The organism is Pseudomonas sp. EB271-G4-1 (assembly GCF_058791355.1).
The window spans coordinates 1-43922 of record NZ_JBYTEO010000057.1 but is presented as its reverse complement, the minus strand read 5'-3'; the positions used below and the strand labels follow the sequence as shown (position 1 = coordinate 43922).

Sequence of the window (43922 nt, the reverse complement as noted above, 5' to 3'; positions counted from 1 at the left end):
GTTTTCGTGTGGTGCTCAAGGCGCCCGATGGCATTGGCCTGACCTGGTATTTACGCACCGAACTGGGGGCGGGGCCGATGGCGTTGCTGAAGTTGCGCGGCTTTAAGTTGCCGGCGCAGATCTTCCTGGCTGAAGGGGCGGCGGCAGCACAAAACGGGAGGTTTAAAAAATGACAATGCACAAATTGTTTGCCCGATGCCTTGGCGAGCGCGACTCAGGAATCTTTTTATGAGCAAGGACAATCTGACACTGCATTACTTCGACGCCGAGATGCGCTATCTGCGTGAGGCTGGCAAGGAGTTTGCCGAAGCCTTTCCAGACCGGGCGGCGCAACTGAATCTGGACAAGCAGGGCGCTCGTGACCCGTCTGTGGAACGCCTGTTCGAGGGTTTTGCCTTCCTGATGGGACGCTTGCGCGAAAAGCTTGACGATGACCTGCCGGAGCTGACCGAAGGCCTGGTCAGTCTGTTGTGGCCGCATTACCTGCGCACCATTCCGTCGCTCTCGATAGTCGAGTTGGCACCGGAGCTGGGGAAGATGAAGCGCAACGAGTTGATCGAAACTGGTTTTGAAGTGCTGTCGCAGCCCATCGGTGTGCAGCGCACCCGTTGCCGATACACCACCACCCAGGACCTGACACTGCGGCCACTCGCCCTGGAGTCTGTGCGTCTGGCCCACGAGCCGGACGGGCGTTCAGTGCTGCGCTTGCGCTTCGCCCGCGGAGCGATGAGCACCTGGAACGAGATGGACCTGAGTCGCCTGCCGCTGTACCTCAATGCCGACGCATCGCTGGCCAGTGCGCTGCACCAGGCACTGACCCTGAACGCTCAAGCCTTGTATGTACGCCTGCCTGACCAGTCGGGTCGTACTCTGCTGGACGGTTATTTTTCGCCCAAGGGGTTCGCCGATGACGATCGATTGTGGCCCAAGGGCGACAGCGCTTTCAGCGGCTATCAGCTGTTGCTTGAGTATTTCACCTTCCGCGAGAAGTTCATGTTCGTCACCCTGTGTGGACTGGAGCTTGTGCTCATCAAGCCAGGCGATCTATGGTTCGAACTGGAGGTGGTGTTACGCGAACCGTGGCCGCAAGCGTTCAACCTGAGCACCGGGCACATTCGCTTGCATGCGGTGCCGGTGATCAATGCGTTCACACTGGAGTCCGACCCGCTGGCACTGCAGCCGCTACAAACCGACTACTTGCTTCGCCCCATGCGTTTGCAGGACGGTCATACCGAAATCTATTCGGTGGATCAGGTCACTACGTCGAGTAATGGCGACCGCCAGGACTACATACCGTTCAGCAGTTTCCGCCACAAGGGCGGCATGTTGCGGGATGAGATGCCCGAGCGTTATTTCCATACCCGCTTGAAACGAGGCACCAATGGCCTGCATGACACCTGGCTGATCCTCGGCGGCGACGGATTTGACAAGGACCGGCTAGACGTGAACCAAAGCCTTTCGCTGCGCCTGACCGGCACCCATGGCCAGCTTCCGCGCAATGCGTTGCAAGGCACACTGCTCGATACGCTGGCACAAACCTCAAAGATCGGTTTGCAGGTGCGCAATCTGTGCGCACCCACATTGCCGTGTTACCCGCCGAACCGCGACCGCTTCCACTGGCGAGTGCTCAGCCACCTGGGCTCAAACTTCCTGCCGATGCTCGACAATGCTGAAGTATTGCGTGGCACACTGGCGTTGTATGACTGGACGGACGACGAACTGAACCGGCGGCGCCTGGCGGCCATCGTCGAGGTCAGGCACCACCTCCTGCAGCGTTTTGAAAAAGGCTTTCTGCTGCGCGGTGTCGACATCGAAGTCACACTGGATGCCAACGGTTTTTCCGGCGAAGGTGACATCAGCCTGTTTGGCGAGATGCTCCATCGCTTCTTCGGTTTGTACGCCGATATCCACCTGTTCAACCAGCTCACGCTGATCCTTCAACCTTCTGGAAAATGTCTGCGATGGCCCGAGAATCACAGTCAACGTATTCCCGGTTGAACGCCCGGGCTCTCTTCCACAGAGGGGTTTGCCAGCCACAGATTTCGGTCGTTCCAGATAGACCGCGAGAATCAGCTACCCTCTATGAAACCATTGTCATCCGCGAAGCTCGAAACAAACGGGTGCAGTTACCGGGGCGCAGAGCGAGTCGATGCCGTTTCTAGAAGATAACCACGGGTGTGCCGGCTGGAACGGCGAAATGGCCGGGCGCATTCGTGCGTTCGACTGGAGCCGGACTGAGCTTGGGAGCCTGGAGAACTGGTCCAGGAGCCTGTGCAGCGCGGTACAGCTGATGCTCGCCTCGCCGCTGCCGATGGTGATGCTCTGGGGCCGGGCCGGCTACATGATCTACAACGACGCCTATTCGATATTTGCCGGCGGGCGCCATCCCTACCTGCTGGGTTGCGCGGTGGAGCTGGGTTGGCCGGAAGTCGCCGACTTCAACCGGCATGTGGTCGACACCTGCCTGGCGGGGGGGACCTTGTCCTACCGTAACAAACAGCTGGTGTTGCTGCGCGACGGCGTGCCCGAAGACGTCTGGCTGGACCTTTACTACAGCCCGGTTGCCGATGATGACGGGCATCCTGCCGGCGTTATGGCGATGGTGGTCGACACCACCGAATTCGTGATTTCCGAACGTCTGCGCCAGGCAGCGGAAAATGCCTACCGCGCCGACAACGAGCGGGTACGCCTGGCACTCAATGCCGGAGCCTTGCTCGGCTCATTCGTCTGGGATCTCAAGGCCAATACCCTCAGCGGCGATGAACGCTTCGCCCGCACGTTTTCCTTTCCCCCAGGGCAAAGCCTGGACAATTTGCCCCAGGACCTCGCACAAGCCCATATCCATCCCGATGATCGCAGTTGGGTTGAGGAACAAGTCAGGCAATCGATACAGACCGGTGTGCCGTATAACGCCGAGTACCGGGTGCTACGTCCCGACGGCAGCTACCTGTGGGTGCTCGCCAGCGGCTGCTGCGAATTCGATGAGCAGGGCCAGGCCTTTCGTTTCCCCGGCGTGTTGATCGACATCCACGAACGCAAATCCGCGGAAGAGTCCTTGCTCAGGTTTACCCGCAACCTGGAGCAGCGCGTGGCCGACGAAGTCGAAGCGCGACTGGCGGCAGAAGAGCAACTGCGCCAGTCACAGAAGCTAGAGGCCATCGGCGGCCTGACCGGCGGCGTGGCCCACGACTTCAATAATCTGCTGCAAGTGATTGCCGGAAATCTGCACTTGCTCGCCCGTCATGAACCGGACAATGCCAACGTGCAGCGCCGGGTCAATGCGTCCATTGCCGCGGTTGAGCGCGGCGCAAAACTGTCCTCGCAGTTGCTCGCGTTTGCCCGGCGCCAGCCCTTGTCTCCGGCGGTTTGCACGGCGCAGCAGATTTTCGATGGCCTGGGTGAACTGTTGCAGCGTGCGCTGGGGGAAACCATCCATGTTCACATGAGCACCCCGGTTGACCCCTGGTCGGTCTTCGTCGATCGCAACCAGCTGGAAAACGCCATCCTCAACCTGATGATCAATGCCCGTGATGCCATGGAGGGCGAGGGCACGATTGAACTCAGCGCCGAGAATATCACTCTCGACCGCGGGTTCTGCCTGGGCAAGGGCATCGTTGCCGGTGACTACGTGCGGGTCACGGTTGCGGACAGTGGCCTGGGCATGTCGCCGCAAGTGCTTGGGCAGGCGTTCGAGCCGTTTTTCACCACCAAGCCCGATGGCCATGGCACAGGACTGGGCTTGAGCATGGTGTTCGGTTTCGTCAAGCAGAGTGGCGGACATATCGAGATGGCCAGCGTCGTTGGGCAGGGCACCCGGGTGCAGATGTATTTTGCGCGCAACCTGCGCTCGATGGACAGTGAACTACCCAGTGCCGATGTGCTGCAACGGGGCGCGAACGAGCGGATCCTGGTGGTCGAGGACAATGAGGCAGTGCGCGTTTCAACCGTGGAGCTGCTGCGCGAAGAGGGCTATCAGGTGCTCACCGCCGCCAATGCCGACGCGGCCATGCAGATGTTGCTGGAGGGGGCGGCGGTGGACTTGATCTTCACCGACGTGGTCATGCCCGGGCTGATAAAAAGCTCGGATCTGGCGGCATGGGCCAAGGTACAGAATCCCCCGGTGGCGGTGTTGTTCACCTCGGGCCACACCCGTGACATTATCTCTCGCAATCATCAGCTGAGCCCGGATACCCATTTGCTGAGCAAGCCCTATGGGCCGCAAGCGCTGACCCGGACGATTCGTACCGTACTCAACGGCTAAACATTTCTTCACTGTAGGAGCTGCCGCAGGCTGCGATCTTTTGATCTTGCTTACAAAAATCAAAGTCAAAAGATCGCAGCCTGCGGCAGCTCCTACATGTGTATCGCGACCTTCTTGACTCAAGGCTACCCCATGACCGACAAGCGCATCCCAAACCCTCCCTCCGGCATGGTCAGGGTGCGCGGCGCCCGGGAGCACAACCTCAAGAACGTCGATGTCGACATTCCCCGCGATGCCCTGGTGGTGTTCACCGGGGTGTCCGGTTCAGGAAAGTCGTCCCTGGCGTTTTCGACGTTGTACGCCGAAGCACAGCGCCGCTATTTCGAATCCGTGGCGCCTTATGCGCGACGCTTGATCGATCAGGTGGGCGTGCCGGATGTCGATTCCATCGAAGGCTTGCCGCCCGCGGTGGCCTTGCAGCAACAACGGGGCACGCCGAGCACGCGTTCCTCGGTGGGCAGCGTGACGACTTTGTCGAGCCTGATCCGCATGCTGTATTCGCGCGCCGGCAGTTACCCGGCGGGCCAGCCGATGCTCTACGCCGAAGACTTTTCCCCGAACACGCCACAGGGCGCGTGTCCGCAATGCCATGGCCTGGGCCGGGTGTACGAGGTCACCGAGGCGTTGATGGTCCCGGACCCGAGCCTGACCATACGCCAGCGTGCCGTCGCCTCCTGGCCGATGGCCTGGCAAGGCCAGAATCTGCGCGACATCCTCGTGACCCTGGGCTACGACGTCGATGTGCCCTGGCGCGACCTGCCGAAAAAGCAGCGTGACTGGATTCTGTTCACCGAAGAAACCCCGACGGTGCCGGTCTACGCCGGGCTCACCCCGCAGGAAACCCGGGTCGCCCTCAAGCGCAAGATGGAGCCGAGTTACCAGGGCACCTTCACCGGCGCACGGCGCTATATCCTGCACACCTTCACCCATTCGCAAAGTGCGCTGATGAAGAAGCGCGTCTCGCGCTTCATGCTCGGCAGTCCTTGCCCGCTGTGCGAGGGCAAGCGCCTCAAGCACGAAGCCTTGTCGGTGACCTTCGCCGGCTACGACATCGGTGAGCTGTCGCAGATGCCACTGCTGCAAGTCGCCGAAGTTCTAAAGCCGGTGGCAGCCCGGCATTACCTCGAAGAGGGCGATGAGGCGGGAGAGGTATTGACTCACCTGCAGACCCGTCAGGCCCGCGAACAGCGTGTAGCCCACGGCGCCAGTGGTCACGCCAACGCCCCCGATGTGCGCCACACGCCGAATCTCTCGGTGGAAAAACGCCTCGCCGCGCAACGCATCGCCCAGGACTTGCTGGAACGGGTCAGCACCTTGATCGACCTGGGACTCGGTTACCTGGCCCTGGAGCGCAGTACGCCGACGCTGTCGTCCGGCGAGTTGCAACGCCTGCGCCTGGCGACGCAACTGGGCTCGCAGTTGTTCGGCGTGATCTACGTACTGGACGAACCCTCGGCCGGTTTGCACCCGGCCGATGGTGAGGCGCTGTTCGAAGCCTTGCAACGCTTGAAGGCGGCGGGCAATACCTTGTTCGTGGTCGAGCATGACCTGGAAACCATGCGCCGCGCCGACTGGTTGATTGATGTTGGCCCGGCGGCGGGCGAGCATGGCGGGCGGGTGCTGTACAGCGGTGCACCGGCGGGATTGGCAGAAGTGAGGGATTCGCAGACTCGCGCCTACCTGTTTGCCGAGCACGTCAGCCAACCCCGTCGCGCGCGCAAGGCCAGCGACTGGCTGCGCCTGGAAGGCATCACGCGTAACAACCTGGACAACCTCAATGTTGAGTTTCCGTTGGGCTGTTTTACGGCGGTGACCGGTGTGTCGGGTTCGGGTAAGTCCAGCCTGGTCAGCCAGGCATTGCTGGAACTGGTCGGCGCGCAACTCGGGCGCCCCGGCGTCGACAGTGAACCGCTGGAGGAACTGAGCCTGGAAGACGATGCACCGACCGTCGTTGGCGGGCAGGTCACGGCGGGGCTGGCGTCGATCAAGCGGCTGGTGCAGGTCGATCAGAAGCCCATTGGCCGCACACCGCGCTCCAACCTCGCGACCTATACCGGGCTGTTCGACAATGTGCGCAAGCTTTATGCGGCAACGCCCGAAGCGCAGGCGGCAGGCTACGACGCGGGGCAGTTTTCCTTCAACGTTGCCAAGGGCCGCTGCCCGACTTGTGAGGGGGAAGGTTTTGTCAGCGTCGAATTATTGTTCATGCCCAGCGTCTACGCACCCTGTCCGACCTGCCACGGCGCGCGCTACAACCCCGAGACGCTGGCGATCACCTGGCAGGGCCGGACCATCGCCCAGGTGCTGCAATTGACCGTGGACCAGGCCGTCGAGGTGTTCGCCGAACAAGCGGCGGTGCGTCGTTCCCTGGAGGTGCTGCGCGATATCGGCCTGGGATACCTGCGCCTTGGCCAACCGGCAACCGAGTTGTCCGGAGGCGAAGCCCAGCGCATCAAGCTGGCTACGGAACTGCAGCGCAACCCCCGCGGGGCGACGCTCTACGTGCTCGACGAACCGACCACTGGCCTGCACCCACGTGACGTCGATCGCTTGTTGGAGCAATTGAACAACCTGGTGACGGCGGGGCACACGGTGATCGTCGTCGAACATGAAATGCGCGTGGTGGCGCAGAGTGACTGGGTGATCGATATCGGACCCGGGGCCGGGGATCAGGGTGGCAAGGTTGTGGTGGCGGGTGAGCCGCAGAAAGTGGCCAAGAGCAGAAAGAGCCGGACGGCGCCGTTTCTTGCCAGGGTCCTTGGTGAGGCTTGAGCCAATGTCGTTCTTGCGGGCCTCTTCGCGAGCAGGCTCGCTCCCACAGGGGATCCAGGTACACCGGTAAAAGTCAGGTCGGCTTTAAGGCCGCCTCGCTTTGCTGTTGATCTGGGGCGCCCCGTTAACCACGCTGGCCGAACGCAGGCATTGCCCATCGCGGCGACAATGGATATGTACTCCGACAGCAAATTTCACACAGGGCTTCCTGTGACGCCCCGTATCACCGTTGCGCACGGCTCAATTAACGCGTCGTCAGCGGAACGCGGAGCGTCCCTGGCGGCATTCCCACGCAGAGCGTGGGAACGATCAATCGCCAGCAGGCTCGCTCCCACAGGGGATCCAGGTACACCCGTAAAAGTCAGGTCGGCTTTAAGGCCGCCTCGCTTTGCTGTTGATCGCGAGCGCCCCGTTAACCACGATGGCCGAACGCAGGCATTGCGCAGTGGGTAAACCGGCAGGACGCCGGTTTAGCCGCGCTGGGCCAGGGATGGCCCTTCGCGGCGACCCACGGAGCAATGCCGGAGAGAGGGCATGCCGAGCCCAAGCGAGGCACCGAGTGGTGGGGCAAAGCCTTTTGCTTCCTTTTCGGCGTTTGGAAAAGGGAGTCGCTGTAAAAGCGAAACCATAAGTGGCCGTTACCGCAGCAATGGATATGTACTCCGACAACCAATTTCACACAGGGCTTCCTGTGACGCCCCGCATCATCGTCGCGCACGGCTCAATTAATGCGTCATCAGCGGAACGCGGAGCGTCCCTGGCGGCATTCCCACGCAGAGCGTGGGAACGATCAATCGTCGGAACGCCGCCCGGAGCAGGCTCGCTCCCACAGGGGATCCAGGTGCACCCGTCATCCACAATGGATCTATGGCGTTCGCAATTCCAATGTGGGAGCGGGTCGGCTCCGGGCGGCGTTCCGACGAATCTATCAGGCGCTGTCGAGGGTGCGTCGTACCTTGTCCAGCAGTTCATTGATCTGGAATGGCTTGATCAGCATTTCCATGCCGTCGCCGAGAAACACCTGGCGGTTGATCGCGGTTTCGGCATAGCCGGTCATGAAGAGGATCGGCAGATGTTCGCGCCACCCCCGCGCAATATCGGCAAGCTCGCGGCCGCTCATGCGCGGCAGGCCGACATCGGTCAGCAACAGGTCGATGGATTCGTCGTTCTGCAGGCGTTCGAGGGCGCCTTCGATGTCGCCCACCTGGGTGCAACGGTAGCCGGCATCCACCAGCACTTCGGCAACGAACATGCGTACTGACGGCATGTCTTCGACGATCAGCACGTGCTCTCCGCCACCCTGGGCGGGTGTCGCCGTGGGTTCGACGGTGACGGCGCTGGGGTCGGCGCTGGCCGGCAACATGATGGTGACTTCGGTACCGCGCCGCGCCACGCTGCGGATGTGCGCATCGCCGCCCGACTGGCGGGCGAAACCGTAGATGGTCGATAACCCGAGCCCGGTGCCCTGGCCCAGGGGCTTGGTGGTGAAGAATGGGTCAAACACTTTATCGATGACGTTGTGTTCGATGCCGGTGCCGTCGTCGCGCACCGACAGGGCGACATAGGCGCCATCGGCCAGGTTGGGGTCACCGTGGGAATAGGCGGCATAGGTGTTGACCCAGATATTGCCACCCTGGGGCAGGGCATCGCGGGCATTGATCACCAGATTGAGCACCGCGCTTTCCAGTTGAATCGGATCGACCAGCGCAATGGCCGGCTTGCTCGTCAGTTCAAGCTTGAGGGCAATGCGTTCGCCAATAGTGCGTACCAGCAATTCCTCGAGGGAGCGGATGTGCTCGTTGATGTCCACGGGCCGGGTATCGAGTGGTTGCTGACGGGCGAAGGCGAGCAGGCGGTGGGTCAGGGAGGCGGCACTCATGGCCGAGTTCAACGCCGCTTCGGCATAGAAAGACACCTTGTCGGTGCGGGACTCGGCGACACGTTTCTGGATCAGTTCCAGGCTGGTGATGATGCCGGTGAGCAGGTTGTTGAAATCGTGGGCAATACCGCCGGTCAGCTTGCCCAGCGCGTCCATTTTCTGCACCTGCAACAGTTGGGCTTCGGTGCGCGCGCGCTCGGCGACTTCGTTGGCCAGTTGCGTCGTGGCGTCGTCCAGGCGCGCCAGGTGCGAGCGTTCACGGTGACGGTGCTCGGTGACATCCTCGACGAACACCAGGCTCAGTGCCGGCGTGCGATAGGGTGAAATCTGCCACTCGGTTTCGCGAATTTCGCCCTGCACCCGCATGCTCAAGGTGCCTTTCCAGCGCTCGCCGTACGCCAGGCGCAAGCGCAGTTCCTCGATGACCGCGCACTGGTCGTCGGCGAAACACTGGCGCAGGGAATCCGGGTCGAGGTTGTCCTGGACCAGTTGGGCAAACGCATGGTTGCATTCGTGGACCTTGAGTTGCGCATCCAGCACGGCGATGGGGGCCGACACGTTGACGAAAATCTCGCGAAAGCGTGCCTCGCTTTCACGCAGGGCATTCTCGGTTTCGCGCACCCGCAGCAAGGTGCGCAGGGTCGCCAGCAATACATCCGGGTCCACCGGGTGGATCAGGTAAGCGTCGGCTCCGGCGTCGAGGCCGGTGATGATATCGCCGGTCTGGATCGACGCCGCGGACACATGAATCACCGGGAGCAGGGCGGTGGCAGGTTCCGATCGCAGTTTGCGCACGATGTCGAAGCCACTCATGTCCGGCAGGTTGACGTCGAGGATCAGGGCATCGATCGTCACGCTGGCGATCAACTCCAGGCCTTCACTGCCGGTGCCGGACTCCAGCACTTCATAACCGTGACGCTCCAGGCGCCGACGCAAGGCGTAGCGCGTGGCAACGTTGTCATCGACGATCAGCAAGCGCAGGTCACGTTTCATCGGCAGGCTCCATGGCGATGGCCAGCGGGATGATCACGAAAAAGGTCGAACCCACACCGGGTGTGCTCTGTACCCCGACTTCGCCGCCCAGCAACATCGCGAAGCGTTTGCACAGCGACAACCCGAGCCCGGTGCCACGCAGGCGTTTTTGCAGTGGGGAGTCGACTTGCGAGAAGTCTTCGAACAATGCGCCATGCAGCTCCTGAGCGATCCCGATTCCGCTGTCGCTGACGGCGAAACGTACGTAGTCGCGGTTTTCCAGTTGCGCCGAGACCCTGATCTCTCCACGGGTGGTGAACTTCAACGAATTGGCAATGAAATTGCGCAGGATCTGCGCGAGCTTCTTGTCGTCGGTGTACAGGCGGGGCAGGCCTACAGGCTCCTCGAAGATCAGGTCCACGGCGGTGGTATCGACAATCGGGCGAAACATGCCACGCAGGGCGGCGAACAGGTCCAACATATCGAACCAAGCCGGTGAAATGGTGATGCGCCCGGCTTCGATCTTCGCCAGGTCGAGCAGGTCATCGACCATGTCGCTCAGTTCCCGCGCGGCGTTACTGACGAAGGCCACCTGCTTGTGCTGCTCGCTGCTCAAGGGCCCGTCGAGCTCATCGGTCAGCAGGCTGGCGATGCTCAGGATCGATCCCAGTGGCGTGCGAAACTCATGGCTCATGTAGGACAGGAAGCGGCTTTTGAGGTCCGAGGCCTGGCGCAGCTGTTCGGCCTGGGTATCGAGTTCTGCGTACAGCGCCAGGACGCCCTGGTTGGTTTCATCCAGCTCGGCGCGCAGGGCAACGGCTTCACCCTGCAAGCGCGCGATCAGTGCAGCTTGTTCGTCGATTTGACTCATGGGCGTTTCAGCCATGGGCTGCCTCCAGGGCTATGACCAGTACGGTGACATCGTCACGTCCACGACAGAAATCGCGGTGCAGGATGGCGGCAATCACGGCAGGATGGCGGTGCACCAGGCCGGGGTAGTCCGCAAGGTTCCAGCGCGACTGCAGGCCATCGCTGTACATGATCAGCAGTTGTCCGCTCACCTGAGCATAGTCAAAGGGCTGCGCCTTTCGAAACTGCCCGCCGACGATGCCGGGATGGGAGGCCAGGCCGCGGGATTGACCCGGTGCGACCAGGCAGGCGCCGATATTGCCGATGCCGACGAATTTCAACGCATCGCTGTCGGCGTTGAACTGGGCAATGGCCACTGCACCGCCACGGGTGCCGGTCATGGCTAAATGAATGTCTTGGAGCACCAGCAACGGTGAGTCGAAAGGCAGCATTGCGTAGGCTTTCTCGCCAGCACGGGCGGCGCGTTCGGCTTCTTCACCATGCCCCAAACCATCGATCACCAGGGCACTGATGCGCGGTCCGTCAAATGCCAGGTGCCAGGTATCACCGCAAGCGGGATCCTGGTGCAACGAATGCTGGCTGATACCGATGCGTCGGTCCGCGGCCTTGTCCGTTCGGGGATACAACCGTGTGAGCAGCACGGCACCCCGTGAATCGGCATAGACATCGAACACTTCAGCCTGCCGTGACACAGTACCCAAGCCGATGCCCTGGGTGCCGCCGGTGGAAAAACCGTCGGCCAGGCAGGCGTGCAAATCGAAGCCCTGTGCGCGGTCGATGGCGAGCATCTCGATACCGGCGCCGCTGGCACGGGGAATGACCCTGAAGTGCAATTCGCCACGGCTGGCGTGCTTGAGAATGTTGCTGGCAAGCTCGGTAGCGACCAGCGCTACCCGCCCCGCATCCGTGGCGTCGAAGCCGTGTTCCTGCGCGAGATTCTGTGCGGTGCGTCGTGCGTGGCCGATCTGGCTGTTGTCCTCGATGACCAGCACTTGGGTCATCGAGCCGCCGATGTTCATGTCCATCGGGTAATCGTTACGCGAGTACCCTTTCCCGGCGCAGTATCGAGTTCGAATTCATTGACCAGCCGCTTGGCACCGGTCAGGCCCAGGCCCAGGCCGGAACCTGAGGTCCAGCCATCGGTCATTGCCAGTTTGACGTCGGGGATTCCCGGCCCCTCGTCACGGAATACCAGCCGCAGGCCGGTACGCGGGCTTTCATCGAGGATTTGCCAGTCCATGTCGCCTCCACCGCCGTACACCATGGTGTTGCGCGCCAGCTCGCTGACCGCGGTCACCAGCTTGGTCAGGTCGATCAGGCGCATGCCGCAATCCTGGGCGAGTTTGCGCGCCAGTTGCCGAGCCAGGACGACGTCCTGCTCGATGTGAATCGGATGAGTGCCGCTGCTGCGCACAGTCATTGGTTGCGTACTCGTTCGTGAAGCAGTTTCATCCCGCGCTCGACATTCAGCGCGGTACTGACACCAGGCAGGGTCAGTCCAAGCTCCACCAGGGTAATGGCCACGGCTGGCTGCATGCCGACCAGCACGGTCTCGGCATCCATGATTTTCGACAGCCCGGAGATGGTCCCGATCATCCGGCCAATGAATGAGTCCACCATGTCCAGGGCGGAGATATCGATCAGCACGCCGCGCGCGGACGTCTTGCTGATGCGTTCGGACAGGTCGTCTTGCAGCGTCAGCGCAAGCTGGTCATGCATGTCCACCTGGATGGTCACCAGCAGGAAGCCACCCATTTGCAGAATCGGAATGCGCTCCATGGGCTCAATCCGCCTTGTTGACGGAGAGTCCCAGCCGGGTCAGGGCCAGTTTCAGGGCATCGGCCAGGTTGGCCTTGGTCACCACACCTTGCAGGTCCAGCCCCAGGTGCACGATGGTCTGGGCAATCTGTGGGCGAACGCCGCTGATGATGCAGTCGGCCCCCATCAGGCGAATCGCGGTGACGGTCTTGAGCAGGTGCTGGGCGACCAGGGTGTCGACGGTCGGCACGCCGGTGATATCGATGATGGCGATTTCCGAACCGGTGTCGACGATCCGCTGCAGCAGCGATTCCATCACCACTTGGGTACGTTGCGAGTCCAGCGTGCCGATCATCGGCAGGGCCAGGACGCCGTCCCAGAGCTTGACCACCGGGGTCGACAACTCCAGCAGTTCTTCCTGTTGGCGCTTGATCACGGCTTCGCGGGACTTCTGGAACGTGCGTATGGTGTGCATGCCTAGAGCGTCGAGCAATTCGGAGATTTCCCAGAGTTGCTCGGCCAACAAAGCCGGGCTGTCCTGGTACTGATTCTGCAGCAGGGCAAAAAGCGGACCCTTGAGCGAGAAGATAAAGCTGGCGGTCTGGTGCGAATCCTGGCCGAGCAGCGCACGGCTATGGGAGAGCTTGTCGAGGAACTGGCGAATTTCATCCCAGCCGACTGTAGCGATGTTCTGGTCATTGCCGTTTTGCAGACCCGAAATCACCAGTTGCAGGAATTCCGCTGTCTGCTGTTGCAGGTCTTTCTCTTTGAGGTTACGCGTGGCGCCACTGGCCTCCAGGCTATTTTTCCATTCGGCGAGCAGTGGTGCCTGATTGTTCTTCATCGCATCGAGAGTGCTGGTTTGCAGTGCCGCCATGGAACGTGTCTCCTTGAGTGTTGCGCCCGATTCCCAGAAAAAATGAACGACGCAAAAGCAATGACATTTAGCGAATGAAATAGTTGTGCGCGTTCGACAGCAATTTTCATTCGCTTATACATGCACTGTAGGAGCTGGCGCAGCCTGCGATCTTTTTTTTTGCATCGACACCGCTGGCGATGAGGCCTGGCGCAAATAAAAAGACCGCATCGACCGATGCGGTCTTTTTATCTGATCAGGGCTATTTGTCTGGATGGGCCGCCTGAAGTTTTTTCGCCATATCCAGGTGTTTTTCCAGCCCCGGCAACATTTTTTGCGCAAAACCCTTGAGTTCCGTTGCGCCTTTGGTCCTGTCGTCGGTCACGGTGTTGGCTTGTTTCTTGAACAACTCGATGGTGTCTTCATGCGCCTTGACCTGGTTATTGGCATAGGCCGAATCAAAAGACTCGTCACGCATATCGAGGATTTTTTCCTTGGCCTGCTTCACCAGTGTCGTGTTGTCCGGCACTTCAATGTCATTCTTTTTCGCGATGGCCGCCAGCTCATCGTTGGCCTTGGAATGGTCGGTGATCATCATATTGGCGAAGGCTTTGACATCGGCTGACTGGCTTTTTTCCAGGGCCAACCGACTGGTTTCGATTTCGGCGATGCCGCCCGCGGCGGCCTTGTCGACAAAGTCATTATCGGTTGCCGCGAAGGCCGCGCCCATGCTGGTGCTCAAGGCGACGGCCAAGGTGAGATGGCGCAGGTTAAATCCTTCCATTGGTTCTTCTCCACACAGTTTTCATGGGTGATCGAATTGATCGTTATAGTGTGGAGGTCGCGGAGGGGGCGAAGGTTTTATCGCATTTGCGACAGGACGACGAACGGGCACCGCTGGTCTGACAGATGGTCGACAGAACCGGCCAACCAAGGCCATTCTGATAGTTGGCGAACGCAATCAGTCGCGTTTGCTACCGATTATCCAATGGAGGTGTTCCATGCCGGTGCCCCACGATCTTTTTCAGGACTTGCATTGCACAAAGGAAGAAATCCAGCAGAAACGCATCAAGGATCCGTTACTGAATTCGCTAATCGACAAATACTCGCTGGCGGATGCCGAAGTGGTAAAGGCAGAGGAAGCCAAATCCAGTGATGATGCAGTGACGAGGCTCAAGGCGAAGCGTTTGGAGGTCAAGGACAAGATCGTCAAACAGCTCCAGTCGTCCTCCTGATGCATGTGGTGAGCCACCGACGGTCGGTGGCTGAATAATTGGAACGGCGATATCAACCGGCACCTCGAATGTTCAAAGCCCGATGACGTGGCTACAGGCGAGGTGCCCCATGGCTGATCCAAAATTTCCCAGCGAAGAACAAGGGGGCTACGACCCCATTCCGACCCATCCCGAACCCCTGAGCCCCGGTCGCACTGCCATCAACCCGGAGGATGAACCGGGCATTGATGAATTACCGAATAACGAGGGTGCCATCCCCATGGATCAGGATGACGGCACCGACATCGATCGGGAGAGGGTGCGTGAAGAAACTGATAATGCGGTGCGCGATGGCGAATCCGATCCGCGGTAGTCAAATTCACGACAAACCCTGTGGGAGCGAGCCTGCTCGCGAAGAGGGCCTGACAGTCGACATCGATGTTGTATGCGCTGCAGTCTTCGCGAGCAGGCTCGCTCCCACCGGTTTAGCCTTTTATTGCAGCGCCGTACTCAGCGGCAATCGCACCAGGTTTTTCGCTCTCAACGAGCCAAAATACAACCAGTCCCCGTATTCGCGCGCGGTGGTTATCGGCGAATAATTGCCGCTACTGCCATCCTGCAGGTTGGCGATCACCTTGCCATCAAGGTCAAGGCCCAACACAAAGGCGCGTTTTTCCACCGGCTTGGGCAGGACAGTCATTGCCCGGGCGATCATCTTGCGCACAAATGGGTGTGGTGCAGTTTTGTCGAGCAAGGCGTTGCGTGGCGTATACAGCGCCACCCAGAAACGGTCGCGGCCGTTGAAGGCCAGGTTGTCGGGCAATCCCGGCAGGTTGTCGATGAACAGGTCATGGGTGCCGGCTTTCGATCCGCTCAACCAGTAGCGGGTAATGCGATACGCGCCGGTTTCGTTGACCAGCACGAAGGCATCGTCCGGACCCAGGGTGACGCCATTGGCAAACTCAAGCTTGTCCAGCAGCATTGTGGTCTTGCCGGTCTGGAAGTCATATCGCAGCAAGCGTCCGTCGCCGCCATGTTCGATGATTGCATCAAGGTCCTCGCCGTAGCCGAACCGGCGGGAGGCATCACTGAAGTAGGCATAGTGCCCGGGTTTATCGATGACCACGTCATCGGTGAACCCCAACGGCACACCGTCGGCGCTGGTGGTCAAGGCCACCAGGCGACCCTGGGCGTCCAGTGACAGCAAGCCTTTGACGGCGTCGGCGATTACCAGCAACCCATTGGGGTGGCGGGCCAACCCCAGGGGCCGGCCGCCGGTATCGGTCAACACTTTGGTGTCCTGGCCGTCCAGGCTGGTGCGAATGACCCGGCCATCATGCAACCCGGTGATCAGCGCATTATTTTCCAGGAGCAGCGCTTCGGGGCCGTCGATGTCCGCGGCGCCGACGCGTACCACGCCCTTGAGGCGCTGGTTGTCCGCGTACGGGTCGCTGCTGAGGGACGGCGCGGCTTCTGGGCTCCAGGCTACGGGCTGCACTTTGGTCGGCATCAATAGCAGGAAAGCGCCGATAGCGATGATCAGCAGCAGTAACCCATGGTGAAACCTTATCGGTCGGCTCACGCACGGACTCCTGACAGCGCCAGGTATTTTTGCGCGGTGTCGCGAAGCGCTTGCATGGACGCCGCCGATTCGCGATCGATCCGCCGCTTGAGCAGCAATTGGTTGGCCATTCGCATCGCCAGGCCACTGAACCGGTATTCCAGCGTGCGCACGAACCGCGTGCCATTACCTTCGGCCGCGCATTCGTAAGTCAGCAGCAACGACAGGCCATTATCGCCATGGGCCCGGGCAATCCAGCGGCGTCCAGGCAGATACTCATCGACTACCCAACTCAAGTGCCCGTCACGCCCACCGGCGCGGATGTCCTCCTCGAACCGCGCGCCAGCATGCAAAGGCCCCTTCGGGCCGTTGATCCGCAGGGACGATGGATGCCACTGCGGCCAACGGGTCACCGTGCTGGCATAGGCGAGCACGGCAACGGGATTACCGGCGATGTCGATCTGATGCTGCATGCGGGTCATGGGCGTTCTCTTGAGGTCCTCGATGGCCGGTTCCGGTTCCGGCTCCCAGTAGAGGGTGCCGAACAGGTAATCCATCAACGGAAAAACGATGTTGAAATTACGTTGCTGCATCATCTCGCGACGGTGATGCAATTCATGCAGGCGACGCATCTGGCGGATCCACGGCAGGCGCGTAATCCGGTTGTGCGGCGGCAGGTGTTCACACGCATGGAACACTTCATAGATCAGGTACCCCAGGACCAGGCAGCCGCCCACCAGCCCGGCGACGTTGACGTCCAAGGGCTTGAGCAGCCACCACAGGGGCAGGGCGATCAGCAGCGTGTGCAACACGATCAGCCAGGCCGGGAACAGGATGACGCGCCAGTCGCGAGCGCTGTCATACGTCATTTTGCCGGGGGCGAAAAAGCTGTGGTGGTCGCCGGCATGGCGGGCATAGAACATCCGCGCGAAGTTTTTTTTGTGATGGCCAAGGTGACGATGCACCATGTACACAATGAAACTGAACAACCACAGGGACACCGGCACCGCCAGCCATTCAAGGGGCTGTACCTGGTGCACGGTGCTCCAGAAAACACCGATCGCCACCAGGCCGAACATCAGCACGAAGGTGCCATGCAGCCAAGGGTTATAGCGGGGATGGATGTCACAACGGTAACGGGCGCGAAATGCTTCGGTGGTCTGCCTCACTGCAATCACCTGTCGTTATTGTTATCTCCAGCAGATTAGTCGATCCCGCGGTTTTGGTTGGTAGCTGCCCCTGTATTTTTGCTGGCGTGTCCACGATCCCATTGTGGGAGCCAGCCTGCTGGCGATGAGCGCCCGGACAACGCGATCATCCAGACAGGGCGCGTTATCATTGACATCCATCGCCAGCAGGCTGGCTTCCACAGGAGATTGGGGGGTATTTGCAAAAGTCAGGGCGCAATCAGCTCAGCGGGTTCCAGCGTTGTGACCAGTCGTCATCGCTGCTGATCACCTCGCGCAGCAGATCGAAAGCTCGCTGTAGAGCTGCCGAATCGCGGTCGCGTGAGTACACCAGGTAGGTCGGATAGCTGAACTCCGGGGCCTTGGGCACGGGCTCGAGCATGCCGTTTTCCAGGTAGCTCTGGACCACCCGCGTGCGGAAGTAGCCGCTACCGCCGTGTTCGAGGATGTACTGCAAACCCAGCGGGCCAAGATTGAAACTGAGCGCCGCCTTGGCTCTTTCCGGCAGGGCGGCATCGTGCTGGCGCCTGAAGTGCTGGCCCCAGTCGATGTACACGTAGGGTTCGGGGCGTTCGGGGTGGCGCACGAGGATGAGTTTTTCTTCGAGGATCTGTTCGACTTGCAGGCGTGGCCAGTATTCGGGCTGATAAACCAGCGCTGCATCGAGCACCCCAAGCTCCAGTTGGCGCAGCAGGTTTTCGCCGTCGCGGATTTCCATGCGCAGCGCATGGCCGGGAATCCTGTCGCGCAATACGCCGGCCCAGCTGAGCATCAACGGGTTGCACAGGCTGACCTCGCCACCGATGTGCAGCACGTCGTGGAACCCCTCGGGCAAGGGCAAATCCCGGCGTGCGGCTTCCCAGGTTTCCACCAGTTGATTGGCATAGATCACGAAAGCCTCGCCATTGGGCGTCAGGCGGGCACCGGCACGGTTGCGCACGAACAGCGTGCTGCCCAGGTGACTTTCCAGCTTCTGTACCCGCGCGGTAATCGCGGTCTGGGTGACGTGGAGTTTCTCGGCGGCCGCGGCAAGGCTGCCGTGGCGGACGATTTCCAGGAAGGTGCGGGCGAGATCGATGTCCATGGGGCGGCCGGTGCGGGAGATGTTCGCATTGTAGGGCCTTAAATCAAAAGATCGCAGCCTGCGGCAACTCCTACAGAGAACGCGTTCCCCTGTGAGCTGCCGAAGGCTGCGATCTTTTCAACTTAAAACGCGAAGCACGAACAGCCAAACGCCCCCCAGAACCCGCGAAAGTCACTCACTGGAGCATTCGATAAACGCGCCCGTTCGTGACTGTGCGCATGCACCGCGCAAGCCCCGACGCATTGATGAACCTGAGTCGTCAGCGGTGCCGATGGCTTCCAGTGGCCGGGCACCTTCGCCACGGGCGACCACTCCGGCACCACGGGGATGGGCGGGGGGCCGAGTTTTTCGAACTCGTTACTGGCGTAGACAACCTTGCCATCGACAAGGGTCAGCACCGATTCGATACCCTTGATGTCTTCGGTTTCCATGTGGAAATAGTCGGCCGACAGCGCGATCAGGTCAGCCAGTTGCCCAACCTTGATCTGGCCCTTCTTGCCTTGCTCGGACGAAAACCAGGCGCTGCCGTGGGTAAATAGCTCCAGCGCGGTGTCACGGCTCAAGCCTTGTGGATACAGCGCCAGGCCGCCGACAGTACGACCGCTGACCAGCCAGTACAGCGAAGTCCACGGGTTGTAGCTCGACACCCGCGTCGCATCCGTGCCCGCGCCTACCGGTACGCCCTCGGCCAGCATGCGTGCAATGGGCGGGGTGTGCTCGGCAGCCTTGGCGCCATAGCGGTCGACGAAGTACTCACCCTGGAAGGCCATGCGATCCTGGATGGCGATGCCGCCGCCCAGTGCTTTGACCCGCTCGATGTTCTGTGGGGTGATGGTTTCGGCATGGTCGAAAAACCACGGCAAGCCGTCGAACGGAACGTCGCGGTTGACCTTCTCGAATACATCGAGCATGCGGCTGATGGATTCGTTGTAGGTGGCATGCAGGCGAAACGGCCAGCGTTGTTCCACCAGGTGGCGTACCACCGGTTCCAGGTCTTGCTCCATGGAAGCGGGCAGGTCCGGGCGCGGTTCAAGAAAATCTTCGAAGTCCGCCGCCGAGAACACCAGCATTTCCCCGGCACCGTTGTGCCGCAGGAAATCGTCGCCCTGGCCGTAGCGCGAGGTGCTGGTCCAGTTCTTGAAATCGGTCAGCTCTTCCTTGGGTTTCTGGGTGAACAGGTTGTAGGCGATGCGCACGGTCAGTTGCTGATCCTTGGCCAGTTGCTGGATGACCTGATAGTCGTCCGGGTAGTTCTGATAGCCACCGCCGGCGTCGATCGCGCTGGTGACACCCAGGCGATTGAGTTCGCGCATGAATTGCCGGGTGGAGTTGACCTGATACTCCAGCGGCAGTTTCGGCCCCTTGGCCAGGGTTGAATACAGAATCATGGCGTTGGGCCGGGCGATCAACATACCGGTGGGGTCGCCGTTGGCATCGCGCTGGATATCACCGCCCGGCGGGTTCGGCGTATCGCGGGTATAGCCCACCACTTTCAGCGCGGCGCGATTGAGCAGCGCACGGTCGTACAAGTGCAGGACGAACACCGGTGTGTCGGGCGCGGCCTTGTTCAGTTCGTCGAGCGTGGGCAGGCGCTTTTCGGCGAACTGGAATTCGTTCCAGCCACCGACCACCCGTACCCACTGCGGCGTGGGTGTGCGGTCGGCCTGATCCTTGAGCATGCGCAGGGCATCGACCAGCGACGGCACGCCTTCCCAGCGCAGCTCAAGGTTGTAGTTGAGTCCGCCCCGGATCAAGTGCAGGTGCGAGTCATTGAGGCCCGGAATCACCGTACGCCCGTGCAAATCGATGACTTGCGTGCCAGGGCCTTGCAGGGCCATGGCCTGGGCGTCGCTGCCAACCACCACGAAGCGCCCGTCCTTGATTGCGACGGCACTGGCCTGGGGTTTCTTGCGATCGACGGTGTGCAGGCGTCCGTTGTAGAGAATGAGGTCGGCGGGGGTGTCTGGCATGGTTTTACTCCCTGCGAACAGCGGGCTGATCCAGGCACCGAGGGCGCCTGCGGACAGGCCTTGGAGTACATGGCGGCGGTTGACGCCGTTGTGATCCTCAGGTGGGCTCATGTCAGTGCTCCGCGCAACGTGAGTTGAGGGTAAACGCTTACGGCAGCCGCATGCGGCCAGATGGAATATAGACGGCAAATCCGCAGGTAGCCGTTTTCAGGCGCGCAAAACGACGAATCCCGCCACAAGGGGCGGGATTCGTTTGCAGCCAGGGACGCTTGCGCAAGTCGTAAGCGGCTCGCTTAGGCCGGGAACAGCTCGGACAGTTTCATCGCCAGCATCATGTCGCCTTCAGCGCGCAGCTTGCCGCCCATGAACGCTTGCATGCCGTCGGTTTCGCCGCTGACGATGCCTTGCAGGGTTTCGCCGTCCATCACCAGGGTCACCTGGGCGTCCGGGTTTTCGCCTTCCAGCAATTCACAGGTGCTGTCCTTGACGACCAGCGAAAAGTTCTTGGTGTCGTCGATGCGGAAACCGAAGACCAGGTCCAGACCGGCAGCAGCGGCTGGGTTGAACTTGGCTTTCATTGCTTGTACGGCATCAGCTACGGAGGTCATGGTTTGATCCTTTTTTTGGTAATAAGAGCTGGGTGATTACAGCCAGGGTCACAATAGTCCGGACTCAGCGAAACGTGATGAGTTCCGGGGCCTTCAACAGCTGCAGGTGTGCATGACTGTTGAAGGAAGCCAGGGCCACTTCGCGACCACGGAATTTCAGGTGGTTGAGCGAGGTGTTAACGATTTGCCAGTTCAATTCAAAAGCCTGTTTGGCAGGCATTTGCGTAATGAGGTGGAGCAGGGCGGTGATGGTGCCGCCAGAGGTGAATACGGCGATTTTCTGGGTGTTGTCGGCTTGTTCGAGGATACGCTGCAAGCCGGCCTGCACGCGTTTGACAAACCCCAGCCAACTTTCCAGGCCCGGCGTGTCGTAGGTGCCGGTGAGCCAGCGTTCGATGATCAGGGCAAAGATACGCTGGAACTCGCCACGGTTCTGTGCGGCGTTGCGCAGGATGTCCAGCGCTTGTGGCTCGTCCGCCAGCATGGCAGGCAACAGCGCGCGGATCACCGCGTCGGCGTCGAATTCATTGAACGCGCTATCGGTCTCCAGGATCGGCACCGGCAGGCCCACCGCGGCGTATTGTTCAAGCGCGCTATTGGCCGTATGTTGCTGGCGGCGCAGATCGCCCGACAGGCACCGATCGAAGCTGATCCCGAGTTCGGCCAGGTGCCGACCGAGGATTTCTGCCTGGCGGATACCGGTGGGCGACAGGACGTCATAGTCGTCTGCACCAAAGGAGGCCTGGCCATGTCGAATCAAATAGATACTGCCCACGTCCGCGTCATCCCGGTACGTTGAAGGTTTGGCGAGGTTATGGGGATGACGGTGAGCTGTCAATGAAAAAACATACGCTTGTTTGAAATGCTCGTTACAGGCCTGTTGCCAGAGGTTTCACGGCTGGTAGCAGGAGCGGCGCATGGGTATGCTGGTGGTATCCCGCGCGCTTGCATGCCGCGCAACGTTTAAGGAGTCCCCGTGGAGTTTTTGTCCGAGTACGCCGTTTTCCTGGCCAAGACCGTGACCCTGGTGATCGCCATCCTGGTGGTGCTGGCCAGCTTTGCGGCCTTGCGCAGCAAAGGTCGACGTAAATCAGCCGGCCAGTTGCAAGTCAGCAAACTCAATGATTTCTACAAAGGGTTGCGCGAACGCCTGGAGCAAACATTGCTCGACAAGGACCAGCTCAAGGCCTTGCGCAAGACCCAGGCCAAGACCGATAAAAAACAGAAGAAACAACCCGACGCCAAACCCCGGGTATTCGTGCTGGACTTCAACGGCGACATCAAGGCCTCCGCCACTGAAAGCCTGCGACACGAAATCACCGCGCTGCTGACCCTGGCAACGCCCAAGGACGAAGTGGTACTGCGCCTGGAAAGCGGTGGCGGCATGGTCCACAGCTATGGCCTGGCCTCCTCGCAACTGGCGCGCATCCGTGATGCTGGCGTGCCGCTGACGGTGTGCATCGACAAGGTCGCGGCCAGCGGCGGCTACATGATGGCCTGCATCGGCGAGAAGATCATCAGCGCGCCGTTTGCCATCCTGGGCTCGATTGGCGTGGTGGCGCAGTTGCCCAACGTCAATCGCCTGCTGAAGAAACACGACATCGATTTCGAAGTCCTGACCGCCGGTGAATACAAGCGAACCTTGACCGTGTTTGGCGAGAATACCGAGAAGGGCCGGGAAAAATTCCAGGAAGACCTGGACATCACCCATCAGTTGTTCAAGAACTTCGTTGCCCGCTATCGCCCGCAACTGGCTATCGACGAAGTGGCTACTGGTGAAATCTGGCTCGGTATTGCCGCGCTGGACAAGCAACTGGTCGATGAACTCAAGACCAGCGACGAATACCTCGCCGAACGGGCGAAAAAATCGGAGCTTTACCACTTGCACTACGCCGAACGCAAAAGCCTGCCGGAACGAATTGGCATCGCGGCCAGCGGTTCGGTTGATCGCGTGTTGTTGAGTTGGTGGAGCCGGTTGACCCAGCAACGCTTCTGGTAACGTTCAACGTTTTTAAACCAATGAAACCGTGGTAATCGCCACGGTTTCATTTTTTTTGGCTTTCAGAACGCTTTCCGTCCCCAAGCAGCGAAATTTCCTATCGCCACTGTCAATCGCTCCCGCTTTTTTGGGGGAGTGGGTCGAGTAGGGTGGTGGTCCTGAAATGACTGCAACGGAATGCACCATGAATGAACTATCTCAAGATGATGCCGGCCTATCCCCGGTGTCGTCCCTGCAACTGCGCGATGAACTGAAAAATGTCGTGGACATCGCGCTGCCGCAATCCCCCAGCCAGTTTGGCGAGCGCTTGATCAAGGATAAGTGGGGGGCGGACGTCGACCCGCAGACGACCTTGCTGGTGACGCTTGATTACCATTACCAAGGTCACCCTGCTCAGGACGGTATCGAGCAGGGACAAGTGGCGAGCTCGCAATCATTGCTGCAAGCGCTTCTGGCCAATGACCAGATCGTTGGTGATGGACGTTTTGCTGAAACGGCCTTCGGTCTGTACACACCACCGGACATCGGGCCTTGCGTGCGGATTGTCGAGCACGTCGATGAATTCGCCAATCATGGCAGCGGCAATCATCAGACGTACGAAGGCATTTATCGCCCAACGGTTCCACAAACCTATGGCCCGCTGACCCAGATCGACTTGAGGCCGGCGGATTTCAAGCGATGGGTATGGGAACTGGACCTGCGGGAACGCTATAAAACCTATCTTGATCACGCCTGGCCGTCGGACCAAGTGCTCGCGGCTGCCAGTCCTTACCCCTTGAGAACGTCGACCAAAGCGGCATTCGTCATGGCGGCGTGGTTGCAGCGTAAGGAACAGCGCTTGAGCGAAAAGGGCCTTGCCCTGGCGATGCAGGCAGCCGGTTTGCCAGCGGATCAGTCCTGGGAAACCCTCGTGATCGAACAGCTGCAAGCACCCACCCGGATGCCGCTGAAAGTCACGGCGAGCCGCCTGAAGCTTTATCGCTATACCGCGTCCGATATTTGGATGTTTCGCGAGGCAGCCAGTGATCGGCTGCTGATGTACCTCCCGGGTAATTCCTCGCCGCTGCATGAGTTCACCAACGTTTCGCAGTTGCACCAATGGGTGGTGAGACAGGGCAGCGCCAACGACACGAAACAGGCCTTGGCGTCTCACTTCAGTGAGGTTGATCGCCAGGATGGCACTTTCCATGCGGGCGTGCTGACCGCGATGGACGGCATGGCGATGTACCCGAAAGCGCATCGGCTGACCAACAATGCCGGTTTCTTCAACAACGATGGTTATTGGGATCCGGCCGACTACATCGGCTTTGACGATCAGCCTCCAGCCACCGATCCGTTCGCACAGCTTGTGCTGGGGATGAAGCAGGCTGCGCGGGACAGTGCCGCCACCATTCGTGACGACGCACAGGTCAATCGCGACAATCTGAGTGCCGTGGTCGAACCGATTGTCCAATGGGTCAACCAGTTTGGTCCGCTGGCGGTATTTGTACCCGGCGGCGAGGGGGTGTTGGCCCTTGCAGGACTCATCGACGCCGGTTATGGCCTGGATCAGGCCATCAACGGAGATACACCCGACAAGCGTTCGCAAGGTATCACCCGCACGGTATTCGGCGTGCTCAATGCGCTGCCGCTGATTGCAGAGGCGGGGTCGATCAGCCACGAAGGGGCTGGGGAGACGGGCGTGGCCAAGGCACTGGAAGGCAGTGGCGCACCGTCGAAACCTTCTGAGGCGGCGTCGGAATTGTCATTGCCGGCGCGTACCGAGCTCCTGCGTGGCGTGGGTGTCCCAGCAGGTACATTCAGTGACGAAGTGCTGGCACAGATTGGCAGGGTCAGCGCAATCGACGATGACATGCTGCGCCTGATGCAGGCAGGGCGTGCGCCGACTCCGTTACTGGCCGATACCATCGCGCGCTTCAGGATCGATCAGGAAGTAGCAGGGCTGGCTGACTCACCTGCCGCACGTGCCGAGTTGTTCAATCATCGCTATCAGGCACTGCAAAAGACAGAGAACGAATGGGTGCGGTTGTTTCAACGGCAATATCCCGATTTACCCAAAGGCGCCGTGGAACAGATGCTTGATCGTTACGGCGTCGATCTCAAGGCATTGCCGGATATTTCCGAAGCGAAACGGTTGTTCAGCCAGTTGGACAGCAAGGCTCGCCAATACCAGCAACATGTACGTCTCAATCGTGCCTATGAAGGTCTGTATCTGCGCTCGATCGTCAATGGCGAGTCGGATAGCCTGGCCTTGCACTCATTGAAGAACGTGCCTGGTTGGCCTGCGGGAATACGAATTGAAGTCCGCGAAGGTTCTATCGGTGGTCGACTCCTCGATCGTAGTGGTCCACTGGATACTGCCGATTTGCGAACAGTGATCAAGTCCGGCGAACGCTATCTTCACAATGACTTGTCCATTCAGCCGGCCATGGCGCCAGATTTATATGAGGCTGTTGTCGAGATTCTGTCCGCGGACGAGTGTTCAGCATTGGGGCTGACGTCCAAAAGCCCAGCGGCTCAATTGAGGCTCAAGGTCAACGACCGGCTGTTATCCCGTTCAGAATTGGCGCTTGGCCTTGCCAGAATGGACTCGAAGCTTTCCTTCGAGCCGCAGGGCTTAAGAGGGGGAGCATTTCCGGATACTGTTCAAAATGCCGAGTTGATTCATCATGCGATGAGATTGCAGCTTAAGGAGATCTACCCGGAATTTTCCAATGAAGACGCTGATTTAATGTTGCAGCGGCTTGGTAGCGATTGCCAGGCTCATATCGACAGCACAAAACTGCAACTGCAGCAGCTGCATGTGGACATGGATACGTGGTTTCTTCAGGTCTCGGTTGATGTCTACGATACGGATATCCCTTTCTTGCGAGCCGAGGATCCTGAGGCTGAGGGAATGACAGTCCGGGAAATCACATTACATAATTTCGATTTACTGCAAACTACGATGTCGAGCGAGCTCACAATCAGGCAGGAACTGGCTGATGAATTGGTTGCAATCTTTCAAAAGCGCGATCCTCACGAAAGTAGCCACTATTCAGGGAGTCATGACCAAGGTTTCAGCATGAACATGCGTAATGAAGACTTTCATCGATTGCCAGCGCTCAATGTGCGATTCAATGATGTCGTCGAATTGGATCTTCAACACTTTCACTTGGTTGAAAGGGAAACGCTCAACGGGTTCATCGAGCGCTTTCCCAACTTACGGGTGTTGAACCTGCAAGATACCGACCTGCGATTACTCTCCCTTGATGGCCAAATGGAGAGCGTTCTGCCCCCGGTGATTCCTCAGTTGCAGCACCTCACTTCTCTGAACTTGCAGTCCACTCAACTGACGTTTAGTGAAAATACGGCAGGGCAACTGAGTCAGTTGGTGAACCTGCAATCGCTGGATCTGAGCGACAATCCATTGGGCATCCCTCCGATTGTGTTGGGAATGAACCAGTTGCGAACTCTTAATTTGAGCAATACCCGCATTACGAGCTGCCCGATCGGGATCGGGGATCAGCCATACCTGACAAGCCTGGATCTAAGCGAGAACCAGATTCGGCGTGTCCCGCAGGCAGTGCTAAATCAAGCGATCGCCCCGGACAGGGTGTTGCTGTGGAATAACCCGTTGACCGATGAGGACACATTGCAAAGGCTGGTCACCCATCGTCAGCAAACGGGCATCAACCTGTGGTTGAATGCGCCAGGTCCTGAGTATGCGGGTCCTGCGGCCTGGCTGACCGGTATGGAGGCGGGGCAGCAAGGTCCAAGGCTTCAGGTCTGGAATAGTGTTGCGCTCAAGCCTCGCGGCAGGAGGCTGCTGGGGACCATGAGTACATTGACCCTGACTCCGGATTTTGTAGTCAATTATCCGGAACTTCAGGCAAGGGTATGGCAGTTGCTATCGCAAGCGGATGCTTCAGATGAATTGTGGGGGCGATTGACCCTCAATCCTCCGATGCCGGAAGGCGCCTTCAATAACCCGTTCGCGGTATTCACCGTATTGGAAAACCGTGCAAGGCTCCATGCGAACTGGGTGGCGATGGGGGAGCCGTTTCCGGTCGGTGAAGATTAACCATGGCAGGAGCTAACTTGTTCATGAAGGTTTGTACTTGCCACCGATTTACAGCAAAGGGAGTAAAGTTGCGGTCAGGAAGCAAACATATTCTGTACTTATTATAATGTTGTCTGGTTATAAAATTTGTTTAGACTCTCTAGTATATTAACAGCAGCAAGGAAGTTGCATCATGAGTGAAAGTAAGTACCGAGGCGATCCACGGGAGCTTGCCATTTTTGAAAGGCTACTGCCGCAAAGTGGTATGTTTCTGGTCGACGAAAGACCCGGTAAGGATTCATCGGTTATCTATCGTTCGAGAAACAATGAAATTGAAGCGGCCTGTATCAAGCGCCATCGACCCAGCCAGTCAAAGCCGGACTTCAGCGTGTACATAGAAGGTGACTACTGGGGAAATATGAATGGGAAGTTGTTTGAGGATGTGCCCGCACTGGCGCACGCACTCAAAAAAAGGGGCCTGACGCAAGTCGAGTTCTGAGTGATCTGCCGATGTAAAAAAGCCCTGGCGCCGTATGGAGCCAGGGCTTTTTATTTTGTTCAGCGGCGACGGAACAGCGGCAGCGGTTCGTCGGTGGCAGCCTGGTAGGTTACCGAGAAGTCCTTGAGACCTTCCAGGGCTTCGTACGGGTCTTTGTCGGCGCGAATCGCGAACGCATCGAAACCGCAGCGATGCAGGTAGAACAACTGGTCGCGCAGCACGTCGCCAATGGCTCGCAGTTCGCCTTTGAAACCGTAACGGTCACGCAGCAAACGGGCGTTGGAGTAGTTGCGGCCATCGGTGAAGGCCGGGAAGTTCAGGGCGATGACCTGGAACTGCGCCACGTCTTCACCGATTTCCTCGGCTTCTTCATCGGCATCGAGCCAGATGCCCAAGCCACCGTCGCGGGCCAGGAGCATACGGCTGTGTTCGCGCCACAGCTGCAACGGAACGATGTAGTCGTCGCAATTAGTGATCTCATCGATGCTGAAATCCTTGGGCAGCAAGTGCCAGGTTTCGTCGACGACTTCGTTGTTCTTAATGATTCGCTGCATAGACGCGCTCCTTGAAGAGGTCGATGCCAATACGCTGGTAGGTGTCGATGAAGCGTTCGTCTTCGGTACGTTGTTCGATGTACACGTCGATCAGCTTCTCGATCACGTCAGGCATGGCTTCCTGGGCAAAGGACGGGCCGAGGATCTTGCCCAGGCTGGCGTCGCGGCTGGCGCTGCCACCGAGGGAAACCTGATAGAACTCTTCGCCTTTCTTGTCCACCCCGAGGATGCCGATGTGGCCGACGTGGTGGTGGCCACAGGCGTTCATGCAACCGGAGATGTTCAGGTCCAGTTCGCCGATGTCGAACAGGTAGTCCAGGTCGTCGAAACGGCGCTGGATCGATTCGGCGATCGGGATCGACTTGGCGTTGGCCAGGGAGCAGAAATCGCCACCCGGGCAGCAGATGATGTCGGTCAGCAGGCCGATGTTCGGCGTGGCGAAACCTTTCTCGCGCAACTCGCCCCACAGGGTGAACAGCTTGTCCTGCTCGACATCGGCCAGGATGATGTTCTGCTCGTGGGAAGTACGCAATTGACCGAAGCTGTAACGGTCGGCCAGGTCGGCCACGGCGTCGAGCTGCTTGTCGGTGATGTCGCCCGGTGCAACGCCGGTCGGCTTCAGAGAAAGGGTCACGGCCACGTAGCCTGGCTTCTTGTGCGCCAGGGTATTGCGCGCGCGCCAGCGAGCGAAGCCTGGGTGTTGCTGGTCGAGTTCGGCCAGGGCGGCGGACTGGTCGTCCAGCGCCTTGTAGTCCGGGTCGACGAAGTGTTTGGCGACGCGATGCACTTCGGCTTCGGTCAGCGTGGTCTGGCCACCGCGCAGGTGTTCCATTTCCGCGTCGACTTTCTGGGCGAAGACTTCAGGCGTCAGCGCCTTGACCAGGATCTTGATGCGCGCCTTGTACTTGTTGTCACGACGACCATAGCGGTTGTAGACCCGCAGGATGGCGTCGAGGTAACTCAACAGGTCTTGCCATGGCAGGAATTCATTGATGAACGAGCCAACCACCGGAGTACGGCCCAGGCCACCGCCGACCAGCACCCGGAAGCCCAGCTCGCCAGCGGCGTTGTGCACCGGCTCCAGGCCGATGTCATGGACTTCGATGGCGGCACGGTCGGAGGTCGACCCGTTGACGGCGATCTTGAACTTGCGCGGCAGGTAGGCGAATTCCGGGTGGAAGGTGGTCCACTGGCGGACGATTTCGCACCACGGACGCGGATCGATCAGCTCGTCGGCAGCGACACCGGCGAACTGGTCGGTGGTGACGTTGCGCAGGCAGTTGCCGCTGGTCTGGATCGCGTGCATCTGCACGGTGGCCAGTTCAGCCAGGATGTCCGGGATGTCTTCCACGGCCGGCCAGTTGAACTGGACGTTCTGCCGGGTACTGATGTGGGCGTAGCCCTTGTCGTAGTCGCGGGCAATCTTGGCCATCATTCGCACCTGGCGCGACGTCAGCTGGCCGTAAGGCACGGCCACCCGCAACATCGGCGCGAAGCGCTGGATATACAGGCCATTTTGCAGGCGCAGGGGGCGGAATTCTTCTTCGCTCAGCTCGCCTGCCAGATAGCGTCGGGTCTGATCACGGAACTGCTTGACGCGGTCCTCGATGATCCGCTGATCGTATTCGTCGTATACGTACATATAAGTCCTGTTCTCAGGCTTGGGTCGCTCGGATACAGCTGCGTTTTTTGCTTGCCGCAGTCCAAGAGCCTCTGCAATTCTGCGCGCACGGCCGCGCACTCCTTAGGGAGCCGGGGCAAGATACCAGTTTGTAGTTATGCGCAAAAGTGATGTTTGAGTATATGTAAAGAACCAAAAGGACTAATGAGAATCGTTGTTGCAATGTCCCTGTTTGTGGTGCGGGCAATCGTCGTCTTTACTGTGATCGAGTCTTTCTGCAATCACCGATAAAACCGACAAGAGGCGATGCAATGAGCAACCCAACCAAAGCACGGAAAAGCGACAGTTCGGTCGATGCCTGGGCAATTCTGTTCCTGATCATCCTGGTCGTCGGCACTGCGGTATTCTGGGTCAGTCACCAATAAACCAACCCGTCCGGGTCTCTGCCGACGCTTGTCGGTTCGCTGGCTGTCATGCGCGGCGAATTTTCCGGAGGCCCGGGACGATCAATAGCGAAGTTTTTCTACGCCGTTCGACATCCGTTCAGGTCGCAACGCTGATGGCTCATGCCCCGGCTAAAAGCAGCACCAACTGCACGATGCCGTACAGTGTCATTGCGAATACTGCCGTGAACAAGATCCCCAGGATCACAAAATGGCTGGGTTTGCCGTGAGTGAAGTCCCGCGCCCGGTTTTTCCCGCTCTGCACCCCGAACGCCGCCGCCATGACGCTGTGGAGCATCTGCCAAAACGTGGGTGGCTTGTTATCGACTGGATCGTCCATAAATCCCTCTTCAGCAAGGTGTGAGATCTCAGCATAGCCAAACAAACTGCCCGTTTCCCCCCATAAATATGTACCGCCATGCCGCCGGATGGCCGTGGTGTCCTGATGCGCTCTCAATCGAGCATCAGGAGCGACATCATGCCGGACCCTTCCATACCCGCTGAACCGGGATTTCACGTTCCGTTTATCAAGAGCCGTCTTCCCGACTGGACGCGTCACCTGGTCACCCCCCATCTCCAGGCCATGACACAGGCACGCAATCCAGCCCAGCGATTCATCAAGGCGTACCCTGAGCTGTATGCCAAGGCATCCCAGGCATTGCGCCAGGCCTTGCTCGACAGTCAGGCACAGAGCAGCGCTTCCAGCCAGGCGCTGGCCACGACTCTCAAGGATTTCAAAGGCATCACCGAGTTCGCCAAGCCATTGCTGACGGATGCATTGCAGAAAAAATTCGGTCAGGCGCCGGATGTCGTCAACACGGCGCTGTTTCATATGCGTTCGCCCAACCTGGCCGAAGAGCAGTCATTGTTGCAAGCGGCGCTGCGAAACTTCGAAGAAAATGAGCCTTTCGACGGCATTGCCCTGCAGGAGACCAGCGCGCTGGCGCCGGTGGGGGCACTGGAGCAGCATCTTTACGACGAACGCACCCAGTATCCGTTTGCGAAGGTGCGCTACAGCCTCCGTGACAAGTTGTCGATCAAGCCCGCGGCGTTCGCCAGCCTGTGCCGGGAACTGGACGTGGGCAAGCAGTATCAGGACCATCTGACGGCGGTGTTCGATGCGCCCGACAAGGCTGCGACGGTACGCCAGCAGACGATTGCGGCCGACAAGCAACGGATGCGCGTGCAGGCGCATATCGCTCTGATGAGGTCGGACATTGACACCGCAGACCATGCCACGGTGTTGGCGATGCTCGACGGTACCTCGCAGGAACGACTCGATGGCGAGTCAGTCCTCCACAGTCGGGTGGAGGTGTTTGGCTCTAAATTGAATGACGTGCTGATTATTGGCGCTGCATCGCGCAAAGTCAGAGCGACCCTGCAAAATCCCTGGCTCTTTCTTCTGCCGTTCACACCCGAACTGGCCAAACTGGTGCCTGATTCACGAGTCATCGTCTACATTCCAGGCGATCCCATCAGCCCCCTCAAGGCGTATGCCTCTGGCCGCGAGTTTGCCCGTGACCTGGCGATCAAGCTGCGTTCCGTCAGTTACCAGCGGTTCTTTGCCGGCTTTGTCGCGCAAGATGAGGCCGGTCGTTTTTTCCACCGGCTCAAGCGCCAGCTCAAGGTCCAGAAATGGGACCCGGCTCCGGTTTATCCCGGCCCACCCTATGCGCCGGGCGCATTCCTCAATGGCATGTATGTCGAGGTGTGGAACGAGAATGTCGACTTGGGCATGGATGAAAGCTTCATTGATGGCGAAGTGTTCGCAGCCCGTTATGAGTTTCATCTGGCCAGAATGAAGTCCAATGCCAGGCTGTTGGCCATACCCACCGCCGAGGTCGACCACGAAGCCTGGATGATGCGACTCCAACACTATGCCGAATGGGGGTTGAGCGTCTTGAACGTGGCAGCCTTTTTCGTGCCGGGACTGGGTGAGGTCATGCTCGCCGTCACCGCCGTGCAACTGACCTACGAGGTTTACCAAGGGGTGGAGGCGTGGAAAGAGGGGGACGCCGAGGAGGCCTGGAGCCATCTCACGTCAGTTGTGCAAAACGTAGCCTTCATGGCCGTGTTGGGCGCGGTAGCCAGCAAGGCGCCGCCGATCATCAACTCGCGGTTTGTCAGCAGGATGACCAGGATCACCACGCCTTTTGGTGAGCCGCGTTTGTGGAGTCCCGACCTGGCCCCCTACAAGAGCAGTGTGTCTGTGGAGGGGCTCGAGCCGAATGCATTGGGGCAATACAAGGTCGGGGACAAGACCTGTATTCGATACGAGGGCAATGTCTACGAAAAGAGCTTCGACCCGGCGCTGAAAAAATGGCGGATCCAGCACCCCAGCGATCCCCAGGCCTATCAACCGATCTTGCGGCATAACCAGCTCGGCGCCTGGCAGCACACGCTTGAAAGGCCGCTGGAGTGGGACCGCCCAACGTTGTTGCGCAGAATCGGGCCACAGATGGACGTTTTTTCGGATGCGCAGTTACAGCAAATTGCCGAGGCCAGCGGGGTCAGCGATGATGCGTTGCGCCAGATGCACATCGATCTCCAGCCACCGCCGCCGCAATTGGCCGAGACCATCAGATCGTTCAAGGCTGATCAACAAGTGCAGCAGTTGATTGATCAGATCCGCAACGGCGGTGACCTGGGCAGTGCTGGCGAGGCTGTCGTACCGCTGGCTGTTGGGCTGCCGGACTGGCCCGTCGAGGAGGTCCTGGAAGTCTTCGAGGGACCGGAACCCCGGGGGGCGTCGCAGCGCTTCGGTTCAGCGTCGGCAAGCAACAATGTAAAGCCCACGATCAAGATCACTCGAGCCGAAGTGCAGGCCGGAAAATTGCCGGAACGTATATTAGGGGCGCTTGACGAGCCACAAATCACCCGGTTACTCGGCGCACGCAGCGCACAACAAGACGCGAACCGCGTGCAGATGTTCAGGGACAGCCTGGCCAACCGCGCCCTGGATAGCAAAAAGTCCCTGGTCGACCGACTGCTCGCTGGCCAGCAGACGACGAATACCGATATTCAACGACTGCAGCGCAGTTTCCCTACGTTGTCGCCGGAGGGTGCGCGACAGGTGCTGGGCAATGCCAGTGCCGCCGAGCTGGCCCAATTGCGCAGCAGCACAAAAATACCCTTGCGCCAGGCGCAAGAAATTCGTGTCCATTTACAGCAGGGCGCTCTCAACCGGGCGCTCTGCGGTTTGCATCTGGAGAGCATGGCGTCTGTGGCCAGCGATCGCCTGGCGTTGCACAGCCTGGAGCAATGGCCCGGTTGGTCGATGGATATGCGCGTGGAGCTGCGTTCCGGCTCGATCAAGGGCCCATTGCTGGACAGCGTTGGCAGCGACAGTGCGACGTTTCGCAATTACCTGGTCAAGGGCGATGGCTATTTTCGCGCATACGACGCCCAAGGCAGGCCTCTCAACAACATCCCCGCCCATGGCCGCAATCTCTATGAATCGCTGCTGGAGTTCTTGCCCAACGCGACAAAGGCAACCCTGGAAGGTCATCAGGGCCAGGCCTTGCAAAGAAAACTGGCGAACCATGCCAGCACTCATCGCAACGACATGGCGCTAATCTTGAAACAGCGCCCGTTGAATGGCCCCGGGCCATCGCTGCGTTTGCCCAATGGCCGCCTGGGTTACCTGGCCAGTGGTCGTGGTGTCGGCTTTCATGATGCTGCATTGGTCTCCAGGGTCCGCGACCTTTACCCGAACATCTCCGATGCGCAAGCCAGCCAGTTCGTCAGAAACCGCCTGAGCGCGGGGGACACCGACCAGCAAGTGTTCAATCTGTTGAACAACCGTCAGCGGGAATTCGACGCATTGGAAACCGCATTGAACAACTGGGTCGACGCTGTCGTGCCGGCCCCTGCTGGTGGGCAGTCACGCCGGGTGATCGCCGATCGGCTGATCCATTGCTGGCGCTATGGTCTTTACCGAGAGTTTGAGCCCGCTTTCCATCTGAATTTAAGCGGTGCTGACACGTTGCCGGAGTGGAAAGCCGATTTCTCCCATGTGCGTAGTGTGCAACTGGACACTGGGCAGCTAATCGGTAACTCGGGCAATGAACTGCTTCAGCGGTTTCCAAAGATCAAAAAGCTGGATCTCTCCGTGGAAGTGCGGGATATGGCGGCTCTGGCGGAAAAACTGCCTGAATTGACAGAGATTACCGAGCTCGCCGTTGATGGCGCATCGCAGACCTATACGCCGCAGTTGGTGCAGGCGCTACAGGGAATGACGCAGCTGGAGCAGCTGTCGCTCAAGGGCGATATCGGTGTAATGGACTTCGGCACGCTGACGAATCTGCGGTCCTTGAGGTTGGCGGGGAATTTGACCGAGTGGCCGACCGGGGTGTCGGGCCTGAACAGGCTGGAAACCCTCGATCTACAGCGAATGCCGATCAAATCGCTGCCTGACGAGTTGTTCAGTGGGCGGGAGTCGATATGGCGTTGCCTGCAGCTGGATTGGGCGGCCCTGGAACCGCAAGCTTTCTTGAAGGCCTTTGAGTATGTGCATGAAAACCCGGCGCATCTGGTCAACGAGCCACAAATGATTGCCCAGTACTGTGCAGGACGTTTGTCGAAGCTGGCACCCAATGATTACACCTTTGCATCAGACGCAATGGCGCGTTTCAGTCGCGACGGGCTATCGGGACGGGCATTGCTGGAAAAGGTTGATGCACTGCACGAGCAGCATCTGGCTTTGACTCAGTCATTGGACGCCTGGAAGGGCAGGGTTGTGCGGGTCGATGGCCGGCAGATGGAGATCGCGCACCGTGAGCTGATCGCTGAAAGAATCGGCGAGTCCGCTCGCAAGGGGCTGCGTGCACGGTACTGCCCCGCGGAGCCTTTGGCAGGTCCATCGTGGTGGCAAGGTGACGCAGTGAATGAAGTGTTGGACCTGACGGGGTTTGGGCCGCTGGGCGATTTACCCGAGCTCGGCGATTCGGCCTTTCCCCATGTGCGCAGCTTGATCCTCAGTGGCAGCGGGCTTTCGACCGTGCAGGTCAATGAGTTTCTGAGTGGATTTGCGCAACTGCGTTCCCTCAATCTCAGCACCAACCAACTGACCGGGCTGCCGCAGGCCATTGATGCGCTCGGAGAGCTCAGCGAGTTGAACCTCTCATTCAATCAGATAAGGATCACGGCGTCAGCGCAAGCGCGGTTGAATCGCTTGCCCCACCTGAAAACGCTGAACCTGGCGTACAACCGGCTCGACGCGCTTGAGGTCGGTTCGATGACCGGCCTGCAGAGCCTGGACCTGAGTCATACCCATCTGCGTAACTGGCCCGAGGGCGTGTTGTCATTGCCCAACCTGCGCCGTCTGGCCCTGAATCACAGTGGCATTACCGACATCCCTGCCGCAGCCTTGACCGGGCATGATCAGCTGTTGGCGGGAACCTCGCTGCAAGGTTGCCGGCTGAGCCCGCAAGCAGTGACGGCGGTGCGGGCATATGCGCAACGCACGTCATCCCTTAACCCGATGGCTATTGCGCCAGTGCACCTGTCGGCCGGACGAACCGGAGGCGATCCGGAATTCTTTCCGGATGAAGTATCGGAGCACCCGGACTTTTTATTGCCTTTGCATCTGGAGCCCGGCGAAGGTGATTTGCCCCGGACCGCAGCCTCCAGACTGCAGCGCCTTGATCCTCAGCTGGGTGATACGCAAGCCGTTGAACGGATCGACGCATGGCTTGCCCAGGGTATGACTGCCCTGGAAATTGAAGCCCGGCTGGTCGAGTGGCAGCAACAGCAGACGCAATTGATCAAGCATTTGAATGACTGGATCGATGTTCCGGCCGTTCGCAGTCGCCAGGGTTGGGTCAGCGCGGTAGACCGCCGCCGGGCGGCTGACCAGCTTCTGGAGTGCTGGCGAGCCACCTTGCGAGATGTTCCCGCGGCCGAGGGAGCACCGACCGATGCTGTGCTTGATTTCACCGGCCTGATCATCGGCGACTTGCCGGCCTTGCCGGTCACGTTCGAGCATATCGGTGCATTGGACCTTAGCGGTGTCGGGCTCACGGAAAGTTCGGACGCGTTCCTGCATTCGTTTCCGCGGTTGCGTAGCCTGACGCTCAATCGCAACGGCCTGGGCACTTTGCCTGAGGCTGTGGGGCAATGTGAACACCTCACCCGGTTGAGCGCCACGTATAACGATCTGCGTGCCAGTGATGAGTTGTCGCGCCAGTTGCGTTCGCTGAGGCATTTGCAATGGCTGGACTTGAGCGAGAACCGCATTGCCAGCTTTGATGTCACCGGTCTTGAGCAGTTGCAAGGGCTGAATCTGAGCAACAACAATCTTTGGGAATGGCCCCAGGGGGCATTGGAAGCGCCGGCGCTGACGACCCTCAACCTGAGTCGCAACCATATAGAGGCAATTCCTCCCGCTGCCTTGCTGCCTGAGCACGCTACCTTGATGGCCGGCACCAACATGACCGACAACGTCGATCTGGAACTGGAGGACATGTTACGACTGCAGCAGTACATGGAGGAAACGGGCGTTGGCTTGGGGTTTACCTCGCAAGAGATTGAACGACTGCTCGAAGGCTACGGGCCTGAATCGGGCGACAGTTTCGAGAGCTCTGATGAGGAGGTTCATCCCGACCATGAGACGCCGCAAGTACAAAAGGCGCGGTGGTTTGCCGGCGTGGCGGCAGACTCGGAAAAACACCAGATGTGGAGTGCCTTGATGGAGCAGGACACCACCCAGGACTTTGCATACATTCTCTCGCAACTCCAGCATGCCCGGGACTTTGTCGCCGATCGCGTGGACCTCACGCAGCGCGTCTGGCGTGTCCTTGAAGCCGCTTATGGCGATCAAGCGCTGAGCGAACGGTTAATGGTTCTGTCGAAGGCACTACGGAGTCGCGCGACCTGTGGTGACGGTCGGATACTGTTGTTCAACGAGCTGGAAATCGAGGTCTATGAGTTCAATGCCTTGAAGGCCATTGCCCCGGAACACAAAGGTCGCGAGCTGCTGAAACTGTCAAGAAACCTGTTCCGCCTGGCGCAGGTCGAGGAGATTGCCAAAACGCGTATCAGGCTCAGGCCCGCTATCGATCCTGCCGAGATTCGCCTGGCCTATCGAGTCGGCCTGGCTCAGCGTCTTGAATTGCCCAGCCAGCCCAAAGGCATGGTGTACGAGAGCTTGGCGCAGGTGACGCCAGCGGATCTGGACGAAGCGTACGCAATGATCCTCGCCGAGGAAAAGACGCCGGTGTTCATCGAGCAACTGACCGCGCGTAAATACTGGCGAGACTATCTGGAGGAGAAATACCCTGGGGAGATTACCAGGGTGCAACAGGATTTCCAGGACAAGGTCAGTGAGCTGGAGGATAAATATCCGGAGCTCAATACGGCCTACCTGCAGGAGGTGGACGCCCTGGATACCGTCAATAAAGCCAACCGCCTGCAACTGCTGACCACACTCAGCGAACGTGAGGTAGCCGAGTTGGGCGCACAGGCCTGATCTTCAGCCGGCAAAGCTCTGGAGTCAGCACAGGTCTGCCTCCAGAGCCCAAGGCTCTGATCAATCAGTTGTCATACCCAAGGTTGGGCGCCAGCCAGCGTTCGGTGACGCTCAATTCCTGACCTTTGCGCGACGTGTAGCTCTGCACCTGGTCCTTGTCGATCTTGCCCACGGCAAAATACTGCGCCTGCGGATGCGCGAAGTACCAACCGCTGACAGCCGCCGCCGGGAACATCGCATAGTGCTCGGTGAGGAACACACCGCTGCGGCCGGCGCGCATTTCACTGGCCTCAGGGTCGAGCAGGGCGAACAGGGTGCTTTTCTCGGTGTGATCCGGGCACGCCGGGTAGCCCGGGGCAGGGCGGATGCCGCTGTATTGCTCTTTGATCAACGCCTCGTTGTCGAGCGTCTCGTCCTTGGCGTAACCCCAGTACTCTTTACGCACCTGTTGGTGCAGCCACTCGGCGCAAGCCTCGGCCAGGCGGTCGGCGAGGGCCTTGACCATGATTGAATTGTAATCGTCGCCAGCGTCCTGGTAAGCCTTGGCCACCTCTTCGGCACCGATGCCGGCGGTGGTGATGAAACCGCCCACGTAGTCGGTGACTTCGCTGTCCTTGGGTGCGACAAAATCAGCTAAGGAGAAATTCGGCTTGCCGTCGGTCTTGATGATCTGTTGGCGCAAGTGATGCAGCTTGGCCAGGGGCTTGCCGTCATCGCCGTAAAGTTCGATGTCGTCGTCGCGTACCTGGTTGGCCGGCCAGAAGCCGAACACCGCTCGGGCGCTGATCAGCTTCTCGTCGATCAGTTTGGCGAGCATTTCCTGGGCATCGGCATACAACGCCGTAGCGGCTTCACCGACCACTTCATCCTGGAGGATACGCGGGAACTTGCCGGCCAGGTCCCAGGAAATGAAGAACGGCGTCCAGTCGATGTATTCGGCCAGGACTTTCAGGTCGATGTTGTCCAACACCTTGGCGCCGGTAAAGGTCGGCTTGACCGGCGTGTAGGTGCTCCAGTCGAACTGAGGTTTCTTGGCGATCGCCGCCGCGTAGCTCAGGCGTTCGGTACGGGCGCTGCGGTTGGCGGTGCGCTCGCGCACTTCGATGTATTCCTCGCGGGTTCTCTCGACGAAGCCGGCCTTCAGTTCCTTGGACAGCAACTGGGTCGCCACGCCGACAGCGCGAGAGGCGTCGGTGACATACACCACCGCATCGTTGCTGTACTTGGGTTCGATCTTCACCGCCGTGTGCGCCTTGGACGTGGTGGCGCCACCGATCATCAACGGCAGGTGGAAATCCTGGCGCTGCATCTCGCGGGCCACATGGACCATTTCATCCAGCGATGGCGTGATCAGGCCGGACAGGCCGATGATGTCGCACTTCTGCTCCTTGGCGACCTGCAGGATCTTCTCCGCCGGTACCATCACGCCTAGGTCGACGATGTCGTAGCCGTTACAGCCCAGCACCACGCCGACGATGTTCTTACCGATGTCGTGCACGTCACCCTTCACGGTGGCCATGAGGATCTTGCCCTTGGCTTCCGGCTTGTCGCCTTTTTCCAGTTCGATGAACGGGATCAGGTGCGCCACGGCTTGTTTCATCACCCGGGCGGATTTCACCACTTGCGGCAGGAACATCTTGCCGGCACCGAACAGGTCGCCGACGATGTTCATGCCGGACATCAGCGGCCCTTCGATCACTTCGATCGGGCGGGCGAAGGACTGGCGCGACTCTTCGGTGTCTTCGACGATGTGCGTGGTGATGCCCTTGACCAGCGCATGCTCCAGGCGCTTGTTGACGTCCCAGTTGCGCCACTCTTCGGTCTCGGCTTCCTTGACGCTGCCATCGCCCTTGTACTTGTCGGCGATGGCGAGCAGGGCGTCGGTGCCTTCAGGGGTGCGGTTGAGGATCACGTCTTCAACGGCGTCGCGCAGCTCGACAGGGATCTGGTCGTAGATTTCCAGCTGGCCGGCGTTGACGATGCCCATGGTCAGGCCCGCGCGGATCGCGTACAGCAGGAACACCGAGTGGATCGCCTCGCGCACCGGGTTGTTGCCGCGGAACGAGAACGACACGTTGGACACGCCGCCTGACGTCAATGCATAGGGCAGTTCGTCGCGGATGTAGGCGCAGGCGTTGATGAAGTCCACGGCGTAGTTGTTGTGTTCTTCGATGCCGGTGGCCACGGCAAAGATGTTCGGGTCGAAGATGATATCTTCCGGCGGGAAGCCGACGTCATTGACCAGGATGTCGTAGGAGCGTTTGCAGATCTCTTTCTTGCGCGCTTCGGTGTCGGCCTGGCCGGCTTCGTCGAAGGCCATCACTACCACGGCGGCGCCGTAGCGCTTGCACAGCTTGGCGTGGTGGATGAACTGCTCGACGCCTTCTTTCATGCTGATCGAGTTGACGATACCCTTGCCCTGGATGCACTTGAGACCGGCTTCGATCACTTCCCACTTGGAGGAGTCGATCATGATCGGTACGCGGGAGATGTCCGGTTCACCGGCAATCAGATTGAGGAAGGTCACCATGGCCTTCTTCGAATCAAGCATCCCTTCGTCCATGTTGATATCGATCACCTGGGCGCCGGCCTCAACCTGCTGCAGGGCGACTTCCAGGGCTTCGGTGTAGTTGTCTTCACGGATCAGGCGGGCAAACTTGGCCGAGCCGGTGATGTTGGTGCGCTCGCCGACGTTGACGAACAGCGAATTGCGATCGATGGTGAACGGCTCCAGGCCCGAGAGACGGCAGGCCTTGGGGATTTCCGGAATCTGGCGTGGCGCATAGCCAGCCACGGCCTTGGCGATGGCTTCGATGTGGCCCGGGGTGGTGCCGCAGCAACCGCCGACGATGTTGAGGAAGCCGCTTTGGGCGAATTCCTCGATGACCTTGGCGGTTTGCGCCGGCAGTTCGTCGTACTCGCCGAACTCGTTGGGCAGGCCGGCGTTCGGGTGCGCGGAAACGTGGGTGCCTGCCTTGTTCGACAGCTCTTCGAGGTACGGGCGCAGTTCGCTGGCGCCCAGGGCGCAGTTCAGGCCGACCGAGATCGGCTTGGCGTGGGCCACGGAGTTCCAGAACGCTTCGGTGGTCTGCCCGGACAGGGTGCGGCCGGAGGCGTCGGTGATGGTGCCGGAAATCATGATCGGCAATTCGATGCCCAGTTCTTCGAATACGCCCTGTACGGCAAAGATCGCGGCCTTGGCGTTGAGGGTGTCAAAGATGGTTTCGATCAGGATCAGGTCGGCGCCGCCCTCGATCAGGCCTTTGGTGGCCTCGGTGTAGTTTTCCACCAGTTCATCGAATGTCACGTTGCGGTAGCCCGGGTTGTTCACGTCCGGCGACAAGGAACAGGTGCGGCTGGTCGGGCCGAGTACGCCGGCAACGAAACGCGGCTTGTCCGGGTTCTCGGCTGTTTTGGCATCGGCGACCTTGCGCGCCAGGCGAGCGCCTTCTACGTTCAACTCGTAGGCCAGTTCTTCCATGCCGTAGTCGGCCATGGAAATCCGGGTGGCGTTGAAGGTGTTGGTTTCCAGGATGTCGGCACCGGCATCCAGATAGGCTTTCTCGATGCCACCAATGACGTCCGGGCGCGTCAGCACCAACAGGTCGTTGTTGCCTTTGACATCGCTCGGCCAGTCGGCGAAACGTTTGCCACGGTAATCCTGCTCTTCGAGCTTGTAGCTCTGGATCATCGTACCCATGCCGCCATCGAGAATCAGGATGCGCTCTTTGAGGGCGTGCTTGAGGGCTTGGAGGCGAACGCTGCGATCGGACATTGGGACTACTCGGAAAGACCATGACGAAGGGCCGGGATGATAGCAAACCTGTGCGCTTTTAGAGCATGTCCGGGTTTTTCATGAATATCGCTCATGTTGGTGTGGCGTCCAGCCCGGTAGAATCGCGGCGTTTTCTAAAGGATCGGGACTAGGGACATGTCGTATCGCGTCGTCATCGCCAGTGTGTTGATGTTTTTGAGCTGGGGCGCGTCCGCGCAAAGTCCCGCGATTTCCCCTGCAATCTCCTACACCCGCGATGTACAGCCAATCTTTACCGAAAAGTGCGTGGCCTGCCATGCCTGCAACGACGCCCCCTGTCAGCTCAATCTGGGCAGCGGCGAAGGTGCGGCACGTGGCGCGACGAAAGTCCCGGTGTACGACGGTGAACGAAGCCAGGCTGCTGCGCCGAGCCGACTGTTCTATGACGCGTTCGGCAAGCGGGCCTGGCAACAAAAAGGCTTCCAGTCGGTGCTCGACGCCCAGGGCAATCAGGCGGCATTGATGACGCGCATGCTTGAGCTGGGTCATACCAATCGCCTGCAACCCAATGCCAAATTGCCCGAGGACATCGTCCTGGGCCTCAATCGCAACAATATGTGCGCCTTGCCTGCCGAGTTCGACGGTTATGCCAGCGCGCATCCCAAGGAGGGCATGCCCTTGGCGGTCACCGGCCTGACCGACCAGCAATACCAGACGCTGCAACGCTGGCTGGCCTCGGGTGCGCCGATCGATGAACAGGCCCTGGTGCCCAGCGCGAAGGAAGCGTTGCAAGTGGTGCAGTGGGAGAACCTGCTCAACGCACCGGGCGCGCGACAGAGTCTGGTGGGGCGCTGGTTGTTCGAGCACTGGTTTCTCGCGCACCTCTATTTCAAGGACGGCGAGCCGGGGCATTTCTTCCAATGGGTGCGATCTCGCACGCCGACCGGCCAGCCCATCGACCTGATCAACACCCGTCGGCCGAACGACGACCCCGGCACTCAGGTGTATTACCGCTTGCGGCCGGTGCAGGGCGTGATCGTGCACAAGACGCACATCACTTATCCGTTGAGCGCGGCGAAGCTGGCCCGGGTCAAAAGCCTGTTTTACAACGGCAATTGGCAGGTCAACGCCTTGCCGGGCTACGGCCCGGAACGCCGGGCCAATCCGTTTACCACCTTCGAAGCGATCCCGGCCCAGGCGCGTTATCAATTCATGCTCGATAACGCCGAGTATTTTGTGCGCACCTTTATTCGCGGCCCTGTCTGCCGTGGGCAAATCGCGACCGATGTGATCCGCGACAACTTCTGGGCGTTGTTCCAGGCACCGGAACACGACCTCTACATCATCGACCCGAACTACCGCGGCCAGGCGACGCCGTTGCTGGCGATGCCGGGGCAGAACGACGACGTTGGCAGTGTCCTGAGCCTGTGGCACGACTACCGCGACAAGCGTAACGAATACGAAGCCCTGCGCCGGGACAGCTATGCCGATCTGCCGGCGCCGAGCTGGTCGAGCCTGTGGGCTGGCAACGACAACGCACTATTGAGCATTTTCCGCCATTTCGACAGCGCCGCGGTGACCAAGGGCCTGATGGGCGACGTACCACAGACGATGTGGTTGTTCGACTTCCCGCTGCTGGAGCGCACCTACTACCAGTTGGCGGTGAATTTCGACGTGTTCGGCAATGTTTCCCACCAGGCCCAGACGCGCTTGTATTTCGACCTGATCCGCAATGGCGCCGAGCAGAACTTCCTGCGCCTGATGCCGGCGGACTCCCGGGAGGGCTACCTCGACGATTGGTACCAGAACAGCGGGAAATTCAAGATGTGGCTGGACTATGAGGCCATCGATGACGACACGCCGACCGCACTGAAACTCGATGAGAAGGACCCCAAGCGCGACTTCGCCATGCAACTGTTGGCACGCTACGGCGAGCTGAACGCCACCCCTGATCCGATCAACCGCTGCGACGGCGCGTATTGCTCGCGGCCGAACATCGACCCGGCGCTGCAGGCCACCGAGCAGGCGTTGAGTCGCCTGGCCTCACGTCCGGCGGCAGGCCTGCGGGTCATCGATCAACTGCCGGAAGCGACCATGCTGCGCGTCGAAACGGCGAGTGGGCAGCGAGTGGTCTATAGCCTGCTGCGCAACCGGGCGCACAGCAACGTGGCGTTCCTGCTGGGTGAGTCGCTACGGTTTCAACCGGGGCTGGATACGCTCACCATTTTCCCGGGCGTACTCAGCAGTTACCCGAACTTCATGTTCAATATTGCCGCCGATCAGGTGCCTGAGTTCGTCGATGCGATGGAAAACGCCAAGGATGCCGAGCGCTTCGAGAAAATCGTCGAGCGCTGGGGAGTCCGCCGCAGTCATCCGCAGTTCTGGCAGTACTTCCATGACCTGAGCCGCTATATCCACGAAACCGAGCCGGTGGAAGAGGGCGTGCTGGACATGAATCGCTACGAGAACCTGTAATCACGCTTAACACCCGTAGGAGCTGCCGCAGGCTGCGATCTTTTGATCTTGAAAACCAGAATCAAAAGATCGCAG

The 43922-nt window shown here is 59.7% G+C and carries 27 protein-coding genes; 10 read left to right on the top strand and 17 right to left on the bottom strand.

Annotated elements, in window-relative coordinates; genetic code table 11:
• Nucleotides 1-228 precede the first annotated feature (228 nt).
• The 3 genes from tssF (at nucleotide 229) to AC3WWR_RS24100 (ending at nucleotide 7033) form a co-directional block, all read left to right on the top strand.
• Entirely contained in the window at nucleotides 229-1998 is a 1770-nt protein-coding gene (tssF, locus tag AC3WWR_RS24110) for a type VI secretion system baseplate subunit TssF (protein WP_033041244.1), read from the top strand.
• 151 nt (nucleotides 1999-2149) lie between these two features.
• Nucleotides 2150-4261: a hybrid sensor histidine kinase/response regulator gene (locus AC3WWR_RS24105; protein WP_080725303.1), complete on the top strand. Its 2112-nt coding sequence runs from the start codon at nucleotides 2150-2152 to the stop codon at nucleotides 4259-4261.
• Nucleotides 4262-4393: 132 nt separating this feature from the next.
• The gene (locus AC3WWR_RS24100; protein WP_083349229.1) at nucleotides 4394-7033 is read left to right on the top strand and encodes an excinuclease ABC subunit UvrA; all 2640 of its coding nucleotides are present in this window, start codon (nucleotides 4394-4396) and stop codon (nucleotides 7031-7033) included.
• A gap of 928 nt (nucleotides 7034-7961) precedes the next feature.
• On the opposite strand, the gene AC3WWR_RS24095 is transcribed toward AC3WWR_RS24100, so the two are convergent.
• From AC3WWR_RS24095 to AC3WWR_RS24065, 7 genes are all read right to left on the bottom strand, one after another.
• Nucleotides 7962-9905 carry a response regulator gene (locus AC3WWR_RS24095; RefSeq protein ID WP_033040514.1) on the bottom strand — a complete coding sequence of 648 codons (1944 nt, stop codon included), beginning with the start codon at nucleotides 9903-9905 and terminating at the stop codon, nucleotides 7962-7964.
• Nucleotides 9895-10770, bottom strand: a complete 876-nt coding sequence (locus tag AC3WWR_RS24090) for a sensor histidine kinase (protein WP_033040511.1) — start codon at nucleotides 10768-10770, stop codon at nucleotides 9895-9897. The genes AC3WWR_RS24095 and AC3WWR_RS24090 overlap by 11 nt, the downstream gene beginning before the upstream one ends.
• Nucleotides 10763-11773 (bottom strand): ATP-binding protein, encoded by a 1011-nt coding sequence (locus AC3WWR_RS24085; protein ID WP_492599132.1) that lies wholly within the window; start codon nucleotides 11771-11773, stop codon nucleotides 10763-10765. Before AC3WWR_RS24085 ends, AC3WWR_RS24090 begins: the two co-directional genes overlap by 8 nt.
• Nucleotides 11770-12174 carry an anti-sigma regulatory factor gene (locus AC3WWR_RS24080; RefSeq protein ID WP_033040509.1) on the bottom strand — a complete coding sequence of 135 codons (405 nt, stop codon included), beginning with the start codon at nucleotides 12172-12174 and terminating at the stop codon, nucleotides 11770-11772. The genes AC3WWR_RS24085 and AC3WWR_RS24080 overlap by 4 nt, the downstream gene beginning before the upstream one ends.
• A complete protein-coding gene (locus tag AC3WWR_RS24075) occupies nucleotides 12171-12533 on the bottom strand; it encodes an STAS domain-containing protein (protein WP_033040507.1) in 363 nt (120 codons plus the stop codon). Before AC3WWR_RS24075 ends, AC3WWR_RS24080 begins: the two co-directional genes overlap by 4 nt.
• 4 nt (nucleotides 12534-12537) lie before the next feature.
• Nucleotides 12538-13389, bottom strand: a complete 852-nt coding sequence (locus AC3WWR_RS24070; RefSeq protein ID WP_454866038.1) for an STAS domain-containing protein — start codon at nucleotides 13387-13389, stop codon at nucleotides 12538-12540.
• A 241-nt stretch (nucleotides 13390-13630) separates the two neighbouring features.
• Entirely contained in the window at nucleotides 13631-14152 is a 522-nt protein-coding gene (locus tag AC3WWR_RS24065; RefSeq protein ID WP_454866037.1) for a DUF4142 domain-containing protein, read from the bottom strand.
• Nucleotides 14153-14369: 217 nt separating this feature from the next.
• On the opposite strand from AC3WWR_RS24065, the gene AC3WWR_RS24060 reads away from it, so the two are divergent.
• The gene (locus AC3WWR_RS24060; RefSeq protein WP_492599130.1) at nucleotides 14370-14603 is read left to right on the top strand and encodes a DUF465 domain-containing protein; all 234 of its coding nucleotides are present in this window, start codon (nucleotides 14370-14372) and stop codon (nucleotides 14601-14603) included.
• Between the two features lie 109 nt (nucleotides 14604-14712).
• Complete coding sequence (locus AC3WWR_RS24055) at nucleotides 14713-14955, top strand: hypothetical protein (RefSeq protein WP_492599129.1); 243 nt, start codon at nucleotides 14713-14715, stop codon at nucleotides 14953-14955.
• 120 nt (nucleotides 14956-15075) lie between these two features.
• Here AC3WWR_RS24055 and AC3WWR_RS24050 read toward each other — a convergent pair whose 3' ends face one another.
• From AC3WWR_RS24050 to AC3WWR_RS24025, 6 genes are all read right to left on the bottom strand, one after another.
• Nucleotides 15076-16164 carry an SMP-30/gluconolactonase/LRE family protein gene (locus AC3WWR_RS24050; RefSeq protein ID WP_020799158.1) on the bottom strand — a complete coding sequence of 363 codons (1089 nt, stop codon included), beginning with the start codon at nucleotides 16162-16164 and terminating at the stop codon, nucleotides 15076-15078.
• Nucleotides 16161-17312 (bottom strand): sterol desaturase/SRPBCC family protein, encoded by a 1152-nt coding sequence (locus tag AC3WWR_RS24045; protein ID WP_083349226.1) that lies wholly within the window; start codon nucleotides 17310-17312, stop codon nucleotides 16161-16163. Before AC3WWR_RS24045 ends, AC3WWR_RS24050 begins: the two co-directional genes overlap by 4 nt.
• Nucleotides 17313-17550: 238 nt before the next feature.
• Nucleotides 17551-18414: a LysR family transcriptional regulator gene (locus tag AC3WWR_RS24040; RefSeq protein ID WP_020799155.1), complete on the bottom strand. Its 864-nt coding sequence runs from the start codon at nucleotides 18412-18414 to the stop codon at nucleotides 17551-17553.
• A gap of 122 nt (nucleotides 18415-18536) precedes the next feature.
• Nucleotides 18537-20384, bottom strand: a complete 1848-nt coding sequence (locus AC3WWR_RS24035) for an amidohydrolase (RefSeq protein WP_492599131.1) — start codon at nucleotides 20382-20384, stop codon at nucleotides 18537-18539.
• Between the two features lie 293 nt (nucleotides 20385-20677).
• Nucleotides 20678-20992 (bottom strand): SCP2 sterol-binding domain-containing protein, encoded by a 315-nt coding sequence (locus AC3WWR_RS24030; protein ID WP_008059234.1) that lies wholly within the window; start codon nucleotides 20990-20992, stop codon nucleotides 20678-20680.
• 64 nt (nucleotides 20993-21056) lie between these two features.
• Nucleotides 21057-21767: a histidine phosphatase family protein gene (locus tag AC3WWR_RS24025; protein WP_083349225.1), complete on the bottom strand. Its 711-nt coding sequence runs from the start codon at nucleotides 21765-21767 to the stop codon at nucleotides 21057-21059.
• A gap of 201 nt (nucleotides 21768-21968) precedes the next feature.
• Here AC3WWR_RS24025 and sohB point away from each other — a divergent pair, with 201 nt between their 5' ends.
• The 3 genes from sohB (at nucleotide 21969) to AC3WWR_RS24010 (ending at nucleotide 27532) form a co-directional block, all read left to right on the top strand.
• Complete coding sequence (gene sohB, locus AC3WWR_RS24020; RefSeq protein ID WP_492599128.1) at nucleotides 21969-22991, top strand: protease SohB; 1023 nt, start codon at nucleotides 21969-21971, stop codon at nucleotides 22989-22991.
• Between the two features lie 184 nt (nucleotides 22992-23175).
• Nucleotides 23176-27054, top strand: coding sequence for a dermonecrotic toxin domain-containing protein (locus AC3WWR_RS24015; protein WP_492599127.1), 3879 nt, complete (start codon nucleotides 23176-23178; stop codon nucleotides 27052-27054).
• A 172-nt stretch (nucleotides 27055-27226) separates the two neighbouring features.
• Nucleotides 27227-27532 carry a hypothetical protein gene (locus tag AC3WWR_RS24010; protein ID WP_033040238.1) on the top strand — a complete coding sequence of 102 codons (306 nt, stop codon included), beginning with the start codon at nucleotides 27227-27229 and terminating at the stop codon, nucleotides 27530-27532.
• A gap of 59 nt (nucleotides 27533-27591) precedes the next feature.
• On the opposite strand, the gene AC3WWR_RS24005 is transcribed toward AC3WWR_RS24010, so the two are convergent.
• The 3 genes from AC3WWR_RS24005 to AC3WWR_RS23995 form a co-directional block, all read right to left on the bottom strand.
• Nucleotides 27592-28086 carry a DUF934 domain-containing protein gene (locus AC3WWR_RS24005; protein WP_033041115.1) on the bottom strand — a complete coding sequence of 165 codons (495 nt, stop codon included), beginning with the start codon at nucleotides 28084-28086 and terminating at the stop codon, nucleotides 27592-27594.
• Complete coding sequence (locus AC3WWR_RS24000) at nucleotides 28070-29728, bottom strand: nitrite/sulfite reductase (RefSeq protein WP_020799148.1); 1659 nt, start codon at nucleotides 29726-29728, stop codon at nucleotides 28070-28072. The genes AC3WWR_RS24005 and AC3WWR_RS24000 overlap by 17 nt, the downstream gene beginning before the upstream one ends.
• A gap of 543 nt (nucleotides 29729-30271) precedes the next feature.
• On the bottom strand, nucleotides 30272-30490 hold the full coding sequence (locus AC3WWR_RS23995; RefSeq protein ID WP_020799147.1) for a DUF2970 domain-containing protein: 219 nt from the start codon (nucleotides 30488-30490) through the stop codon (nucleotides 30272-30274).
• Nucleotides 30491-30628: 138 nt separating this feature from the next.
• Between AC3WWR_RS23995 and AC3WWR_RS23990 the strand changes: the two genes are divergently transcribed.
• Entirely contained in the window at nucleotides 30629-37618 is a 6990-nt protein-coding gene (locus AC3WWR_RS23990; RefSeq protein ID WP_492599126.1) for an NEL-type E3 ubiquitin ligase domain-containing protein, read from the top strand.
• 64 nt (nucleotides 37619-37682) lie between these two features.
• On the opposite strand, the gene metH is transcribed toward AC3WWR_RS23990, so the two are convergent.
• On the bottom strand, nucleotides 37683-41393 hold the full coding sequence (gene metH, locus AC3WWR_RS23985; protein ID WP_432668237.1) for a methionine synthase: 3711 nt from the start codon (nucleotides 41391-41393) through the stop codon (nucleotides 37683-37685).
• 156 nt (nucleotides 41394-41549) lie between these two features.
• Between metH and AC3WWR_RS23980 the strand changes: the two genes are divergently transcribed.
• On the top strand, nucleotides 41550-43847 hold the full coding sequence (locus AC3WWR_RS23980; protein WP_033041109.1) for a fatty acid cis/trans isomerase: 2298 nt from the start codon (nucleotides 41550-41552) through the stop codon (nucleotides 43845-43847).
• Nucleotides 43848-43922: the final 75 nt, after the last annotated feature.

What these genes read in the sequence shown, in the direction of transcription:
- AC3WWR_RS23995 (WP_020799147.1), bottom strand. Translation starts at nt 30,490, where the DNA reads ATGGACGATCCAGTCGATAACAAGCCACCCACGTTTTGGCAGATGCTC.
- AC3WWR_RS24040 (WP_020799155.1), bottom strand. Translation starts at nt 18,414, where the DNA reads ATGGACATCGATCTCGCCCGCACCTTCCTGGAAATCGTCCGCCACGGC.
- AC3WWR_RS23990 (WP_492599126.1), top strand. Translation starts at nt 30,629, where the DNA reads ATGCCGGACCCTTCCATACCCGCTGAACCGGGATTTCACGTTCCGTTT.
- AC3WWR_RS24100 (WP_083349229.1), top strand. Translation starts at nt 4,394, where the DNA reads ATGACCGACAAGCGCATCCCAAACCCTCCCTCCGGCATGGTCAGGGTG.
- metH (WP_432668237.1), bottom strand. Translation starts at nt 41,393, where the DNA reads ATGTCCGATCGCAGCGTTCGCCTCCAAGCCCTCAAGCACGCCCTCAAA.
- AC3WWR_RS24105 (WP_080725303.1), top strand. Translation starts at nt 2,150, where the DNA reads ATGCCGTTTCTAGAAGATAACCACGGGTGTGCCGGCTGGAACGGCGAA.
- AC3WWR_RS24065 (WP_454866037.1), bottom strand. Translation starts at nt 14,152, where the DNA reads ATGGAAGGATTTAACCTGCGCCATCTCACCTTGGCCGTCGCCTTGAGC.
- AC3WWR_RS24080 (WP_033040509.1), bottom strand. Translation starts at nt 12,174, where the DNA reads ATGACTGTGCGCAGCAGCGGCACTCATCCGATTCACATCGAGCAGGAC.
- AC3WWR_RS24090 (WP_033040511.1), bottom strand. Translation starts at nt 10,770, where the DNA reads ATGGCTGAAACGCCCATGAGTCAAATCGACGAACAAGCTGCACTGATC.
- AC3WWR_RS24005 (WP_033041115.1), bottom strand. Translation starts at nt 28,086, where the DNA reads ATGCAGCGAATCATTAAGAACAACGAAGTCGTCGACGAAACCTGGCAC.
- AC3WWR_RS24035 (WP_492599131.1), bottom strand. Translation starts at nt 20,384, where the DNA reads ATGCCAGACACCCCCGCCGACCTCATTCTCTACAACGGACGCCTGCAC.
- AC3WWR_RS24000 (WP_020799148.1), bottom strand. Translation starts at nt 29,728, where the DNA reads ATGTACGTATACGACGAATACGATCAGCGGATCATCGAGGACCGCGTC.
- AC3WWR_RS24075 (WP_033040507.1), bottom strand. Translation starts at nt 12,533, where the DNA reads ATGGAGCGCATTCCGATTCTGCAAATGGGTGGCTTCCTGCTGGTGACC.
- tssF (WP_033041244.1), top strand. Translation starts at nt 229, where the DNA reads ATGAGCAAGGACAATCTGACACTGCATTACTTCGACGCCGAGATGCGC.
- AC3WWR_RS24060 (WP_492599130.1), top strand. Translation starts at nt 14,370, where the DNA reads ATGCCGGTGCCCCACGATCTTTTTCAGGACTTGCATTGCACAAAGGAA.
- AC3WWR_RS24015 (WP_492599127.1), top strand. Translation starts at nt 23,176, where the DNA reads ATGAATGAACTATCTCAAGATGATGCCGGCCTATCCCCGGTGTCGTCC.
- AC3WWR_RS23980 (WP_033041109.1), top strand. Translation starts at nt 41,550, where the DNA reads ATGTCGTATCGCGTCGTCATCGCCAGTGTGTTGATGTTTTTGAGCTGG.
- AC3WWR_RS24085 (WP_492599132.1), bottom strand. Translation starts at nt 11,773, where the DNA reads ATGAACATCGGCGGCTCGATGACCCAAGTGCTGGTCATCGAGGACAAC.
- AC3WWR_RS24070 (WP_454866038.1), bottom strand. Translation starts at nt 13,389, where the DNA reads ATGGCGGCACTGCAAACCAGCACTCTCGATGCGATGAAGAACAATCAG.
- AC3WWR_RS24055 (WP_492599129.1), top strand. Translation starts at nt 14,713, where the DNA reads ATGGCTGATCCAAAATTTCCCAGCGAAGAACAAGGGGGCTACGACCCC.
- AC3WWR_RS24030 (WP_008059234.1), bottom strand. Translation starts at nt 20,992, where the DNA reads ATGACCTCCGTAGCTGATGCCGTACAAGCAATGAAAGCCAAGTTCAAC.
- AC3WWR_RS24010 (WP_033040238.1), top strand. Translation starts at nt 27,227, where the DNA reads ATGAGTGAAAGTAAGTACCGAGGCGATCCACGGGAGCTTGCCATTTTT.
- AC3WWR_RS24095 (WP_033040514.1), bottom strand. Translation starts at nt 9,905, where the DNA reads ATGAAACGTGACCTGCGCTTGCTGATCGTCGATGACAACGTTGCCACG.